This is a genomic window from Poseidonocella sedimentorum (assembly GCF_900116005.1).
GTDB lineage: Bacteria > Pseudomonadota > Alphaproteobacteria > Rhodobacterales > Rhodobacteraceae > Poseidonocella > Poseidonocella sedimentorum.
The window spans coordinates 1-57,671 of sequence record NZ_FOYI01000010.1 but is presented as its reverse complement, the minus strand read 5'-3'; the positions used below and the strand labels follow the sequence as shown (position 1 = coordinate 57,671).

Below are 57,671 nucleotides of genomic sequence, written 5' to 3'. Positions count from 1 at the left end.
CGAGATTGGTCAGCGACTGAAGGTGCAGGTAGCACAGTTCCAGCTCGTCGCCGGCGAACATCTGGGCCAGCGTGTCGCTGTCGATCGCCTTGAGCTTGGCGCGGTCGATCCGGTAGATCCCGCCGAGCCGTTTGGGCGTGTTGCCCGCATCGGGCACCAGCGCGGTGATCGGCTCCAGCAGGTCCAGTTCCTCGAGCCGCTTGCAGAACTGCATCGTGCGCAGGAATTGCGTCTGGTACTGGGTGGCGAAGCCGAGCATCCCGTCGAGATACTGGGTGCGCGTGCCCTCGGCATCGAACAGCCGCTCGCCGATCCCGTCCTCATTCAGCCCGTCAAAATCACTGTCGACACAAAGTGCCATGGTCGAGCCATCGGGCGAGCGCGCGAAGACGAAGGGATAGCGGCGCAGGAAGGCCGGCACATAGCGCCCGTCCCAGCTCCCGTCGGATTTGACAAAGAGGTTGGTGCCGTTTTCGACCCCGAGCACCGCGAAGGGGAACATGCCGTCTTCGGCCTTGGAGAACACGATGGTGAGATCGCGCGCCGCGGAGGCGAATTCGGCGGCGACAAGCGGCGCCGCGGCCAGACCGGCGGCGAAGTCGAAGCCCGAATTCTGGCGCACCGAGGTGTTCTTGTGAACCTCCACATTGATCGGCACGGCGTTGCTGTAGATCAACATTTGCTTCGTCATCTGAGTTTTCCCGGTGATGTCCTGTTCCAGCGCAGTCGGTGAGCGGGCTCAACCTGCGCGGGCAGTAAATTCCGGTTTGCGGCCGCTTGGCAACCGGTTTTATGGCGATTGTCCTGCTCTGCGGCGGGAAATCCACGGGCGGCCCCTCAGGGGGGCAATCGCTGCGCCCGGAGGGGGGCGCTTTTCGTTAATTGCTTGTTAACGGAAAATAATTTCCCTTTTTTGCCAAACGCGTTAAGAAGGTGCCAGTTTCGTGCTATCACTGTTTCCGCGACCCGTTTTCCGTAGAAGCCCTTTCACTCGAGGCTGCTGACTTTGGACCGTGACGACCGTATCTCCGATGAGGGGGACACCCCCGAGGAAACTTCTGACAAAGGCTACGGCCTAGAGACCTTGGAGCAGCGGTTGATGCTCTCGGGAGATCTGCCCGTGGCGGACGCGTCCGATGACGAGGCCCAGTCGGCCCCCGCGCAGATCGAGGCCGAGGAAAGCGCTTCCACCGAAGGATCGGCGGAGGCGGTTCCGATGGAGCCCGACCGGGGGACGCTTGTCCTGAAATCCGGAAGCGGCGGGAGCCGGGCGCTGGATGGGGACGCGCCGGTCACGGTCGAGGATGGTCAGCGGCTGGAGGGGCGCGGCGCGGTTGCGGGCGCTCTGGTCAACGAGGGCGAGGTCGCACCGGGCGACTCCCCCGGCCTTCTGCACGTCACGCAATTCACCCAGACGAGCGACGCCACCCTGATCAGCGAGATCGGCGGCACCACGGCGGGCGCTGCCGGGCAGGACGGGCTCGAGGGCTATGATCAGGTCGTCGTCTCCGGGCGCGCGGATCTCGCCGGCACGCTCGACATCGATCTCATCAGCGATTTCCGCCCCGTCGCGGGCCAGGTCTTCGACATCATGCGCTGGAGCGAGCGCAGCGGCGTCTTCACCAGCTACAACGGGCTCTACGCGGGTAACGGGCTGTTCCTCAAGCCGGAATACCTCTCCGATCGCCTGCGCCTCACGGCCACGGAAATCCCCGGGCTGGCGCAACTCGCGGTCCTCTCCGACGGGCTCGACACGGACGCCGGCCTTGCCGTCATCGACGCGTGGCTCACGGCGCTGGCCAACAACGAGGCGCGGGTCGGCCTGACGGTCAACGCGGCGCTCGACATGCCCGGATTGCGGCTCTCGGGCGAATGGGGGATCGAGGTCGCGCAATCGCCGGAAGGGGCAGTCACGACCTTCACCCTCGCGGACGGCAGCGCGAGCTGGCTCAGCGGCGATCTCGCGGGCGGGCTCACCGGGCTCTCGGGCAGCTATTCCTTTGGCGGCAGCACGACGACGACCCTCAGCTTCAGCGGCGAAGGCTCGGCCTCGGCCTATGGCGCGGCGGCGCTGTCGGGGGCGTTTTCGCTCGGCTTCGATGCGGGCGCGGACGCCCTCACCATCGCAGGCTCCGGCATCTCGGCACAGGTGGGAGCACCGGCCAACGGCCCGGCATTGAGCCTCAGCGGCGGGACACTTTCGGCGCGCTTTGCGCAAGGCGGCTTCGCCCTGGAAGCGACCGGGACCGCCGCGCTTGCGGGCCTCCGCGATGCCTCTCTCACGGGTCAGTTGCGCTATGCCGCAGATAGCCTCACCGGCGCCACCCGTCTCACCGCGCAGAACGGCCAGCTGACCCTGCCCGATCTGGGCAGTCTTACCGGCGATCTGAGCTTCGCGCTCGACACCACCACCGGCACCGACGGCCAGATGATCTCGGACCTCAGCTTCGGGGTGAGCGCGGCCAGCGGGGATCTTTCGCTCGGCGCGGTCGATCTGGCGCTCTCGGGCGGCGAGCTGGGGCTTCTGGTGCGCACCATCGGGCCCGAAAGCGGGCCGGGCCAGCGTCTGACCAGCTATGCCGTCGCGGGCACGGTGGATTTCACGCTCGCAGTGGATGATAGCCTCACGCTCACCGGCCAATCCGTCCGGATCGGCTGGAACGGCGCGGGGGCCGATATTGCCGAGCAGATCACGCTCGCCGATGGCGGGCTCCTCTTCCTTGAACTGACCGCAGACGAAAGCCGGATCAGCGGCGAGATTTCGGCGAGCATCGACGGCGTCGCCGAATTCTCCGGCGCGCTGACGCTCGACATCTCCTCGACCACGCGGCTCCTGTCGGACGGCGCGCTCGTGGCGGTGACGGAATACGCGCTGAGCGGCGTCGATGTCGCGGCGAGTTTTGGCGGCACCACCGGGTTCACCACGACGGGCGCGAGCTTCGGGCTGGTCTACGCCGCCGAGGCCGAGGGGGATCGCTCCTGGATCGCCTCGCGCGGGGCGCTCGGATCGGTGCGCGTGGCGGGCTACCTGCTCGATGGGCTGGCGGATGCCGATCTCGGCGACTGGTCGATCAACCGCGCGGTGGCCGGGGCGGTCGCGGAGGCGCCGACGCTCGATCTGACCGACGCTGTCTCCTTCGATCTTGCCGATGGCTCGACCCTGCTGCTCGATCAGGTGGGCGAGGTCTTCACCCTGCCGGTCTCCGGTCGGCTCGCCCTCGGGGGCACCGAGCTTTCGGGCGCCATGACCCTGAGCTACGACCGCACGGACCAGAGCTGGACCGCGACGCTCGCCGATGTCTCCTGGGCGCTGGCGGCGGGGCAGGTCTCGCTCGCGATCGCGCAAGGCAGCGGGAGCCTGCGGATCAACGCCGACCGGACGCGCTCGGGCAGCCTCTCGGGCGATATCGCGCTGTCGGGGCTTGGCGGCGTGACGCTCGACGCCACCGCCAGCGTCGACTTTTCGGATGATGACGGCAGCCTCACGGTCAGCGCCGCCGGGGTCCTCGGGCTCGACGGGTTCGCCCGGATCAGCGGCGTTTTCACCCTCGCCAAGGCCCAGACAGCCACCGGGCCCGAGCTGCGCATCAGCGCCGCCGGGGCCGAGATCCGCGCCGGTCAGGACGGCGCCGAAGTGGTGGTCAACAACGCCTCTTTCGCCGCGCTCACCGCCCTCGGCGCAACCGGGGAGACCGGGCTCGCTGCCGTGGCGCAGGGCTCTGTGTCGCTCGTCGGGCCGGGCGACAGCATCAGCCTGACGGCCGATAGCGCCGCGCTTGAGGTCAACACGCTCGGCCGCGCGCTGAACACCACCATCGGCGGTCAGGCCCTGAGTTTCGACGACGCCTCCGAACGCCACCTCCTGCGGCTGCAGGAGGCCGAGCTGAGCTTCGGCGACGACGTGACGCTCGGCGGCTCGCTCGTGGTCGAGGCGCGCACCCGCCGGGTCGGCGCGGTGGATCAGCAAGAGCTCACATTCGGCTTCGAGGATATGCGCGCGAGCGGCATCACGCTCGGTTCGGCAAGCGCCGAGCTGACCGACGGGCGCGGCGCGGCCGTGGTCTTTGTCGATGCCGACGATGCGCTGCGCTATGCGGTGACGGCCTCGGGGACGGCGGCGCTCAGCGGGCTCAGCGGCGTGTCGCTCTCGGCCGAAAACCTCAGCTTCTCGCTCAACAACTCCGGCGCGGCGATCGAAACGGTGGTCAAGACCGCAAGCGGCAGCATCGCCCTCTCGCAAGGGCTCGATGAAAAGCGCCTGAGCGGCACGGCGCTGGCCGAAATCGACGGGATCCTGAGCCTTGGCGGCGAAATCTTCATCGAAAGCCGCGCGGCCGAAGAGGTCACGCTGCGCCAGGAGGCCACGGGCGGCGCCGTGACCACCTCCACCGCCGAGGTCACGCAGCTGGTGATCGGCGGGGCGGATCTTTCCATGTCGGTCATCGCGGGGGGGGCGGAGGTCACCATCGGCGATGCCAACCTCGCGCTCGTGCTGTCCGACGAGGTCGGCGGCGATGGCCGCTGGCTCACCGCGACGGCGACGCTCTCGGAGGCCCGCGCGGGGCTTCTGGTCGAGGCCGAGATCAATTCCGCAATGCTCGACATCAACCGCGCGCTGACAGCGGACGGCGCGCTTGCAGACCGCGGCGCGGCGGTGATCGACTGGTCGGGCGAGGCGCAGGAACTGCTGAGCTTCGACGACGGGACCTCGCTGGTGCTGGGCACCGAGGTCGAGCGCTTCTCCACGGCGATTGACGGCGCGCTGCACCTTGGCGGCGCGGCGCTCGCGGGCGTGGTTCAGATCCGCGAATACACCGATCCGGCCGGCACGCAGGGCTGGCAGATCGCCATCGGAGAGGCCTCGCTCTCGCTGGAAGCGGGCGGGGTTGGCGCCGCGATCAACGATGTGGCCGGCGCCTTCTACCTCACCGGCAGCGGCGAGGATGCGTTGCTCATGGGCGGCGTCTCCGGCGTCGGCGCGGTCACCGGCGTCGATGGCGTCACGGCGACGGGCACCCTTGCGGCGAGTTTCGACGCGGGCGAGATCGTGCTCGCCGGCGATCTGGACATCGCGGTCGACGGCGTCGCGCGGCTTTCGGGCAGCGTTGCGATCCGGCAGGTGGACGCGGTCAGCGGCCAACCGATCGAGACCTTCACCGAGCTTGCGGGGGCCGAGGGCGGCATTTCCGAAGAGCAGGACTCCGGCGGCGAGACCAGCAACACCCGTTTTGTCTTCCGCCTCGCGGATACGAGCACCGGAATCGCGCGCGAGGGCACCTACAGTTTCGCCTTCAACGGCGCGGGCGCGACCATTTCGACGCTCGACGCCGAGGGCCAGCCGATCAGCGACGCGGTCTTGCGCGCGCGGATTCTCAACGGGTTGACGGCCCTGCCCGCGATCGGCGCGGGCGATCTGTCGGTCACCGGCTCGCGGGCCGAGGGGTTCACCCTCGATTTCGGCGGAAGCTTCGCCGGGCGGGCGGTCGGACTGGCCGCCACGTCCTCGGCCGCGGGCCTCTGGATGCAGGCGCCGGAAGTTGCGGCCGGCGCGGCGGCCTGGGGGCTCACGCGGCTCATCGCGGCGGCGCGCCAGCCGGTCGATGCGGTGCAGGATATCGCGCTCGATCAGGTCTCGGGCAGCGGCCAGAGCTTCACCCTCACCATCGGTGGCCAGACCACCGGCCCGATTGCGCTGGTGGACAGCGACACGCGCCAGTCGGCGCGCCATGTGCTCACCCTGACCCCGGGCGGCGATCGCGCCGCGCAGATCTGGTTCGAAACCGGGGCGGGGCGGAGCGAGAAGATCCGCCTGCCGCAGGATGATGCCGATCTGGCCGTCGCGGTCGAGGCGGCGCTGGAGAGCCTCTTCGGGGCGGGCACGGTCAGCGCGACCCTGCTGCAATCGGATGCGGACGGCACACAGATTGCGCTCGACTACGGTGGCGATCTGGCCGGGCTCGCAGTGGATCTGCCGGGCGTCGTGTCCTCCTCGGATGCGGTCACGGCGGAGCTTGCGGAGACGCAGACCGGCGGGCCGGGCTATGCGCTCACCGATCAGGCCGAGCGGATCGCCGAGGCCATCGAAGCGGTTCTTGGCGCCGGCACGGTCGAGGTCAGCGCGGTCGCGGGCGAGACGCCGGGCGCGGGGACTTTCCGCGTCGGCTTCATCGGCACCATGGCGGGCCAGGCCGTTGCGCCGATCACCGCCACGGCCGATGCGGGCCTTGAGATCAACATCGCTGACGTGACCAGCGGCGGCCCGGCGGCGGGCAGCGAACAGCGCGTGATCCTGCCGATCGGGGCTGCGGAAGATACCGTCCGGCTGACGGTCTTCGATGGCACAACCACCTACCAGACCGCGCCGATCCTGATCGGGGCGACCGCGGCCACGGTCCGCGCGGCGCTTCTCGCGGCGGAGGACGCCAGTGGCGCAAGCTTCGGCGGCAGCGGCGCGGACGTGACCGTCACGGCGGCGGAAGCGGGCGGTCTCGCTCAGTGGGACATCAGCTTCGGCGGGCGGCTCGACGGCGTCACGTTGGGACAGATCACCGCCGAATTGCTCGGCGCGCCCACTGCGGCGAGCGCGGCGCTGGAGCGCGTGAACATCGGTGCCACCACCGACGCCGTGCAGCGGCTCGACCTTTCCGGCGCGGGGCTGGTGCGGTTCTCGATCGAAGGGCGCGACGGCAATTCCACGGTGATCGACGCGGCCACGCTCGATGCCGAAACCCTCGCCACCATCCTCGGCTCGTTGCCCGCCATCGGGCAGGCCTCGGCCCTCGACATCGCGGCGGTCTCCGGCCAGCCGGGAGTCTTTGACATCACTTACACCGGCGCGCTCGCGGACCAGACGCGCGCGCCGATCCTCGTCTCCGCGGTGCACGAACTCATCATCGGGCCGGATGCGGACCGGGTTGCGCTGCGGCTCGGCGAGGAGGCGTGGTCCGGCCTGGCCGAGATTGCCGATCTTGACGGCGCGGGCGTCGCGGCGGCGCTGAAGGGCCTTCTGGCTCAAATGCCGGGGCTCAGCGCCGAGACCCTGCGGGTCAGCGATGCCGGCGATGGGACCTATCATGTGAGCCTCACCGGCGCGCTCGCCGGGGCCGATATCGACGGGCTTTCGGTGCTGGTGCAGCAGATCCCCGTGGCCGTGCCCGGACGGATCCAGATCGGCGCGACCGGTGTGACCGGCGCTCTTGGCGACAGTGGCAGCGTCGGGTTCACCCTCGCCGAAGGATCGCTCGCGCTCCTGTTGACCGACGCGGCGGACGGCAGCGCCGGCTACGCGCTGGAGGCGGCGGGCACGGTAACGCTCAGCGGCTTTGGCGACGCGGTGGCCATGGAAGCCAGCGGCGAGCTCCGCGTCAACACGCTCGGCGCCGCGGTCGAGGAAACCATCGCCACCGGGCTTTCGACCACCGCAGAGCTCAGCTTCGACGGCACGCAGGACGTCCAGGAGCTTTCGATCGGCAGCGGCAGCATCACCGTCGACGGGCTCGGCACGCTCTCCGGCGCGCTGCTCGTCACGCGGAGCCAGACCATCGTCGACGGCACCACCCAGACCGCCCTGACCATCGGGCTCGATCGGGTGTCCGGCGGGCTCACTCTCGGCCCCGCGACGGCCAATCTCAGCGACGGGCGCGGCGCGCTGCTCCTGCGCCACGACATCGACAGCGACGGCAACGTCACCCTGCGCCGCGCGGTGCAGGCGGAGGGCGATGTTGCGGTCAATGGCCTGTCGGGCATCACGCTGGCCGCCACTGATCTGGCCATCGCGTGGAACAACTGGGGCGCGGATCTGGCGCGCAACGTCGAGACGCCGGACGGCAGCTACGCGGTCGAGATGCTCGCGGGCGAGCAGCGGTTGCGCGGGCAGGCGGTTGCGCGGATTGACGACGTGATTTCCGTCTCCGGCAAGCTCTTCATCGAGAACCGCGAGGGCGTTTCGGTCCTGCTTGCCGATGGCAGCAGCGTTGTGACCGACCAGCTCGTTTTCGGCGGCAATGACCTCTCGGCCGAGCTTCTGGCCGGGGCGGGCGGCGGCGATCCGATCGTGGCGCTGAGCGACGTCTCGCTCGCCGTGGTGCATGCGACCGAACAAGTGAGCAGCGGCGCGGCCCGCAGCTGGCTTGCGGCGCAGGGCGCACCGGGGCAACTCACCGTCGGCGGACAGAATTTCGGCGCCACAGGGCAAAACGCGCTGAGCATCAACCGCGGGCTGGCCTCCGCCGGGCTGGTGACGGGTCAGACGGTCATCGATTGGGCCCAGACGCCCACGGAGATCGCGCTCGGCGGCGACGAGACGCTCTCGCTGGAGACCGCCGGCGAGGTGGCCGAAATCGCCATCGCCGGATCGGTCAGCCTTGGCGGCGCGACACTCTCGGGCAGCTTCGGCCTCGCGCTCGATCAATCCGGTGCGGAGGACGTCTGGTCGCTCACCGCAGAGGACGCCGCGCTCGGGTTCCGGGCGGGCAGCGCCTATCTCGGGATCGAGGATCTCAGCGGCGCCCTGCGCTTCGGCGCTGGCGATGCGACAACCGGCGCCTTCTCCGGCCAGGCCGTGCTCGAAGGCGTGGCCGATCTTTCGCTCGGAGGGACCTTCGCGGCCGCGCTCGACGCAGACGGGGCGCTCAGCTTCGACGGCACCGGGCTCGCGCTCGACGTGGCGGGCTTTGCCTCGCTCAACGGCGCGCTCTCGGTCGAACGGCGCGCGGACGGTGCCATCGCCGTGGGCTCCGGCGGGCTCACCGGATCGGTCGGCAGCGGCGGCGCGGGCTTCACCCTCGCGCTCGACAGCCTCGGTCTCTACCTCGGCGCAACCTCGGTCAACGGCGCGGGCTTCGCGCTGGTGGCGGACGGGACGGCGGCGCTTGACGGGTTCGACGACCTGACCCTCTCGGCCACCGCATCGCTCCGGATCAACACGCTCGGCCAGCGGCTCGACACCAGCATCGGCGGCGTGGCGATGCTCTTCGACACGGGCGAGGCGCTCCGCGCGCTCAGCGTGAGCCGCGGCACCATCACCGTCGACGGGCTCGGCAGCATGACCGGCGCCTTCGCCGTCACCAGCCGCAGCGTGACCGAAAACGGCGTCACCCGGCAGGAGACGGACATCGGCCTTTCCGGCATGACCGGAACGCTCTCGCTCGGCGCGCTCGGCGCGGATCTCGACGAGGGGCGCGGCGCGATCCTGCTGCGCTCGGAGGGCGGGGAAAACCGCTTCGGACTCGAGGTCGAGGGCGATGTTTCGGTCAGCGGTGCGGATGCGATCAGCCTCTCCGCCGATGACCTGCGGGTCTCCTACAACCGGCTCGGCGAGGACGTGGTCGATCAGGCCGTGGACACCGGCGATGGCGACTACCTGCTCTCGCTCGTCGATGGCGAGACGCGGATTTCCGGCACGGCCACGGCCTCTGTCGCCGGGCTGACGCTGAGCGGCGATCTCTTCATCGAAGCGCGCGACGGGGTGGCCCACGCGCTCGACGACAGCTCGGCCGTCACGCTGGACCAGACGATCATCGGCGGCGCGGATCTGACGCTCAGCCTCGCGCCGAGGGGCAGCAAAATAGCAGAGCTTTCGGGCGGCGCCTTCGGCGTGATCCTGTCGGAGGATTCGGCGGATGCTTCGCGGCGTTGGATCACCGCGACCGGCACGGTCGGCGGGTTGCGGGTCCTTGACCGCGAGGTGCGCGATCTCGACAGCAGTGGGCTCACACTCAACCGCGCGATCGACGCGGGCGGCGCGCTGCTCGACGCCGCGACCCCGGTCCTCGACTGGAGCGGCGCGCGCAGCCAGACGCTTGCGCTCTCAGCCGGCGCGGGCGGTGCAGAGGCGGTGTTCGACAGCGCCGACGCCGCCTTCGAGATCGACGTCTCCGGCGCGCTCGACTTTGGCGCGGCGCGTCTGTCGGGCGACTTCTCTCTGGCCCATGACGAAGACGGCGGGGCCTCGGTCTGGGACCTCGCGGCTTCGGACGTCTCGGTCGGCCTGAGCGCCGGCGGCGCGGCGGTCACGCTCACGGACGGTAGCGGCACATTGCGGCTCGCGGATGCGGGCAATTCGGGCACGCTCTCGGGCACGGTCGCGGTCAGCGGCGTCTCCGGGCTGACCCTCGGCGGTACGGTCAGCGCAGCCTTCGACGGCGACGATCTGTCGCTTTCGGGCAGCAACGTGGCCGTCGGTTTCGATGGGTTCGGCGCTGTCACGGGCGGGTTCACCGTGTCGCGGACGGGCACGGGCGAGGCGGCCGAATTGCGCGTTGGGCTTGCCGAAGCGACGGCCGATTTTGGGCTGATCGCGCTCGAAGAGGTGGACCTCGGGCTGCTCCTGAAACAGGGCGCGACGGGGGCCGAGGGCTATGCGGTCGTGGCTTCGGGCCGGGCCGGGCTGGACGGGGTTTCGGGCCTTACCCTCACCGCCACGGCAGAAATCCGGATCAACACGCTGGGCGAAGGTCTTGTCACCGACATCGCCGCGGGCAGCGAAACGGTCACGCTCGATTTCTCCGACGGCACGGCGCAAAGATCACTGGTCATTTCCGAAGGGACCGTCGCCGTCGACGGGCTGGGCAGTCTCACAGGCGCGCTCGCGCTGGTCCCGGACAGCAGCGTCGCCGGCGATGGCACGGTGACCGAAACGCTCCGCATCGGGCTTGATGAGACCCACGGCTCGCTCGGGCTCGGCGGCGTCAACGCGGCACTGACGGGTGGGCGCGGGGGCCTTCTGGTCGAACGGATCACCACGGCGGGCGGGAGCGAGACCGGCTACGCGCTGCAGGCGCAGGGCGCGGTGGGGCTCACCGGAATCGAGGGCGTGACGCTCACGGCCGACCAGCTTTCGATCCGTCACAACCGGCTTGGCCGCGCGCTCGATGGCGAGCGGATCGCCACCGGCGGCGCGGATGAAATCCTGACGCTCGCCGATAACGAAAGCCGCATTTCGGGCCAGATGACCGCCGCTGTCGACGGCGCGATTTCGCTGAGTGGGCACATGGTTCTGGAGAGCCGGACGGGGGCCAATGCCGCCGATCTGACGCTCACCGACGGCAGCACGCTCAGCGCCGAACAGCTCATCCTCGGCGGGGTTGGCCTCGCGGCCAGCATCGGTCCGGCGAGCGCCGGTGCGTCGGTCGACGACATGGACGTGGCGCTGGTGATCAGCACCGAGACGGGCCTTGCCGCCGGCGCCGAGGCGCGCCGCTGGATCACGCTTGCCTCGACCCTCTCGGACGCGCGGATCAACGGCGCGGAGATCGCCGAGATCCGCTCGGCCAGCTTTGCGATGAACGCGGGCCTTGAGAGCGGCGCGGTGGTGCTCGGCGGGTCGGATCCGGTCATCGACTGGAATGGCGCGGCGGATGACAGCGCCACCGAAATCGCCGTGACATCGGGCACGAGCCTGATGCTCGATGCCGGCGCGCGGGTCTTTGCCTTCGACATCGACGGGGCCGTGACGCTCGGCGGCGCGGTGATCGACGGGACCTTTGCCATTTCGCTCTTCGACAGCAGCGCGGGCCAGGCCTGGCAGCTCAGCGCGGCGAGTGTCGAGATCAGTTTCAGCGCGGCGGGCGCGCAAGTCGGCCTCTTCGACGGGGCGGGGACACTCTGGCTCGGGCGCGATCTGACGACGGACACCTTCGGCGCGGATCTGTTCTCCGGCGAGATCGAGGGCGACGCGCGGGTCACCGGGGTGGACGCGCTCTCGCTCGACGGGCGTTTCGCGGCGAAATTCGACAGTTCGGGCAACCTGCTCTTCGCCGGCGCGGTGGATCTGAGCATAGCGGATGCGGCGGACATCAGTGGCGAAATCGCGGTGGAGATCGAAGCCGGCAGCACGGCCGAGGACGTCTTGGAAGGCGCGGCGCAAGAGACCGGCGCGGGCGGAATTCTGACCACCATCACCGACGGCGGCGTCCGCAGCAGCAGCGCTTTCACCCTCACCGTCGCCGAGGGCAGCGGCGCGGATCTGGACGTGGCCACAGGCACTTACACCTTCGGTTTGGACGGCGCGACGGCGCAAGTCCTGCTCGATGGAACGGATGAGGCCACATGGCGCGACCGGCTCGGCACGGCGCTTGAGGTGCTGTTCGGCTTCGGCACGGTCGAGGTCACGGGCACGCGGGCGGAGGGCTTTGCCATCGCTTTTGTCGGCGCGCTCAAGGGCACCGCGCTCACCGGGCTGACCGTCACGGGACCGGCGCGGCGCACCGACAGCGGCGACGCGGGCGCTGCGGTCATCGTCACGGCGCCGGGCGAGGGCGCGGGCGCGGTCCAGCGGCTCGATCACGGCGAAGGCGATCTCTCGGGCCGGATCAGCTACACGCTGCGCTACCTGCCGGAAACCTCGGCCGCGCTGCACCTCGCACTCGGCGATGGCACCGGCGCGACCCGCGAGGGCGACTACGACTTCACCTGGCAGGGCCGGACCGTTACGATCGCGACCCTCTCGGCGCGGGGCAACCCGATCGACGATGCCGCCCTCACGGCGGCGCTGGACACCGGGCTCAACGCGCTTTTCGGGGCGGGCAGCGTCTCGGTCACCGGCACCCGGGCGGGCGGGTTCGACCTCGTCTTCGGCGGCGGCATGTCCGGCGTTCCGGTCGCGCTGGCGGCGGAAGCTGGCGGTGACGGGCTCTTCATGAGCCCGCCGGAGGCCGGCGCGAGCGCCACCACCAGCACGAGCGATCTTCTGTCCCAGGCCACCGATGGCGAAGCGGCGACGCAATACCGGCTTGTGATCGGCAACCCGGACGGCACGATTTCCACCCGCGAATCGATCACCTTCGGCTTCGCCGACAGCGCGCTTGACGGCACAGCACGGCTCAACGCGCGCCAGACCTTCCAGGCACAGCAAATCTACGACGCGCTCGCGCCGCTGGTGGGCGCCGGGGCAGGCAGTTCCAAGGTCTTTGGCTCGGGCACGGTGCTGGGCCGGACATCTTCGGCGCTGCTTACGGTGTCGGCGATCCAGAGCCCGAGCAATGCCGCGATTTACGACATAACCTTCACGGGCGAAGCGGCGGACCGGGCGCTGGCGCTTGGGCTGCTTGAGGCACAAATTTCCGGCACTGCGGGCGACGGGACGGCCACGCTCACGGCGACGGGCGGACAGGAAGCGGCCACCGGCGCGGTCCACGCGATCGACCGGGCGGCGCGCGGGGTCGAGGGGAGCTACCGGCTTTCCTTCGACTACGACGGCCGGACATTCACCACCGGCGACATCGACATGCAGGCCGCCGCGGTCCATGTCCGCACCGCGATCATCGCGGCGGTGGACGGGGCCGGAGAGCGGTTTGACGAGGACGGCGCGACCGTCTCGGTGACCGCCGAGCCCGGCATCTTCCGCATTGCCTTTGGCGGCGATGCGGCGGGCAAACCGATCGACGCGATCACCGTCACCACCGCGCCCGACACCCCGCCAGAGGCGGTCCTGACCTCTGTGGAAACCGGCGGGACAGACGGCGCGGGCACCTATGCCACCGCGGCCATCGACCTGAGCGATTTCCGTGGCGATGCCGATGCCCTGGCCGCAGCGCTTCTCGCAGCGGAGCGGCCCGACGGGACAACCCTGGCCGAGGCCGGCGTCACCGTCACGATCAGCGCCGATCCGGATCGCGATGCCTGGCGCGTGAGCTTCGGCGGCTCGGCGGTGGATCAGGAGATCCTGCCGCTTACGGCCACGGTCACACTCGATCAGCCGCCCGAGATCAGCCTGACGCAGGACGCCGTCGGGCGGACGACCGAAGAGCTCCAACGCCTCGACCTGACCGGCGCGACCGGCGCGCTGCAACTGAGCCTCGACGGCGCGCGTAGCGCCGTGCTCGATCCGCAGACGCTCGATGCGGCCGCGCTGCAATCCGCGCTGGAAGACATCCCGGGGATCGGGGCGGGCAACGTGACCGTGACTGCCACGGGCGACGGGCTTTTCGACATCGCCTATGGCGGAGATCTGGCTGGCCGCGATGTGGCCGCGCTCACCGTCTCCGGCGCGATGCGCGTTGATCTGGTGATGCAGGGGACCGACGGGGCGCTGGCCGACCGGGTGACGATCACCCTCGGCTCTGAGAGCCGCACCGTCACTCTCGCCGAGGGCGACACAGCCGCCGAGCGGGTGGCCGCGAGCCTGCCCGCCCTGCAACGCGCGCTTGATCTGCTCTCCGGCCTCGGCGCGGGGCAGGTTGAGCTCACGCAGGATCCGCAGGATGGCGCCGCGCTTCTGCTCAGCCTGACCGACATCAACACCGGCGCCGCCCTGCCCGAGATCGGCGTGGCGCTTCTGCGCGCCGCGACACCCGCGCCCTCGATCCTCAAGATCGGCGCGGCGGAGGTCTCGGTGACCGTGGGCAATGCGGATGCGGGCGTGACCGTCACCGAAGCCGGTTTCGCGCTCATCATCGCGCAGGAAAGTGGCAGCGACACGGCGGGCTTTGCCCTCTCGGCGGAGGGCTCGGCGGCGCTGCACGGCTTTGGCGATGCGGTGAGCCTCACCGCCGATGCGACCTTCCTGATGAACCGTCTGGGCCGCGCAGTCGACACCAGCGTGCGCACCGGGCTCACGACCCCGGACCGCCAGCTGACCTTCACCGACGGCACCGAGCGCAGCGAGCTGACGGTCACCGAGGGCTCGATCACCGTGGCCGAAGTGGGCACTGTCACCGGCGCGCTCAAGCTGATCTCCGAGACCGAAACCGTGGGCGCGGACACGGTCCAGACCCTGCGCATCGGGGTGAGCGGCGCCGATGGGTCGCTGACGCCTGGCGGGGTCGGGCTTACGCTTGAGAACGGCGAAGGCGGGGTGATCCTCGAACGCCATTCGACCAACGGCACGCGCTATGCCTTCGGCGCGGAGGGCGACGTGGCGCTCGACGGCGTGCCGGGTGTGACGCTGAGTGCCGACGATCTGGTGCTCGCCTACAACCAGTGGGGCGAGGATCTCACGCTCGACGTCGAGACCGCCGATGGCGCCTATGCGCTCGATCTCGCCGAGGGCGAAGCGCGGCTGCGCGGGCAGATGGCGCTCGACGTGGCCGGGGTCTTCACCACCGAAGGCGCGCTGGCGATGGAATCGCGCGGCGACCAGAGTGTGACCCTGACGGACGGAAGCACCGTGACCGTCGATCAGACGATCCTCGCGGGTGCCGATCTGGCGATGGTGCTCGGCACGGGCGCCATGAACGCCCGGCTCAGCGATGGCGAGTTGCTGCTCGTGGTTTCGACCGAAGTGGGCGGCGCGGGCCGACGCTGGATTTCCGCCGAGGGGGCGATCGCCGATCTCGCGCTCGGGACCGACATCGGCGCGGAGGTCAGTTCCGCCTCGCTCCAGATCAACCGCGCGCTGGAGGGTGGCAGCCTGCTCACTCCGGGCGCGCCCGCGATCGACTGGAACGGCGCGAATGACGACGAAAGCACCGAGATCGTGCTGTCGGATGACGCCAGCCGCAGCCTCGCCGAAGGGGAGGCGGTCTTCGGGCTCTCGATCGACGGCGCTCTGCGCTTCGGCCCGGCCGAGCTTGGCGGCGCCTTCACCCTCGCGCTCACCGAGGACGCCGCCGGCGGGCAGGGCTGGACGGTCACCGCCTCGGATGCCTTTGCCAGCCTGAGTGCCAACGGCGCCACGGTCTCGCTCCGCGAAGGCGCGGGCGTGCTGACCCTTGCCCCCGATGGCTCCCGCTCGGGCAGTGTCTCGGGCACGGCAGAGCTGACCGGCGTTGACGGGCTGACCATGGCGGGCACCCTCGCCGCGACCTTCGACGACAGTGGCGCGCTGCAACTGGCCGGCGAGATCGACCTCGGGATCGACGGATTCGCCAGCGTCTCGGGCGCCTTCGCCGTGACCCGCGAAGGCGGCACCGCGCCGGAGCCCGAGATCACCATCGCCCGCGCCGAAACGGAAACCGGCGCCGAGGTTGACCGGCTTCAGGCCGGCGGGCAGCAGACACCGACGATCTACCGCCTCGACGCGCTGGCGGATGACGGCTCCGGCCGGTTCCGCGAAGGGATCTACAGCTTCAGCGCCGAAGGCACGAGCGCCACCGCCGACAGCACCGGCCTCGACGACACCGCTTTCGCCGACGCGCTGGAGACCGCGATCGAGAGCCTTTATGGCGCGGGCACGGCCGAGGTCACGGGCAGCCGGGCGGATGGCTTCGCCATCGCGCTTGTCGGCGCGCTCAACGGCCGGTCGATCGACGGGCTCACCATGACGCCCCCCGCCGATCCGGCGGACAAGACCGACTGGGGCACGATCAGCCTGCTCCAGACCGCGCGCGCCGCGCGCATCGAAGAGCACTACCTGCTCCTGCGCCCCGACGCGATCACCAACGTCTCCGGCGCCAAGATCCGCTTCGGCCTCGGCGACGGGCTGGAAACCGCCGCGATCCGCTATCTGTCAAACCCGCAGACGCAGGCCGCCCAGATCGAACGCGCGATCAACGCGGTGCTCGGCGCCGGCGCGGTCTCGGTCAGCTTCGATCAGAGCACCGGCGGCATCACAGAGCAGGGCTTCTCGCTGCGTTTCGCGGACGGCGCGGCCCCCGCGGCGCTCTCGGTGGAGAGCTTCACCACCGCCAGCAACGGCGCGGTGCTCGACGGGGTGATCAAGGTCACCTCCGCGCTGACCGAGGTGAGCGAAGAGACCGCCGCGCGCGGCACCAAACAGCTCGTGGACCTCTATGACGAGGCGCTCGACGGCAGCTTCGTGCTATCCTTCGACATCTTCGCCCAGCGGTTCGAGACCGCCGAGATCGCCTTTGACGCCACCGCCGAGGAGATGGCCGCAGCCATCGACGCCGCCATCGCCGGAGACGGCACGCACTTCGCCGGTCTGGGCGGCGAGGCGCTGGTGTCGCTGGTCACGGGCGAGGCCGGCCGGCACCGCTGGGAGGTCACCTTCGCCGGGACCGCACTTGGCCGCGACGTCCCGGTCGCCACCGGCACGATCACCGCGCTCACCCTCGCGCCCGACGCCGCCCTGACGCAGATCGCCGAGGGCACGACCACCTCGGAGCGCCAGTCGCTCACCATCGCCGACGGCACCTCCGTCTTCGCGCTCGCCTTCGGCAGCTCGGTCACCGCGCCGATCGCGGGCGATGCCACGGCGGCCGAGATCGAGGAAGCGCTCAGCGCGCTCGCGGTTCTGGGCGACGGGTCCGTTTCGGTCACCGATGGAGCGGAGGCAGGTGTCTTCACCATCGCCTTCACCGGCGATTTCGCGCAAAGCGCAGTGGCGCTGGTGCAAGCCGCGCCGGTGCAGACGCTCTCGCTCTCGCTGCCCGACGGGTTGGCCGACATGGTCCGGCTCCGGGCCAGCGGCGCGGCTGAGTGGTCCCAGACCATCAATCTGTCCGAGCTCAGCGTGAGCGCCCAACGCGCCGCGCTTGAGGCCGCGTTGCAGGCAATGACGGACGACAGCGGCGCGCCGGTCTTCGGCGCGGGGGCCGTGCGCGTCCACACCGGGCAAAGCGCGGGCGAGTTCCATCTCGTCGGGGTCTCGTCGCTGGCGGGCACGCGCCTCATGGGCGTCGTCACCGGGCTCAGCCGGGCCGCGGCCGAGACGCCCGAATACCTGCTCATCGGGGCCGAGGAGGTCAGCGGGCTGATCGGCGGGCCAGCGGCGGGCGTCTCGCTTGAAGACGGCGCGCTGGCGATGGTGCTCTCTCGCGGACAGGACGGCGCGGGCTATGCGCTGGAGGCCTCCGGCGCGCTGGCGCTGAGCGGCTTCGGCGGCGATGTGAGCTTCTCGGCGGAGGGCCGCATCGCGGTCAACACGCTCGGCCGGGCGATCACCAAGACCGTGCCCTCGGGCCTCGGCGACGCGACACAGGAGCTCGATTTCACCGATGGCGCCGACCGGCGCGAGCTTGTGATCACACGGGGCGCGTTGAACGTCGCCGGTCTCGGGACGCTGGAAGGCGGGCTGAGCCTGAGCGTCGTGTATCACGAGGTCGACGGCATCGACACGACCGACATCCGCATCGGGCTACAGGACGTGGAGGGCGCGCTCTCGGCGGGCGGGCTCAGCGCCGAGCTTTCGGACGGGACAGGCGCGGTGCTCCTGCGCAACCAGCAGGGGATCGACACCCGCTACGCGGTTCAGCTCGAGGGCGACGTCGGGTTCGATGCAGGCAGCGCGCTGAGCATCGACGCCGATGCGCTCGAAGTGACGTGGAACAACTGGGGCTCTGATCTCAGCGAAAGCGTGGCCACGCCGGACGGGCTCTATCAGGTCGATCTGCTCGAAGGCGAGCGCCGCATCCGGGGCGACATGAGCGTCTCGGTGGCGTCTGGCACGTTGGAGGCCTCTGGCGCGCTCTTCCTCGAATTCCGCGATGATCAGGACGTGGCGCTCGACGACGGCACGGCGATCACCGTCGATCAGGTGCTGCTCGGCGGCGCGGGCATCGGCGCGGAGCTCTCCGGCGGGACGGTCGCCTTGCGCGAGATGGACCTGCTCGCGGTACTCTCGACCGAGGATGTGACATCCGGCCCCGCGCGGCGCTGGCTCACGGCGGCGGGCGAGATCGGCGCGGCGGGCATCGCGGGCTACGAGCTCGCGGGGGTCACTTCGGCGGCGCTCAAGCTCAACCGTCAGATTTCGGGCAGCACCGGGGTCGACCCTGCGGACACCGCTGCGGCCATCGACTGGTCCGGCGCGGCGCTCACGCTCTCGGCGGGCAGCGCCGCCAGCGACGTCACGCTCGACATGGACAGCCGCGCCTTCGAGGTGGAGGCCGAGGCCCGGCTGCGGCTCGGCGCGGCGGAGGTCGACGGGATCTTCCGGCTGGTGCAGAGCAGTGCGGCGGCGGGGGACACATGGACGCTCGACGCCGAAGAGGCGCGGCTGGCGATCCGGCTCGGCGATCTGGCGCTCGCGCTCGATGACATTTCCGGCGAGCTGGTGCTCAACCCCGACGGGACACGCAGCGGCAGCGTTTCTGGCGAGGCGAGCCTGACCGGGATCGACGGCATCACGCTGGAAGGCGATCTCGCGGCGAGCTTCGGCGCGGATGGCGCGCTCTCGGTCAGCGGCTCGGCCAGCCTCGACGTGCTCGACATGGCGACGCTGGAGGGCAGCTTCACCTTCGCCCAGACCATCGAGAACGATCGCGCGATGCTGGAGGCGACGGTCAGCGACCTTGCCTCCGAATTCACCGTGGATGGGGTCGGATCGGCGGGCCTGCGCGATGGGGCGCTCCTGCTGCTGATCGGCGCGCGCCCCGACGGCGCGCAAGGCATGGCGATCTCGGGCCAGGCGACGGCCTATATCGACACGCCGCTCGCGGACATGGCCGGGACGATCTCGCTCCAGGGCAACACCATGGGCCAGGCGGTGGACCGCAGCGCCGATGTGATCCAATCCAGCGGAGAGACTGACACTCTCAGCCTTAGCTACGACGCCACCGAACGGCCCCTCGCCATCGAATTCGGCGATCTGGAAGCGGTGATTTCGGATCTGCTCTATGACGCGATGGACAGCGTCTCGACGGCAGTGAGCGACCTCAAGGAAGAGATTTCCCCCGACTTTGACGACAGCGGCGAGAACGTCTCGACCAACCCGCTGGGCATGACCCTGCCGGTGATCAACTCGGCCGTGTCGCAGATCGTCGGCGCGGACCGATTGCTCGCCATCGGCGACTATGTCCAGCGCTATATCGGCAACACCGGCGAGGCGCTCGACGGCTTGGCCGCCCCCGATTACGGGACCACCGGCGCGCCCACCATGAGCGGGCTTCTGACTTATCTGCAGGACAACTGGCTGCCCGAGCTGGGGCTTGAGAGCGACGCGCTGCGGCTGGTGACCACGGCCTCCGGCATGGAACTCAGCTTCGCCGCCGGGCTGCAGCTCGAGGCCGAGGCGGAGCTCAACTTCGACGAGGCCCTCGATCTCTTCGCACTCGAGATCGACGGCGACGTGACCGTCTCGATCGAGGCCACGGTCGATGTGGCCTTCGACCTCACGCTCGACTGGAGCACGGGCGACGCGGAATTCGTGCTGCACAAGCTGGACTTCGAGGCCATCGCCTCGGTCGATGACATCGACCTGACCGCCGCGCTCGGGCCGCTCTCGGTCTCGATCGGCGATGCGGCGCGCGAAACCGGCTCCATGTCCCTCGCGCTCGGCGGGCGGATCGTGCAGGGCGCAACCGGGCTCAGCTTCGAGCAGACCCGCGACGAGCTCGTCATAGACCTGCCGGTCTACACCCAGCTGGGCAGCCTTGACCTCGCCGCCGCGGCCACCCCGCGCATCATCGCCAGCGGCGCGCCGATCAGCGGCAGCATCGACTGGGAGACCCGCGATTTCGACGCCATCGGCGATTTCAGCCGCCTTTCGGTCGTCGATCTCATCCTGATGTTCCCCGACCTCATCGACACGCTCGAAGGGGTGCAGGAGAGCGGCGTCTTCAGCAATACGCTGCCCTTCCTCGACACCGGGCTCGATCAGGTGCTCGCCTTCGGGCAGAGCTTCGAAAGCTCGGTCTATGACAAGATCGACTTCCTCAAGGCGCGGGTCGATGTGCTCGATGTCTCCGCCGTCACGGTCCGTTCCGGGACGATCGACGGCGACGCGGCGACGATCCTGCTGAACCCCTTCGGCGGCATGACCGAGGAGCTGGTGGACGGGCGCGACGTGACGCTGTTCCAGATGGCCGGCGGGGTCGAGACCGAAGTCGGCACCTTCGCGGTCAACGAGTTTCTCGACGGTCGCAGCCTTGTGCTTTCGGGCGGCGCCCAGCTCTCGGGCAGCTACCGGATGGTGCTGCACGAGACCCGCGAGCAGATCACCACGCTGCAGGAATTCATGGATGCGGTGAACCGCTCCGGCGTCCTGCCCGCGGGGCTTTCGGTCACCTTCGATCCGGTCGAGCGGGTGTTTGCGATTCCGTTTGCATTCGCCGAGTCGCTGACGCCGGTTGAGGTCCCGCTCAATCTCGATCTGGGCAGCGACGACATCAAGCTCACGACCGAAGCGGTGGGCAGTCTCAACGTATCGGTCGCCGGGGGGCTCGCGCTCTACGCCGACCTCGACGGCAAGACCTACAAGGGCAACACCGGGGCGCTGAGCGCCGGGAGCCGGACCTTCGCGGATGCGAATTTCACCTTCGACGCCGGCATGGTCGGCCACAAGCTCGACATCGCGGGCGAGACCTACACCGTCGCGGGCTTTGTCGATGCCAACACGCTGACACTGGACCGGGCGGCGGAGGCCGATCTGTCGGGCGCGGGCTATGTGCTGCGCGCCGATGCGCTGGAGCTCGGGGTGCGCGATGTGGCGCTGTCGGCAGAGGCCTCGCTCGCGCTGGAGGACCTTGAGGTCGCGCTGCAACTGGGCATCCTGACCGCCACGGCGGGCGGCGAGGGGACCGACAGCGGCTTCTTCCTCGACGCCGAAATCGCCGTCACGCTGGACCGCGACGCGGATGCCGTGACCGAGGGCGATACGGTCTTTGCCTTCGACGAAATCTCCTTCTCGGCGCTCAATTTCGAGCTCTCCGGCTCGGCCACCGCCCGGCTGCGCGGGCTTTCGGTCGATCCCGGGCTCGGCTCGGACATCCCGCTTGCGCCGAACATCGAGGTCTCGATGACCGCGCTCGATATTTTCAGCCCCGGCGCGCTGAAGATCATCGACCAGAACCCGCTTTACGCCGCCGATATCGACGCGCTGGTCGAGGCTGGCACGGTGGGCGCGTCGGACATGGTCGTGATCATGCCCGACCTCGGCGCGGCCTTCGATTTCAAGGACATGTCCTTTGAGGACATCATCTCGGCCACCCGCCTCGGGCTGGAAATGGTGCGCGACGCCATCGAGGATCAGCCGTTCTATTCGGTCGTCCTGCCGGTGGTCGGCACGTCGCTCGCCGATGTGTTCCCCTTCGTCGACGGCTTCCTAGAGAGCCTTGAGGAAGCGGCCGCAGATCCGGCGGGGGCGGCCAACGAGATGGAGGCGCGGATCGAGGCCGCGCTCGGCATCGAAGACGACAATACGCTCGCCGTCGAAGACCAGATCTTCGCGCTCGCGCTCAACGGCGAGACGCTGGATATCCACCTCAACATCGGCGCGGTGTTCGAGGAGAACTTCGGCTTCTCGCTCGATCTGCAACAGCTCGCCGCCATCGCCGGGCCCGAAGCGCTCGCGGGCTTCGATTTCGTCGATGACATCGCCGATGTGCTCAATCCGGGGGCTGCTGGCGCGATCGAGCTTTCGGCCTATGCCAACCTGCGGGTCCATGCCGGGATCGAGCTGGTGGACGGCGCCCCGAGCGTCTTCCTCTATGACTATGATCCCACGCGGATCGAGACGATCACGGTCGCGCCCTTCGGCTCGGCGGTTTTCGCCAACCGCTCCTCGGAGCTTGATGAGGCCGGACGCAACGAGATCCTTGCCGATTTCCGCGCCATCCTCGGCGGGCTGGGCGACAGCGTCCAGCGCATCACCGCCCAGGTCCGGAGCTACTGGCTGAGCGGGAGCGAAGACGGCAACACCGACGCGGTCCACGGACCCGATCAACTCGTCGGGCGGCGCCAGGAAGAGATCATCGAGCTGGCCGACTGGCTCTCGGAGGAGCTTGGCGTCGAGGTCGTGCTGCACGCGGGGCTTCAGGTCGAGGTCGCGACCGGCATCGGCGGTGCGACCTTCACCGATGTGCAGGTCGAGCGCAGCTATGACGTCACCCCCGACAAGGCGCGCGGCACGGTGGCGAGCATCGGCCTTGCGGTCCGCGGCACCGGGCTCGATCTCGGCTTCGACGCAGGGCCCGCGCGCATCGGCGTGACCGATGGCTGGGCCGCGATCGACCGCGACGGGCTCGCCTCCACCGAGGATTACGCGACCTTCACAATCGCGCTGGACCAGCAGGGTGGCAGCGTCGAGGACGACGGCAAGTTCCACCTCTTTGACGAACGCCTCAGCCAGAACCTCGATTTCGAACTCGTCGGCGGCTTCGGGATGGATCTGCCGATCATGTTGCAGGTCCCGGGCCTGCCGGACATCACGCTCTCGTCCTTCACCGCCGCGACCGGCGAAACCGGGCTTCAGGGCCTGCTCGACATGGCCTCGGGCAGTTTCGTTCAGGGTGAGGTCCTGACCATCACCGTGCCCAATGTGCAGGACGTCATGGATAACTTCCTTGACCAGTTCTCGCTCCTGGGCATGCTGACCAACCCCTCCGTGATCCTCGACGGGCTCGATGACGCGCTCGGCGTGGTGCAGGACGTGCTCGGCGACGAGATCACCCGCGACATCCCGCTCATCGGCGACAAGCTCGGCGAGGCGGGCAATTTCGTGGGCAACTTCCGCGTCGGGCTTCTGGAAGAGCTGCGCGACAAGCTCTCCTCCGAGGGTGGCACGGTCGGCATCCTGCGCAATGCGATGTGGGATCTCTTCGGGACCGACGGGATCGATCTGGTGCTCGACTACAACGGTGACGGCACCGTCAACATCGATGACATCGCGATCAACTGGATGGATCGCGACGGGCTCGTCCTCGCGGCCTGGGCGCCGGGCGATCTGCCCCCCGACGAGGCCGACGCGATCGAGTTCGATATGGATCTCGGGATGGATCTGCTCGGCGCGGATATCGACATTCCGCTCGACATCGACATCCCCGGCTTCTCGCTCGACATCGACGGCGGCTTCGCCTTCGACATCGGCTGGCAGTGGGATTTCGGCTTCGGGATCAGCACCTCTTCGGGCATCTACATCAAGACCAACACCGACGAGGAAAAGGAAATCCGGCTGGAGGCCAACGCCTACCTGACCGGGACCGACGGCAACCCCTTCACCGCCAACGGCTCGCTGCTGTTCTTCGATGCCGAGGTGATCGACGCGCGCCCCGGGGGCAAGGCCAGCGGCGCGAGCGTGGTTCTGGGCATCGACATCAAGGGCGATGCGCGCGGGCGCCTGACCGCCAGCAAGCTGATTTCCCAATCCCCGAGCCAGACCTTCGGCGTCGCCTTCGACGTCACCTCGGCGCTCGACCTGCAGACCACGCTTTCGGCCACCTCCTCGATGCCGAAACTGCGCGCCAACCTGACGGTCGACTGGGATTGGAGCTACGGCGAGAGGCTCGGGTTGCCCACCGTCGAGCTGCAGAATTTCCGCGTCGATGTCGGCTCGCTGATTGACGACTTCCTGCTGCCGATCAGCGAGGATATCGCCGGTATCCTCGAGCCGATGACGCCCTTTGTCCGCTCGATGATCACCGAGATCGACGGGCTCGACTTCATCCGCAACGCCGGGATCGAGCCGACGCCGCTTGGCCTCATCAACGGCATCCTCAAGCTCCGCGGCCTGCCGCAGATCCCGCGCGCCTTCTTCGACGCGGTGCTGTTCATGGCCGAGCTGCCCGACACGCTCAAGAGCTTCGGCGACTCAGGCGAGATCCTTCTGGGCAGCATCGTGGGGCTCGGCGCGGGCGAGCTGCGCGCGATTCCGGCAATTCAGGTGGGCTCTGGCTCTGGCGGCTCCGGCTCGGGCGGATCAGGCTCGGTCGAGGATCTCTTCGCCGAGATTTCCGCCGGCTCATCGGGCGGCGGCGGCGGCTCGTCCAGCTCCAACTCCAGCAAGATCAAGAGCTCCGGCGGCGCTCTGAACCAGCCGCGTTCCGGCTTCAAGATGCTGGAATACATCAAGAATATCGACAACTGGAAAGAGATCATCTCCGGCGGCGACGCCATCCTCTTCACCTATGAGCTACCGCTTCTGGGCTATCAGACGGGGATCGACATCCCGCTGGCGCGCATCCCGATCGGCCCGGTGACGGTCAAGGTCGATGCCAGCCTCGACTTCCAGATCATCGCCGATCTGGCCTTTGGCTACGACACCTACGGCATCCGCCAGGCGATGAGCTCGGGCAACCCGCTCGACGCGCTCGACGGGTTTTTCGTCCATGATTTCACCCTGCCCACCTTCCGCAACGGCTCGATCGTCAGCGGCACCGGCGGCGAGGAAAAGGACGAGCTTTACCTCGATGCCTCCATCGGCCTTTCGCTCGGCGTCGGCATCGGCCCGCTCTACGGGGGCGGGCGCGGGACGATCAACTTCCACGCCGGGCTCGACCTGCAGGACATCGCGCAATCGGTCCTCACCAAGGACGCGAACGGCTATGTGACCGACGTCACCTTCGAGAGCGACGGGCGCATCCGGGGCTCGGAAATCGCGACGATGTACGAATACGAGGACGGCGGTTTCGCCAACCTCTTCAACATCGACATCAACGCCAATTTCGTGGCCAGCATCTTCGTCGAGCTCGATCTGTGGCTCACGACGATCACCTTCTACGAGGCGACGCTGTTCAAGGCGAACCTCTTCGACTGGGAATACAACGCGCCCTACGTGCAGCCCTATCTCGCCGAGAAGCAGGGCGACACGCTTTACCTCAACGTCGGCGACCGCGCCGGCGAGCGGCAGTATTTCGGCACCGATGACGCCGGCGAGGAGGTCACGCTCTACGGCTCCGGCGGGACCGTCTCGGTCGAATACGACGGCTGGTACCAGACCTATTCCGGCATCCGCAACGTGGTGGCGAATTTCGGCGAGGGCGACGACACGCTCGACATGACGCGCCTTCGGGACGTCACCGCGACGATCTCGCTCGGCGCGGGCGACGACACGGCCTATGCCCGCCACGGCGGCGGCACGATCTCGGGCGATGCGGGTGACGACAGGATCCAGATCGGCTATTTCGAGGAAGGCACCGTCACCATCGAGACCGAGGAAATCGACCACGGCGAAGGCCGTATCGAGACGGTCAGCGAGCGGGTCTACACCCCGGGCGGCTTCATCGCCGGTTCGGGCACCTCCCAGGGCTGGACGCTCCGGGGCGGCGATGACGATGACGTGCTCACCGGCGCGCTTGGCGACGACACGCTGGAAGGCGGCGCGGGCAATGACCGGCTGACCGCAGGCGGCGGCGATGACCGGCTCGCGGGCGGGACGGGCAATGACCGGCTCACCGGCGGCGGCGGCTTCGACACCTATGCCTTCGAGAGCGACTGGGGCGAAGACAAGTTCAGCGACAGCGACGGCGCCACCGCGCTCGATTTCTCGGCCATGGACAACGCCGTCACCCTCTCGCTCGACAAGCGGGGTGTGAACGCGGTGGACGAGAGCACCGGGGTGGAGCTGCGCGTGACGCGCACCCAGGTCGAGGACATCATCCTCACCGCCTTCGAGGACACGCTTCAGGTCAAGTCCTTCCCCGAGTGGCAGGTTGACGTGACCGACACCGGCGGGCGCGACGATTACCGCTTCCGCACCGACCGCGCCGACCGGTCGGGCGAAACCGGTACCATCAACCTTGTCGAGTTCGGCAGCGATTTCGATGAAATCATCGTCGAGCAGGATCGCGCGCGAACCACGGCCGATGCGCTCGTCCTCGGGCTCGGTACCCTGACCAATGGCCGCGAGGTCATCACCTATGAGCATGGGCTCATCGACCGGCTGTCGATCAAGGGGCGCGGCGCGGCCTATGACGCGAGCGGCGTGACCTCGCTCGGGGCCGATGTGCGGCTCAAGGCGGGCGATGGCGAAGCGGCGATGGACCTCGGCGGCACCGAGCTGCGCGCGCTTGGCCGCGAGGTGATCCTCGAGACCCCGCTGATGGCCTCGGGCCTCATCATCGGCAGCATTCGCGATATCGAGATCAACCATGATGTGACGCTGCTCAACAGCGGCGATCTGGATCTGCGCACCTATGGCGACGGCTCGGACGTGATCCTCGGCGCCAACATCTTCTCCGCCTCCGGCCTTGCCGCCGGAGATGACGGCGCGAGCGAGATGCGGATTTCGGTGGCTGACGGCAGCCTGATCAACGCTGACGCGTGGCAGATCGCCGGGGCGGGCGCCTCGCTCATGGTCAAGGCCAAGGACGCGATCGGGACGTTCGACAACCCGATCCGCACGCGCATCGCCTATTTCACCGCCGCGACCTCCGGCCATGGCGCGGGCGACGTGGTGCTGATCGAGGATGACGACCTTATCCTGAGGCAGGAACAGGCCTACGTCAGCGAGGAAAACCCCGGCTTCGTCATCGACGAGACACCCGACGACACCCAGTGGGAAGACGAAGAGGACTGGATCTCCGATCCGGCCGCCGGCGCCGCCGAGTGGCGCGAGCTTCTGCGCAAGAACCGCAGCGACATCCGCACCGGCTATGCCATCGAGGTCGCCCACGGCGATCTGCAGATCGACCTTCTGGCCGACGATTCGCTCCTGACCCTCGCGAGCGGTTCGGTCGAGACCGAAGAGGCCGGCCGGTTCATCACCATCACCACCGACGACATCGACCTGATGAGCGGCGCGGGCCAGCTCATCAGCACCGGCGTCCTCACTCTGCGCAGCCAGCGCGACGTCACGACCTATTACATGGGCACGTCGGCGGAAGATCTCGTCGGTGACGATTACGGTGAAGACAGCGAGCAACAGGTCGAGCGGCCGGGCTTCTACATGTCCTCGCGCGATCTCGCGGCGCTGGCCGACGGGTTCTCCGAGATCCATATCGGGCGGCGCGATCTGGGCAACCTGATGTACCTCGGCGACATCAAGGAAGCGACGCAGGTCAAGTTCGTCCCCGACAGCGGCGCGCTCCCGCGCGGGCCGGATGACAGCATCGCGCAGTTCCGCGACACGACCTTCCTTTATGCCGACGAGATCGACGTGCAAGGCGATGTGCAGGCGCCCGAGGATGTGCTGACTCTGGAGACGCGCAAGCTCCGGGTCTCGAGCCAGAACGTCCACGATGCCATGGGCCTGCCCGATTCCGGGCTCTATGCCGAGCAGCTCTTGATCCGGGTCGAGGAACAGGCGCAGATCACCGGCTGGCTCCGGGGCGACGCGCTCATCGATTTCGACGTGACCGGCCGGATCGGCGATGCCGGGCTTGATGATGCCTATGCCCAGGTCGATTACGACGCGCTTGCCGGGCCGGCGAGCCTCTTCATCGACAATGCCGCGCGGATCGAGGTCTTCGACGATGGGGCGCTGATCGATGTGGATACCACCCACGCGATCGAGACCTCCGGCCTCTTCCAGCTCGCCGGCGAGGGCGCGACGATTGACCTCGCCAGCGGCGGTCCGCTGATCCTCGTGGAGCTTGCCCGCTTCCGCGCCGAAGCGGACGACTCGACGATTATCCTCCACTCCGACGACGTGCTCGCGGTCAACAGCGGGACGGAAATCCGCGCCGGTGCGCGCTTCCTCGAGGATGGGATCACACCGGAAATTTCCGGCACCAACGGGACGATCTCCATCGCTTCGCAGGGCGCGCTCTTGCTTGGCGGGTCGATCACCGCATCGGGCGATCTGCTGCTTTCCTCGGCCGGTCAGATCTACGACAACGCGGTCTTCGGCCTTCCGACCCTGCCCGATGGGACCCCGAACCCGGCCTACAAGCCGCGCTACGCGATCTTCAACAAGACCGGCTATTTCCGCGGCATTGCCGATGCCTCCCCCGATCATTACCTCGCCGATCACGACACCGGCTATGGCCTGCTGATCACCGGCACCGTGACCAGCCTCGGCGACGACACCTCGCTCACGCTCCGCTCGGACGAGGACGTGATCCTGCGCGGCAACGTCAATGCGACCGGGGCCAACGCGGCGCTGACCTATCAGTCCAACAGCTTCCTCTTCGTGGAAAGCTTCACAACCGCGACCGCCGCGCTCTCGCTCTATGGCGGGGTGGACGTGAACGGCGAGGCCATCGAGGGCACCGGCCGGCGCGCCGACACCCGCGGCAGCAGCGTCTATGTCTGGCCCACGGGCACGCTGCGGACCACCGACGCGCACTCCACCGTGACCGTCAAGGGCGCGGAAGACGTGGACATTTTCGGCGCGATCGTGGCCGGGGGCGAAGTGATCGAGACCGGCGTCGAATGGGCGCTGGACGAAAACGGCGACGGCGGCAGCGATCTGATCGTGAGCGCAGGCCAGCAGATCCGGCTCGAGTCCGGCCTCCTGGCCTCCGGCGACGTGACGCTGATCGGCGGGACGCCCGGCGATGACGACCACTGGACCGGCGCGGCGATGACCGATGCGCCGGATACCGGCGCCAACCGGCTCTCGCTCCTGATCAACACCGCCGGCGGTGTGACGGCGGCGGGGCTCGGCGCGAATGGCGCGGGCTCGACCGTGACGCTCTCGGGCGAGGAGCGGATCGAGGTGATGGGCTACGTTACCTCCGGCGGCCAGCTCTACCAGGTCTTCGGCCTGACCGACCCCGACGATCCCGGCAGCGAGGCGCTGCTGTCGCAAAGCTTCACCTGGACCGGGCGCGAGAGCGACATCCTGATGACCGGCACGGGCCGGATCACCATCGGCGGGCTCACCGAAAACGAAGCGGGCGAGATCGTCACCACCGGCGGCTACCTCACCGCCTCGCGGCTCATCGACGTGGCGGGCGGCGCGGATGCCGAGACCGGCACCGGGCTCATCGTGGCCTCCGCCGCCGAGCTCGTGACCGAAGGCACCTGGGGGTACGCCGAGGATGGCAGCCGGAGCCGCGACGCGGGCGGCAGCTACGTCGACGGGCGCATCGCGCTCTCGGGCGTCGGCGATGTGGACATGGGCGGGCTGCTGATCGCCGGCGGGCGGAGCGACATGGTGCGCGACAGCCTTGGCAAGTACATCGGCCGCAACCCCGTGCGCTATGACGTGGACAGCACCATCCGCGTGCAGGCGGACCGGCAGGTCCTCGTGCGGACCGACATCACCGCGGGCAAGGAGGTCGAACTCGTGGGCGGGCTCGACACCCGCAGCCCCGATCCCTCCGATCCGATCGGCGCCTATGACGGTCAGGGCCTGGTCCTTCTGGGGTCGGCCCAGATCACGACGCAGCGCGAGAACAGCCAGATCTTCCTCAACGCGCCGGGCGATATCTCGGTGCTGGCGCCGGGCGATATCCAGGAGCTCCTGCTCGGCGGTTGGGCCGACCGGTCCGATGGCGTGCTCAACGAGGACGTGACGCTGCTGCTGCAGGTCGACAAGCTCGGCTACACCATCGAAGCGGCCGTGACCGTGACCACCGAGGACACTGCGGACAATACGACGATCGAGCACCTTCTGGCCGATCTGACCGCGGCCATGGACGCGGCGGCGTGGACCGTGGTGCAGACCGACGATCCGAACGGGGTGCTGACACCGCCGCTCGGGACGGTCTATGCCGGGCTCGCCGCCGTGCCGAGCGACAGTGGTGGCAGCACGCCGGACATTGCCGTCAAGCTGCGCGACGGGCGGCTGCGTTTCGTCGGGCCTTATGAGATCGCGCTGCTGGCCTCCTCCGATGCCTCCGGCACTTTGCGCGAGACGGTCAACGGCGCGGCTGTCGGGGCGGTCTTCGAAGACGGCATTCCCGGGGCGATCACCAATGACGGCGATGGCGCGATCATCGGGGCTGTTTCGGGGCGGCGCTATGCGATGGATGCAGCGGCGACGGGCTCGCACATTCTCATCGGCGCGCCCGACGGGCCCAACGGCGCGACCTATATCGCCGGCAAGATCCGCGCCCACACGGCGCTTGAGATGAAGACCGACGAAGCCGCGGGCGGGCTGGAGCTGGAGTCCACCGGCGTTCTGGAGACGATCGATGGCGGCATCGGCTTCTCGCTCGGAGCGGCGAGCGTGCTTGTCGGCGACATCATCGCGGGCGGCGTCGGCAATGACGTCACCCTGAGCGCCGAGGGCACCCTGCGCCTGCGCGGGCTGGTCGAGGCCGGCGGGCTGGTGAGCGTGACCGGCGGCAGCGACGCGGAAAGCCTCGTGCTGGAGCCGACGGCGACGCTGCGCACAACCGCGGCCGGCGGGCGGATCGAGATATCCGGCCTGAATGACGTGATCATCGATGGCGCCGTGGAGACCACGCTGGCCGATCATCTGCTCACGATCACCTCCGAGCAGGGGACCGTCGAGCTGACGCAAAGCGGCGGGCGGATCGACACGGCGGGGCAGCTTGATATCTCCGGCGTCGCGCTCGAAATCCGGGGCGTCATCGAGTCCAGTTTCATCGCCGGGGACGCGACACCGGAGTTGCGGCTGACCGCGCTGGATGACATCGATCTGTCCAGCAACCTGACGGCGGCGGGCGATCTCGATCTGTCCTTCGGCGGCACGCTGAGCCTCATCGGTGCGGCCGTGGAGGTCGATGCGCTGACCGTGACCGGGCCCGAGATCATCATCGGCGACGCGGCCAGCGGCACCGGGGCCACCATCGAGGCGGGCAGCCTCGCGCGGTTCACCGTCGACACGCTGTTCGATCTGCAGGCGGGCGGCGTTGTCGCCAGCGCGCAAGCGGACTCGCTCATCGAGATCACCGCACCGACCGTGCGCATCGCGGGCAGCCTCAACGCGGGCTCCGAGATCGTCTCGGGCACGGCCACCGCGGTCGCCGCGAATGGCGATGTCGAGATCGTCGCCGGCGATCTGCTGCGCCTTGGCGGCACGGCCTCAGACGGCGGCGATGCCCCCGGCGGGATCTTCGCCACCGGCGACATCACCCTCACCGCAGGCGCGGGCGCGGGCAACACCGACCTGCTCGGCACCGGCCTCTGGATCGACGCCGCGAGCGCCGTGCGCAGCCTCGGGCCGGACGGCACCACCTCGGGCACCGTCACGCTGCATTCGTCGAGCGATCTGCGCATCGATGGCAGCACCCTGGCCGAAGGCGCCGGCGGGCAGATCCTGCTGACCTCCGACCAGCGGATCACCCTCGGCGGGCTGATCTTCGGCCATGACCTGCTGCGCGTGACCGGTGGGCTTGCCGACTCGCTGGGCAATTCGGTGACCACCACGTCGCTCGTCTACCGCATGAACTCCGCGCGCGGCGCGACGGCGGCGGACACCTATTTCGTGGACGAGGACGGGCGCTGGATGGATGCGTCGGGCTTCCTCGTGCTCGATGGCGCGGGCGAGGTTGTCACCGAGGACAATGCGCTGGACGCCGCGAGCGTCTCGGACACTCTGGAAGGCGGCGCCCCGGAACGGCTGAGCGGCGCGATCCTCGACACCGGCATCGGCGGCGCGATCGAGATCACCGGCTCCGGCGGGCTCCTGCTGCAGGGCATGATCGGGCAGGCGATCGAGGAAACGGGCGGCGACATCAGCGCGAACCCCGCGAGCATCACCGTCACCGGCGCCACCGGCGGGCAGGTCATCGTCCGGGCCGACATGAACGCCCGCGACGCGATCACCATCACCGGCCGGACGCTCTCCGTCCTCGAAGGGGCCGCGCTGCGGACCTGGGAAGACGACAGCCGCCTCGAAATCCTCGCCACGGGCAATGTACTGTTGCAATCGGATCAGGGCTTCGGGCGCGGCAATGCCTCGTTCGTCTCGGGCGGGCGCATCCATGTGCGCGGCAGCACGCTCTTCGTCGGCGGCGATCTTCTGGCGCAGGACGAGGTCTTCATCAACGCCTCGCACGATGTGCAGATCCAGGCCAGTGTCGCCACCGCCGATGGCGTGACGGATGCGCGGATCGCCGTCCGGGCGGGCCTTCTGGCAACGCTGCCCGACGGCACCACCGCGGGCACCGCGCGCGCCGATGTGGAGACCGAGGATCTCGGGCTCGGCAGCGTTTATGTCCTCGGCGACGGGGTGCTCGATGGCGATGGCACGATCACGGTTCAGGCCGGGGTCGATGTCATCGTCGATGCCACCGCCGCCGCCACCGGCGAGCGCCAGATCGAAGCGCCGATCCTTTCGACCGAGACCTACACCTACGAAGTCATCACCGGCTACAATCAGGTGGTGGACGCGGTCATCGATGTGCCCGTGGTGAGCTGGGTCACGACCACCGTGACGGAGCAGGACGGCAACGAATCCATAAAGACCGGCTACATCTACAACACCATGAACGTCCGGCTGGAGCAGGACGGCTACTTTGACGGCGAGACCTTCCGCGAGTATTTCGTCGAGGGCGTGGACTACCGCAACTCGGCAAGCTCGCCGGGCACGGGCGAAATCATCGACTGGGCCAGCTATGGCATCAGTTCGCCGCCAAACCTGAATTCAGCCGGCTACCCCAAGACCTTCTCGGAGCTTTCGGATCTCGAGAAGGACGCGGTTATGTCGCAGCTCGGCTTCATGAAGGCCTACACCTTCGACGCGTCGGATCTCGCCTCGCACCGCGTCATCAACGGCAACCCCACGACCGGCGCCTGGACGCCCGACTGGTCCCCCGACGGGACCGGGACCGTCCCGGCCGACTACATCACCCACCGGGTGAACCTTCAGGTCGACGGGCTGCGCGACAAGTGGATCGAGATGCCGGTCGGCGCCGAGGCGGATCTGTCGCGCGCGGTCAGCCAGGGTTCGGTCGGGTTGACGCAGGAATATGTCGGGACCTATCGCGACGAGGCGACGGTCTATTACGACCAGATCTATTCCGACTGGACGCGCTTCAAGAAAACCGACTACGAGCGGCTGCACGATCCCAACGAGAGCTACACAAAGACCACCTATACGCAGGATTTCGACAACAATCCCTCGACCTGGCAGATCTCCTACAACGGCGGCTCGTCGGCGAGCGGCGAGACGGTCGCGCCCGATGACGGGGTGCGGGTCTTCAACATCTTCAACCGCGGTAACGAGGTCGAGGTCGAGCGCGATCCCGAGTGGTCCAAGCAAAGCAACAACGCGACCCGGTCCGACAGCAACAGCGCCCTGCGCACGCTGGCCAACAACCTGTTCTTCGAGACCACTGCGAGTCTTCAACGGATCAGCATCGACGCCAACGCCGGCAATGCGAGCGACCACAACAAGCTCGTGGGCTACGATTACAATTGGGTCGACAAGACATACAACATGTCGACCTGGGCGACGGATTTCCAGACCGCGGCCAACAACTACACCCTCGCCAACGCCACCAATGCCACCCAGATGCAGGCGCTCGACGACGCCTTCGGCGGCAGCGGCTCCTACTGGATCGGGATGATCCGCCACGTCGACAGCGGGACAATCTACTACGACGTCTCGGTCACCTCGGCCTCGAGCAACTACATCAGCTGGCGCGGCTACACGACGAGCTACAGCAACTGGCATCCGGGCGAGCCGAACAACGCCGGCGGGTTCGAGCATTCCATCGAAGTCTACATCAACAGCGGGCTCGACACCTGGAACGATCTCAACTGGGCGAAAAGCCGTCGGTTCATGTACGAGACCGGGAACTACTGGCAGCAGTCCAACGTGGTCCAGTCCTTCCAGGATTACCACTACGACTGGACCTCGACCGATCGCGACATCTACGACAACCGCTCGATCTTCAACTACCAGTTCGTCACCAACGAGAGCGACGTCTTCGACGAGCGTCCGAAATTCCGCGACTACCAGGTGGAAACCAAGGTGGTGAAGACGGCCAAGCAGACGCTCTACCGCGACGAGGCCGTGACCCAGACGGTCGTGGGCAGCCGCACGGTGCGGCTGGACGGCGGCGGGGCGGAAGTGTCCGTCTCGACCTTCGACAGCGATGTGATCGTCGGGGGCTCGGTGCAGGTCGACGCGGTGCGCGATCTGTTCGTGACCGGCCGGGTGACAACCTCGGGCGACGCGGAGCTGGCCTCGGGCCGGGTGACGCTCATCGGCGATCGGGACTACGACTTCGTCAACCTGACCGGCACGACGCCCACCGCGACCGAGCTCAACATCGGCGGGGCGCTGACCCTGACGGGCGCGGCCAGCGTGACGGCGGATCTCGCCTCGACCCTGAGCGCGGGCGGCGCGCTGAGCGTGGTGTCTGGCGGCGATCTGTGGATGGCGGGCGAGGTGAGCTCGGATGTCTCGATCGAGGCCCAGGCCGCGGGGCGCATCGACGCCTTCGGCCAGTTCAGCGCGGACAGCATCGCGTTGACCGCCGGGACCGACGGCACCGGCAGCATTCTCACCGCGATTGGAACGGAAATCCACGCGGGCAGCTCCGGATCGGCGGGCGACGTGCGCCTGACGGCGGGCGCGACCTCCGGCGACATCACCTTCCGCGACAGCGACGTGTCGATCATCGGCGCGCTCACCCTCACGGCGGCGGGCGGCGGGCTCTATGCCTATGGCGAGACCGTGGCCCTCGACGGCGGCGGCACTGCGACCCCGGGCAACCGGGTCAGCGCGACCAATGCGATGCTGACCTCCGCCAAGGGCATCTACAGCGACGTGAACCGCGCGGGCGCCTTCCTGATCGACGCCGCGACCTTGAGCTTCACCGTGACCGGCACGGGCGGGGTGCAGATCGAAGACGTGGACGGGCTCGACATCCTCTCGGGCGCCACCGCCTCGGGCGACATTCACATCACCACCACCGGCGCGATGATCGCGCGCGACGTGACCGCCGGGGCGGGGGCCGCGCTGCGGCTGGAGACCCCGACCACCAACGGCGGGCGCCGCGATGGCGACGGAGCCGCGCTGCGGCAGATGACGCTCGGCCAGCTCACCGGCGGGGAGATCACGCTCAACGCCGGCACCGCGCTTGACCAGCTCGCGGGATCGGTGGTCAGCGCCGACCGGCTGGTGATCGAAAGCGGCGAAGGCAGCGCGCTCACCGGACTGCGGGTTGATGCGATCGACGCGCAGGTGATCGACGCGGGCGATCTGACGCTCACCACGCTCGCGCCGCTCTCCGGCGGGGCCGGGATGCTGACGATCGAACGGCTGGAGACGCTCGACGGGGTGATCACGCTGAGCACCGCGCGCTCGATCCAGCTGACCGAAATCACCCGCGACGGCGACGGCGCGCTTGTCACCGGCATCGAGGCCGGGCGCTCGGCCGAACGCAGCGCCGATCTCGATGAGGACGGCCAGCTCGACCTTGGCGAATTGCCGCTCGACATCTCGCTCACCTCCACCGGCGGCGCGATCCTCGGGGCCGGCGGCGGCACCGAGATCACCGTCGACGCGACGGTCGGCGGCGCGGTGGCCCTCTCGGCGCTCACCGGCATCGACGACGTGCGGCTCGACGTGGCCGAATGGCGCGACGTGGCAACCGAAACGGGCGGGCTCTCGCTCATCGACACCGGCAGCGACACGCGCAATCAGCTTCGGATCACCGAGGCCCGCGCCGGGGCGGGGGATGTCACGCTCATCTCCGCCGAAGCGATCGATCTGCGCGATGTCTATGCGCTGGCCAGCGTGGCGACGGTCACGGTCGAGGCGGAGGGCGAGCTCTCGGTCAACGGCACGGCGGGCGGCTTCATCCGCGCGCTCGACAGCGATGGTGAGTACGACGCGACCGGGCTGGCCGCCGAGGTCCGCCTCGCGGCGGGCGGCGCGCTGGACATCCGCTCCGATATCTGGGTCGACGCGGTCGCGCGGCTGGTCTTCGAGACCGGCGCCGATTTCGAGATCCCGACGAGCCAGGATTTCGCGACGCGCGAGCTCGTGGTCCTGTCCGAGGCGAGCATCATCGCCAACGACGAGATCCGCATCGGCACATCCGACGTCACCACCCGGCTGGAGATGCAATCGGGCCGCGACATCACGCTCAACGCCCCGCTCAGCACGCGGCAATCGACCTTCATCGACACGGTTGTCCTCAACGCGCGCGGCGATGTGGCCGACACGGTCCAGGTCCGCTCCGACATCTCTGATCGGCGGATGATCACCGGGGCCTCCGGCGAGACCTACATCGAGGGAACCGAGACCACCGCGACCGGCGAAAACACCGTCTACGTGCCGGCGGGCAGCTATTACACCGACCGCGTGACCCATGCGGGCACGGAATATTTCATCCTCGACGCGCTGGATTACACCAATATCGCCACCACCGGCGCCACCGCGGTTCAGGTCCTCAGCACCTCCGAGACCGGCGACGGAACGCTCTATGCCCTGAGCGGCAGCGCCGGCAACTGGTCGCGCGGCGCGGCGCTCTCCACCGCCGCCGAAGCCGTGACCTATGTGCTCGGCCGCGGGATGGCGGACGTGACGTCGAGCGTCACGGCGGAGCGCGCGAGCCTCACGTTGAGCGATCTGACGGCCGACGGGACGGTTACGCTGGGGATCGGCCTGCCCGGGTCGGCGGTCGAGATCTCGGCCGCCGTCACCCAGGACGACCTCTCGGCGCTGGCCGCGGCGATCAGCGCCTCTGGCACCGGCGTCACCGCGACGGACAACGGCACGAGCCTCACCCTCGCGCGCGCCGACAATCTCGCGATCAGCCTCTCCGGATTTGCCCATGTGCCCGCCAGCGGCCAGGCCAGCGGCACCATGACCGCCACGGGCAGCAACCTCGACAGCGCCGTGATCCTCGATGACGCGGCGCAGGTGGTCACCGCCGCCGCCGTCACGCCCAAGCTTGAGGCCCAATACGGCTCGACCATCACGCTGGTGCAGGGCCAGACGCCCTACAACGATGTGACCATCACCGCCGGAAGCCCGGAGGGGACGACCAACGGCAACATCGTCTTCGTCGCGGCGGGCGACGTCGATCTCGACAAGCTCACCATGGAGGCCACGGGCGATATTTCCGTGACCACGAGCTCGGGCGCGAATGTCGGCGATGTGCTGACGCTGGAGGACCGCGACGGGCGGGTCTATGCCTATCGCGTACTGCAGGCGGCCGATACGAGCGGCACGCTGGAGTTTGACCTCACCGGCCTTGCCAACGGCGATTATGAGCTGCGCACCGCGCTGCGCGATGCGGACGGCAACATCTCCTACAGCAGCGGCTGGCGGAGCTTTACCATCACCGGGGGCGCCGCGAGCGACACCCCGGCCGCGCCCACCACGCCGACGATCACCGGCGCGACCAGCCGCACCGTCAGCGACGCCCAGCCCCAGATCAGCGGCACCGGCGCCGCCGCCTGGACACGGGTGGAGCTGCGCGATTTGAGCGGCACGGTTCTGGGCGAGACCCGCGCCGATCAGGACGGCAACTGGACCGTGCTTATGCCGGTTCTGGCCGATGGCAGCCACACCCTGCGCGCGGTCAACATCTCGGACAACGGCGTGACCGAGAGCGCCGCGTCGTCCACCCTCACGCTCACCGTCGACACCACCGCGCCCGCCGCGCCGACCATCGGCTTTGACCGCGATACCGAAGTGCTCTCGGGGACCGCGGCGGCCAATACGACCGTCTCGGTCTACGCGCTCGACGATCTCGACACCGCGCTCGGGACCACCACGGCGGATGGCTCCGGCAACTGGTCGATCACCATCGACGTCGCGTCCCTGCTCGGCGCCGGCGCGCTCTCGGATGGCGACAACCTCGTCGTCGCGCGGGCCACCGATGCGGCCGGCAACACCGGCGGGCTCTCCGGCGGCGCGCTCGTCACCGCCGGCACCGCCAGCAACCCGGCGCTCACCATCGACAATGCGGGCGCGCAGCCGACCGTCACGCTCGATGCGCTCTTCAACGGCTATCAGCTCACTGGCACGGTCGAGACCGGCGCGCAGGTCTCGATCACGATCGGCGCCCTGACCCGCGCGGCTTGGGTCGAGGACGGCGTTTGGACCTATGAGCTCAACCAGGCGGACGCGACGGCCCTGCAGGCCAGCGGCGGCGCGCTCAGCGTGGTGACCACGGCGCTTTCGGGCGCGTCCAGCACCGTCAGCGAGACCCTTACGCTCGCGCTCACCGCCCCGACCGTGACCTTCACGGCCCTCTCCGGGACCAGCACCGCCAACACCATCACCAAGGCCGATGTGGACGGCGGCGCGACCATCACGCTCACCGGCACGGCCTCGACCGATGAGGTCAACATCACCTTGGCCGACGGCTCGGTCCTCACGACCGTGACCGTGGATGGCTCGGACAACTGGTCCTATGAGATGGGCCTCAGCGATTACGAGCAGATCGGCAACGGGCTCAGCACGCTCCGCTTCGTGGCGACCGATGCGGCCGGCAACCAGAACGACGTCACTCAGGACATCACCATCGCGGTGATCCAGCCCGAGGCGCCGCAGCTCGACCGGGTCAACGATGACACCGGCGTGGGCGATTTCTTCACCACCGACGACGACGGGCTCGACCTCTTCGGCACCAGCGAGCCGGGCACGACCCTGAGCGCGAGCTATCAGTGGACGCCCAAGGGCGCGGCCCAGGAGGCGGCGACGCCCGTCACCCTGAGCTATACCAACCTGCTGACCGGCGACTGGACGGCGACCCTGCCCGAGACGGGCGAGGGCGAGTACACGATCACCATCATCGCGACGAAAGACGGGATTCAGAGCCAGGAAGAACAGCGCCGGATCGTGGTCGACATCAGCGCCCCGAGCGCGCCGACGATCACCGTCGATGACGCGACTCTGGGCCGTCCGACCATCTCGGGCACCACCGAAGCGGGCAGCATGATCAGCCTGATCGAGGGCGGCGCGGTCATCGCCAACGTGGCGGCCAACAGCGACGGCACCTGGATCTGGGCGCCCTCCGAAACATGGCAGGCCGGGGTGACCCGCAGCCTCACCGCCGTCGCCACCGATCCCTCCGGCAACGTGAGCACCGCAAGCGGGGCCGTGAGCGTGACGCCGGCCTCCGGCACGGTGGCGCTCAGCCTTGAGCCGGTGAGCGGCGACAATGTGCTGACGGCCGAAGAGCTTGACGGCTCGGTCGTGATCCGGGGCAGCACCAGCGCCGGGTCGATCTTCGTCGCAGTGGATGGGCTCGTGGCCGAAGAGGTCCAGCTCGGCACGCCCGTGGGCGAACTCACGCTGACCAACGGCGGCAAGGGCTATTCGGCGACAACCCCGCCCGAGGTCACGCTCTCCGCGCCCGATCTCGCCGGCGGCACGCAAGCCACCGCAACCGCCACGGTTGTCAATGGCGTCATCACCGGTTTCGTGCTGACCGATGCCGGCAGCGGCTACACCTCCGCCCCGAGCATCACCGTCGCGGCCGCCGCGCCCGAGACGGCCACGGCCACCGCCACGCTGACCGGCACAGGGGTCTCCGGCCTCACGGTCACGGATGGCGGCGATGGCTACACCGCCGCGCCCACCGTAACGCTCGGCGCGCCCGATGGCGTTGATGCGGATATCGACGTCGTCAATGACGGCGCGGGCGGCGCGACCATCACGATCAACGATGGCGGCACGGGGTATTCCGATGCGGTTGTCGTCACCGTCCGCAATGGCGATTCCTCCGTCTCGGAGACCGCGACGGTCACGGTCACCGATGGTGTGATCACCGCCGTGAGCCTCGCGGGCACGCCCTTCGATGCCGGCGACACCCTGTCGATCACGGTCGTCGAAAACGCGGTCACGGCGACGGCCACCGCGACGGTGCTGAACGGGGTGGTCATGGAATTCAGCATCACGGAAGCGGGCGCGCGCTACACCAGCGCGCCGACCGTGACCGTGGACGCCGAGACCCCCGATCTTGCGACCGGGACCGCCGCCCTCAGCAGCGCCCCCACCGCCTTCAGCTACACGCTGTCGGACGCGCAGTACGCCCAGCTCCACCGCGTCGGGGACATCGCCCTGACCAGCGGCGGCAACGGTTTTGCCTCGGCCCCCACGGTCACGCTCTCGGCGCCCGACATGGCGACCGGCGGTATTCAGGCGACGGCGATTGCGGTGCTCGACGACGCCGGCGCAATCAGCCAGATCATCATCACCAATCCCGGCGCGGGCTACAGCACCCCGCCGACCGTGAGCTTCACCCCCTCGGCCGGCAGCGACGCGATCGAGATCGAGGCCGAGGCCACCCTCGCGACCTCCGCCGCGATCACCGTGCTCGATGCCGCCGGCACCGCCGAGACGCAGGAGATCGACCTCTCCACCGCGACCGGCGGCACCTATGGCATCAGCCTGACCATCGACGGGAAGGTCTACAGCACCGCGGGCATCGACTATAACGAGACCGAAGCGAGCGTGATCGAAGCGGCGCTGGAGCAGATGGGCGTGCCCGGTGCGTCCTATTCCGTCAGCTTCACCTCCGCGCAGGTCTACGAGATTACCTATGAGGGCAGCTTGCGGTTCCGCGACATGCCGCCGCTGGTGATCGAAGACACGACGCTCACCCCCGGCGGGCTGACCATCACCGTGACCCAGGATCCCGACGGCAGCGCCAGCAGCGTCGGCACCCAGACCCTCACGCTCCAGCATGACGCCCCGCCCGCGCTCGTCTCCGATGACACGACGCCGGTCACGATCGGTGCGGTGTTGCAGGCCAGCCCGCTCAGCGGCGCGTTGGTGAGCGGCGAAGGCCCGGTCGGCGCAACCGTGCGCCTGTTCCAGGACGTGTCCGGCACCAAGACCGCCATCACCGGCGGCACCGCCGTGGTCGGCCAGACCGGCGACTGGACCATCTCGCTCAACGACCTGACGATCACCGATGGCGCGACCCTGACCGCCGAGGTGACCACCGGGCTCGATACGCCGGCGGCGTCCGCCCCGGTTGTTTACACCGGCCTCGCCCCCGGGCTCGAGGTTTTCGATATCGGCAGCGACGATACGGTGCTGGCCCGCGATGTGACCCAGACGCTGGAGATCCGCGGCACGGCGGGCCCCGCGGCCACCTCGGTGACCGTCACCCTGTCCGACGGGACGGTCGTGACCGCCGAGCTGCTGCCGGCCGTCGAGGGCCATGCCTGGCGCATCGCGCTGACCGAGACCGACCTGGCCGGGCTCACCGATGGGACGACCAGCTTCGTCTTCACCGTGAGCGACGGGACGAATGCCCAGACCATCACCCGCAGCGTCTCGCTCCAGCGGACCGCGCCGACCGAGACGCCGCTCATCGCCACGCTTGGCGGCGCGGCCTTCAGCTCCGGCGACGAAACCGATGTTGTCCAGCCGACGCTGGCGGGCACCGGGGCCGCGGCAAATGGCGAGGTGCGGATCTACGATCTGACCTCGCGCACCTTGCTGGCCAGCACGACCGCGGATGCCGATGGCGACTGGAGCGTGGAAGCCGACGACTACGACGTGACGCTGAGCGACGGGGCCTATGCGCTTCTCGCCGTGGCGGTGGACGAGGCGGGCAACTTCGGGCCGATCACGACCGGAAATGCCAAGACCGTGACCGTCGATCTCGGCGCGGTGTCGCCACCGGAGCTCGTCGGCCTCGACAACGACACCGGCCGGCCGGCCGATCTGATCACCAACAGCACAGCACCGGTCGTCAAGGGCACCGCGACGCCGGGCGCGACCATCGAGATCTCGCTCGACGGCACCCTGCAGAACGCCGCCACCACCGTGACCGCCAACGCCCAGGGCCAGTGGACCTACACCCTGCCCGGCGGGCTCACCGCCGGGACCTATTCGGTCACCGCGACGGCGACGGTCGACGGGGTCGCGAGCGGGTCCTCCGAGGCGATGTCGATCACGGTCGACACCTCGGCCGCCACACCCACGATAACCACCAGCGCCGGCACCACCGGCCAGGCTCAGCCCGAAATCACCGGCACCGCCGAAGCCGGCGCGCTGGTCTCGGTCTACCGCAGCGTGAGCGGCACGCCCGAGCTCGTGGGCCAGACCGTGGCCGAGGCGGATGGCAGCTGGGCCCTCACGCCCACGAGCCCTCTGCCCGATGGGGCGCACAGCCTGACCGCCACCGCGACGGACGCCGCCGCGAACGTCAGCGCGGCCTCCACGGCCGTGGTCCTGACCGTCAGCTCGGCCACGCCCTCGGTCACCTTCGGCGCGGTCAGCGGCGATGATACCGTGACCACCAGCGATGATCCGATCACGCTGTCGGGCACGGTCGATAGCGGCAGCACCGTCTTCGTCCAGATCGGGCGCAACACCGGCGCCGCGACGGTCGATGGCTCGGGCCGCTGGACCTACGAACTCTCGGAAGCGGATCTCGCCGAGATCGGCATCGCCGAGGACGTGACGCTCAAGGTCATCGCCCAGAACGCGCTCGGCTCCAAGACAACCGCCAGCCGCGTGGTCGATTTCCGGATGCAGCCCGCCGCCATCCCCGACCGGCTCGCTGTCAGCGGCACCGGCAACGGCGCGGTCAGCCTGACCACCACCGCGGGCGTCGCGGGCGCGGTCACCGGCACCAAGCTCATCTCCGCCGACAGCCTCTCGGTGGTTTCCGCCGGCGCGATCGAACTCAACACCGACGTGCGCGCCATGACGCTCGAGGCCGCCGGCACGTCGATCCTTGTCTCCAACGCCCGCGAACTGGAGCTCACCGCGAGCCAGACCAGCGGCGAGATGTCGATCTACACCGCCGGGACGCTCGTCCTGCGCGATGTGGCCTTCGCGGAGAATCTCGCGAGCAACGAGATGATCTTCATGGCCGGCGACAGCGGCGCGCTGGAGGGCGAAGAGGCCGCGCTGCGGGCCCGCCTCGCGACGCTGGGGCTCTCGGACGCCGAGATCGACGCCGAGGTGCTCGTTCACAACCTGACCGCCGATCTCCATGCGGAGGTGGGTGAAACCGGGCTGACCGGCGGGGTCTTGATCGACTATGTCAACGCGGGCACGCTGGGCGCGATCACCATCCGCACCTCGGGCGATGTGCGCGAGGTTCTGAGCGATGACCGGGTCGATATTCTCTTCGATTTGCCCGACTACGCCCCCGGCGCGGCGCTTGGCCCCTCGGGCGTTGCCGACGCCGGCGCGGTGGTGGACGTCATCGCCGGGAGCTTCGACGCCAACGGCCGCAACAAGGCCACGAAAGCCAGCGCCGATCCGACCGCATCCCTGACCCTCGACGATGTGATCCGGGTCAGCCAGCTGGAGTTTTCCTCCAACCTCGGCGATGCCGACGTCACCCTCGACTGGCTCGAACAGAGCGCGCCCGAAACGGTCACCACCGGCGCCGTGGCGGGGGCCTATCGCCTCGCCGGGTTCTACCGGGGCGATGTGGACATGACGGGCGACGGGGTGGACCTGATCGTCCACGGGCTGCGCGCGACGGGCGACATCACGCTGGAAGCCGATGACCTCACCATCGCCGGGCGCATCCTCGCCGACGGCAGCGTGGAGGCCACGGGCGGCGCCGAGGGGCTCACCCTTGGCCGCGGCGCGTCGATCCTTTCGGCCGATGACGACACGATCACGCTCGATGGCGCGGGCGGCGGGATTCTCATGGAAGCCGGCGCGGAGATCGAGACCGGCGGCGCCGTGACCCTCTCGGCGACGGGCGGCGATATCGCGCTGGCCCGGATCGCGGGCGGCTCGGTCTCGGTGGCCTCGGCGGGCGACATCACCGATGGCGGCATCGCCACGGCCAACATCAGCACCTCGGGCACCGTCTCGCTCACAGCGGGCGGCGCGATCGGCGGCGCGGACGCGGCGCTCGTGATCGATGCCAACACGGTCAGCACCGTCTCGGCGGGCGGCGCCGTCACCCTCGGGCTCGAGACCGATGGCAGCGGCGCGATCACCAGCCTTTCGGCGGCCTCGGCAACCATCGGCAGCGATGGCGCGCTTCTGGTCGGGGCAAGCGGCTGGACCGTGACCGGCGCGCTGGATCTGACAGCGGCGGGCGCCGTGACCCAGACCGGCACCCTGCGCGCGGATGCGGCGACCATCACAAGCTCCGGAGCCGTCACCCTGACCTCCACCGGCAACGCACTCACGAGCCTCGCGCTCGATGCGGCCTCGGCCACGGTGGTCGACAGCGACGCGCTGATCCTCTCGGGCGAGGTGGCCGGCGCGCTGCTCGCCACCGCGGGCGGTGATCTGACGCTCGGCGCACTGAGCGGCGCGGGCACGGCCGGGTTTACCGGCGCCGCCATCGACAGCAGCGGCGGGCTCGGCATCACCGGCGCGGTCAGCCTGACCTCCGCCTCTGGCGACATCGACATCGCCGGCGCCAATACCTTCGGCGGGCGCGTCACGGTCTCCAGCGCGGCGGCCCTGTCGCTCTCGGGCGACGGCGCGCTCGACGTGACCGGCGCGGTCACCGGCGCGGCGGCCATAACCGCCACCACCGGGACCCTGACCGCAGGCGGGCTCATCATCGGCGGCACCGCGGCGCTCACCGCCGCCACCGGCCTCACCGACGGCGGCGAGGCGATCTCCGTCACCGGCACGACCACGCTCTCGACCGGGGACGCCGCCACCATCGACCTCGACGGCACGGCCCACAGCTTCACCGGCGCGGTGCTCATCGAGGGCGCTGGCGCGCTCGCGCTGTCCAACGCCGGGGCGCTCACGCTCTCGGGCGATGTCTCCGGCGCGGTGGACCTCACCAGCACCGGCGCGCTGACCCTCTCGGACGCGGAATTCGACGGCGCGACGGCCCTCGCGGGCGCTGCCGTCTCGCTCGGCGGGCTGACCCTCGGCGACACCCTCGACGTGACCGCCACCGGCGCCGTCACCACCTCCGGCGCGCTCGCCGTGACCGGCGCGGCGGATATCGACGCCACCGGCCAGAGCATCACGCTGGACAACGCCGGCAACCGGTTCGCGGGCGGGCTGACCCTCACCGCCGCGAGCGGAACCATCGCCGACAGCGGCGATCTTGCGCTTGATGGGACACTCACGGGCGCGCTTGTCGCCGAAACCGGCGGCGCGCTCACCATGGGCACGACCAGCGCCGGCAGCCTCGCGCTCACCAGCGCCGAGGATCTGGACCAGAGCGGCGCGATCAGCGTCAGCGGGACCGTCAGCCTCAACGCGGGCGCAGCGGACATCACCCTCGACAACGCGGCCAACGATTTCGGCGGCGCGGTGACGATCACCGCGGCGAATGACCTCGTCCTGACCGACGTCAACGCACTCGACCTCGGCGCGATCACCCTGCTCGGCGACGGCGCCGTGACCAGCACCGGGGCCGTGACGCAAAGCGGCGTTCTGACCCTGTCCGGCGATCTCACCGTTGACAGCAACGGCGGCGACATCACCCTGACCGAGAGCGCCAACCGCATCGCCGGCGCGCTGCACATCGCCGGGGCCAATGACGTCTCGCTCGCCAACACCGGCGATCTGCACCTCGAGAGCGCCGAGATCGCGGGCACCCTGACCATCGACAGCGCCGGCCGCGTCACCAACTCCGACGCCTGGACTGTCGATGGCGCAACCGTCATCGATGCCGCGGGCCATGACGTGATCCTCACCGCCGACCACGATTTCAACGGGCCGGTCACGGTCATCGCGCGCAACCTGGTGATCAATGACATCGACGACATCACCTTCGCCGACCTGACGCTCAGCGGCGCGCTGACCGTCACGGCGGGCGGCGATATCAGCGCCACGGGCACGGTCTCCATCGCCGGGCGCAGCCGCTTGGAGACCAGCGCCGATGTGGACTTCTCCGGCGCTACCGTCGACTTCACCGGCGCGGTGTCCATCGCCGGGGCGTCCGATGCGAGCCTCACCGACACCAACGGCATCACGCTGGGCGACATGACCCTGAGCGGCGATCTGACGGTCGCGGCGGGCGGCGCCGTGACCGGCACCGGGCCGCTCACCATCGGCGGCGAAACCTCGGTTGTCGCCGGCGGCGGCGCGGCGCTCTCGCTTGCCAACGCGGCCAACAGCTTCACCGGCGCGGTGAACCTCTCGGGCGGCAACATCAGCCTTGCCTCCAGCGGCGCGCTGACCCTCGGGACCGTCGCGGCGAGCGGCGCGCTTGTGGTGACCACCAAGGGCGATCTCGATGGCGCCGACGCAATCACCGTCGGGGGCACGACGCGCCTCTCCGCGGGTGGCAATGACATCGCGCTGGACAACGCCGGCAACGATTTCGGCGGGCTCGTCACGGTTCAGCTCGCCAATGCAATCACGCTCCGCGACGCCAATGCGCTCCAGTTCACCGGCAGCGCGCGCGGCGCGGGTGGCGATCTGACACTACAGGCGGGCGGGGCCCTCTCGCTCACCGGCGCGACGCAGGTCGGCGGCGCACTTTCGCTCACCGGCGCGGGCATCATCAGCGATACCCTGCGCGTCGCGGGCTCCAGCCGGATCGACGCCGGGGCGGGCCTCCTGACCCAGCGGAGCGGGACGCTCTTTGCCCTCACCGGCGCGGCGGAGCTGCTCGCGGGCAGCCTTTCGCTCACCGGGGCCAACAGCTTCACGGGCGGGCTCACGCTCGCCATCGCGGGCGATGCGGCCCTCGTCACAAGCGGCGCGCTGCGGCTTGACGGCGGGGCCATCGGCGGGGGCCTTGCGCTCACCACCGGGGGCGCGTTGACGCAGACCGGCGCGCTCGACATCACCGGCGCGACCACGCTGACCACAGGCACCGCGGCGATCACACTGGAAAACAGCGCCAACCGCTTCGGCGGGGCGCTCACCATCGCCTCCGCTGGCGCCGTCTCGCTCGCCGCGGATCAGGATCTGACCCTCACCGCCGCAACCAGCGGCGCACTTGCCGCCGCCGTCGACGGGGCGCTCGACCTCGCCGGGGTGACGGCGGGCGGCGCGGTGGCGCTTGACGCCGGGACGATCACCGACAGCGCCGCGAGCAGCATCACCGGCGATCTGACGCTCACCGCAAGCGGCGCGATCCTGCTCGACGCGGGGCTCGCGGTCAGCGGCGCGCTCAGCCTCGACGGCGGCGCGAGCGTCGGTCTGAGCCCCACGGGCAATCTGCGCCTCGGCGATGTGGCGGCGGCGGGCGGCATGACCCTGGCCCTCACCGGCGATCTGACACAAGCCGCGGGCAGCGCTCTGGCGCTGGACGCCGGCCTCACGGTCGCGACCCCCGGCAGCGTGACGCTTGACGCCGTGGCCAACCGGATCGACGGGCTTCTGACGATCTCCGGGGCCGCACGCGCCGATCTGCTCGCGACCGGGACCCTGCGCCTTGCCGGCACGGTGGGCAGCGGCGGCGCACGGGCCGACGCCGGGGCGATCTCGCTCGAAGGGCTCACGCTCGCCGGCGCGCTGGATCTTCACGCGACAGGCGCCGTCAGCCAGACCGCCGCGCTCTCCGTCGGCGGGCTCCTGAGCGCCACGCTCGGCGCGGGCCAGAGCCTCGATTTGAGCCTCGCGGGCAACACGATCGAGCAGGTCGCACTGCTCTCCGGCCACGCCGCGGACCTCGCCACCACCGGCGACATGGCGCTTGCCGCAACGCTGACCGGCGATCTCACCGTCGCCAGCGGCGGCGCTCTGACCTTCGGCCCGCTGACCCTCGGCGGCGCGCTCGCGGCGACCACCGGAGGCGACATCACCCAGACCGCCACGGACGGCGGCCTTAGCATAGCCGGGACCACGACGCTCAGCGCCGGCACCGCCGACATCACGCTCGACGCACGCGATGAGACCGACACGGCGCTCAACGATTTCACCGGCCTCGTGACCGTCACCTCCGCCCGCGACGTCGCGCTGAGCGATGCCAACGCGCTCTCCGCCGCCGTGACCGCGAGCGGCGATGCCGCGCTCTTTGCCGGAACGCAAATCCTGCTCGGCGATACCGACGTGGCCGGCGAGCTCACGGTGTCGGGCAACTTCACCCTCGGCGGCGACATCGAGGGCGACGACATTCACCTCGTCTCGACCAGCTTCTTCGATATGGCGGGCCACACCGTCCGCGCCCTCACCGGTGATCTGCGGATCACGGCGGTCGGGGATGTGACGCTCGGGCGGCTGGAGGCGGTCGACGGCGACGTAATCGTGACCACCACAACCGGCGCGATTCTCGACGGGTTCGGCACCGAGGCGCGCAACATCGTGGCCAGCGGCATGATCGAGCTGACCGCAGGCTCGGGCGGGCTCACGACCAAGCTCTGGGGCCTCGGCAGCGCGGCCAATGACGGGCTCGCGGATGGCACGGCGGGCACGATCGACGTCGAGACCCGCAGCTTCGGCGCGCTCTCGGCGCCGGATGGCGTGGCGATCTCCATCGGCTTCGGCGGCGGCGGGCTTTTCACCGGCGTGATCGAGACCGACGGCGATCTCGACCTCGACCTCGGCGACACCGGGCTCAACATGGCCGACGGCTCCGCGATCCGCGCGGGCGGCGATGTGACCGTCACCTCCACGGAGGACCTGACGCTCTCGGAAATCTCGGCGGGCGAAGACGCAACGCTCACACTGGAGACCTCCGCGCGCATCCTCGGGATCGACGCCGATGCCGCCAACGCCTCTGGCGGGACAGTGATCCTGCGCGCGGCCGGCGGGCTCGGCGCCGCGGATCAGGCCCTCACGCTCGACGCCAGCACCGGGACCGATACCCCCGGCCTCATCGTCATCGACGGCACGACCGCCGAAGCCTATCTGAACATCCTCACCGGCGCGGACCAGAGCGTCACGCTCGGCAGCGCAACCGACGCGCTCGACGTGACCGGCACGCTCAGCCTCAACGCCACCGAGGCAGACCTGACACTGGCCGGCGACGTGCGCGCGGCGCAGGTCACCATCGGTGCCGCAGCCGGCGCGCTGGCGATGGTCGCGGGCCAAAGCGTCACCTCCGAGGGCGACATCACGCTGGCCGGCGCGGGCGGGCTCGGCCTGACCCGCGTGATCGGTAGCGCCACGGACACGGGCCAGACGATCACGCTTTCCAGCTCTGCCGGGCTGCTCAGCGATCTTTCCGCCGACGAGGCCGCCAACGTCCAGACCGCAGGCCATGTGGCCCTCAGCGCGGGCAGCATGGGCGCGCGCGGCGCGGCGGATATCGACGTGCTCTCGGGCAGCCTCTCGGTCGTGACCACCTCGGACAACGCTGGCGGCGCCACGGTTGAATCGCTCAACGACGGCGCCACGGAGCTGACCGGCGCGAGCACCACCGGCGCGCTGAGCCTGACCGCGAATGGCGGCGATCTTCTGGTGACGGGCGATGTGTCGGTGGGCGGGCTGCTCTTCAACCTCGCCGCCGAGACGGACCCGGCAGTGACCCGCAGTGTGATCCAGTCCGACGGGACGGACATCCGCTCGCTCGGCTCGGCCACCATGGTCGCCACCGGCGATCTGCGCCTTGCCGCGCTCACCGTCCTGACCGGCGGCCTGACCCTTACCGCCGAGGGCGAAATTCTCGACGTGGGCAGCGCGGTCGATGCGGGCGGGGCCGAAGCGGCCACCATCACCGCAGGCTCCGGCGCGGTCAGCCTGACCGCCACCCGGATCGGCACCCTCGCCGAAGACCTCGACATCGCCGCCGCCGAAATCGCGGCGCTGACCGCCACGGACGCCACCGACGGCGGGACCTCCATCGTCGTGACCTCGCTCGCGACGACCGCGCTCGGCGATCTCGATGCCGCGAACGGCGCGCGCTTCGTTCAGGCGGCGGGCGATCTGTCGCTCACCGGCAACGTGACGGTCGAGACGCTGGAGATGGCCGTGACCACCGGATCGCTCGCGCAGAGCGCGGACGCGACCCTGAGCGTGGGCGGCGACATCGATCTCGTGGTCGGCGGCGATGCCGCGCTCGGAAGCCTGGTGAGCCTCACCGGGTCGGTCGCCGTGACGGCGGGCGGCGCGATCCTCGACAACACCTTCGACCGCGAAACCGCGCTGATCGACGTCCGGTCCGAGGGCGCCGAAGTCCGGCTCATCGGCGCGTCGCTCGGGACCTCCGCAGACGGGGGCGATCTCGATATCGACGCCGATCTCTTCACCGCCCTGACTGCCAACACCGGCGCGATTTTCGTCACCGGCATGCGCGCGGCCGCGTTCGGCACGGTCAGCGGCGTCGGTACCGTGGAGCTCGCCACGCTCGAGGGCGATCTGCGGCTCACCGGCGATGTGACGGGCGCGCAGGTCCGCGTGGAGGCCGAAAGCGGCGCCATCGAGATGGCCGAGGGCACGGCGCTCACCGGCGCGCTCGAAGCGCGCCTGACCGCCAGCGGCGACATCACCGCAACCCGCGTCAGCACGACAGACAGCGCTGCGCTTCTGACCATCGACGCGGGCGGCGCGCTTATCGACGGCAGCGCGAGCGAGCCCGGCGCCACCTGGAACGCCGAGAGCGCCGGTGTGCTTCGGCTCAGCGCCGAGCGGATCGGCAGCGCAGCGGATGCCTTCGACGTGGCCGGCGCGGAAATCGACCAGCTCATCGCCACCGGCGGCACCGAAGGCGGCGTCTTCGTCACCCAGAACACCCAGGGCGAGACAGCCATCCTGCGCGCCGGGACCGCGACGGGCGGGGCCTTTGCCCTTGCCATCACCGGCGGCGCGCTGGAGCTCGACGGCGACATCCGCGCGCAGAGCGTTGCGCTCTCCGTCGCGAACGGCGGCGTGACCCAGCAGGACGGCAGCCGCATCACCGCGGTGGATGACCTCACGATCACAGCGGCGGGCGACGTGACGCTCTCCTCGCTCCTGACTTCCTCGGGCACCATCGCGGTCGACGCCGGCACCGGCGCGATCCTCGACGGGACCGAGGGCGAAGGCGCGCTGATCACCGGGCTTGCGGACAGCGCCGCGCTGACCCTGAGCGGCGCTTCCATCGGCGGAGCGGGCGCGGCCGATATCGACATCGACATCGCAACGCTGAGCAGCACGGTCGCCACCGGCGGCAACGCCTGGCTCCAATCCCGGCGCGGTCTCGATCTCGGCGCGCTCACCGCCGCCGGCGCGCTCTCGCTCCATGTGGAAGAGGGCAGCCTCGCGCTGACGGGATCGCAATCGGCCGGCGCCGTGACGATCTCGGTGGACGCAGGCGCGCTGAGCCAGACCGACGGCGAGTCCCTCGCCGCGGCGGGCGATCTCAACCTCACCGTACGTCAGGACATCACGCTGGCCCGCGCCACGGTGACCGGCGGCAACGCCGCGATCCAGAGCGAGGTCGGCGATATTCTCGATGGCGCGGCCGCCGAAGGGATCGGCGCGGAAAACCTCACCATCCTCGGCGGGGCGCTGACCGTGCTGGCCGCCGAATCGATCGGAACGCCCTACATCGACGGCGATTTCGACATCGCCGCGGCGACGATCGGCACCGTGACCGCCCGCAGTGGCGGCGCGCATCTGGGCCTGACCGGCAGCGACGGCGCGCTGATCGCGCTCGGATCGATCACCGCCGAGTCCGGCGACGTGGCTCTCTCGGTCGCGCGCGGCGGGCTCTCGCTTGCCGAGGCCGAGGCGGGCGAAGACCTCACCGTCACGGTCGCGGGCGCGGCGGCGGGTGTCGGGCTCCTGCTCGGGCAGATCACCGCCGGCGAGGCGCTCTCGCTCACCACCACGGGCGGCGGCATGGCCCAGAGCGCGGGCGGCGCGATCCTCGCGGATGGCGACGGCGCGATGACGACGATCGACTCCGCCGGGGCCGTGACCTTCGACCAGACCGGCAATGATTTCGCGCAACTCGCCGTTCTCTCGGCCACCGATGTCGTGCTCGTGGACCGCGACGGGATCGCGCTGGATGACCTTGCGGCATCGGGCAGCATCGTGTTGCTCGCGGGTGATGCGGTGCAGACGCTGGACGTCGCCACGGCACGGATCGGCGGCGGGTTGGCCCTTGCGCTCAGCGCGGGCGATCTGAGCTTCGGCGACGGCACCGATTGGGAGATCGGCGCTGCCGCCGTGATCAGCGTCGCGGCGGGCGGCGTGACCTCGGCCGACGCGCTGGCCATCGACGCAGGCAGCCTCGATCTCGCCTCCACCGGCGCGATTGCCCTGACCGGCGAGACCGACATCGCCACCACCGGCGCGCTCACCCTGATCGGCAGCGAGATCACCCTCGCCGGCGAGACCGCGCTCACCAGCCGCGCAGGCGCCATCGCCCTCACCGGCACCGCCGGGATCGACATCTCCGGCACAACCCGGGCCGAAGCGGCGACCGACTTCACGCTCACATCCGCCGGTCCTGTCGCGCTCTCGGGTGACAGCACCCTCGCCGCCACCACCGGCGCGTTGGGGATCGACGCGGCAAGCCTCTCGACGGAGGGCATCACAGCGCTCACCGGCGCAAGCGTGGACATCGCCCTCAGCGGCGCGGTCGGCACGACGCTGGCCCTTGACGGCACCACGTCGATCACCGCCACGACCGGCGACATCGGCGTGGCGGTCGCGACCGGCGACATCGCGCTCAGCGGCCAGACCACCCTGACCGCCGCGGGCTCCGCCGGGATCGAGGCCGCCGCGAACGGCAGCCTCTCGACCGCCGGGACAACCTCCCTCACGGCCCAGACCGGAGACGTGATCCTCGCGCTTGGCGCGGCGCCCACCGGCACCGGTTTCACCTTCGAGGGCGAGACTACGATCACCGCGGCGCGCGATCTGAGCGTAACGACCGAGAACGGCGATCTGACCGCCCTGAGCGCCACCACGCTGGAGGCCGGGCGCGATCTGACCGCCACGGTTGTGGCCGGCAGCGCGACGCTCGCGCACGCAACCCGCTTCAGTGCCGGCCGCGCGCTGGATCTCGCCGCCCGCGACGGGCTCCTGTCCTCGGGTCTCTCGGCCCTGCTCGCGGTCGAGACGCTCGACGTCAACGTGACCGAGGGCCGGACGGACATGCTCCATTCGGCGCGGTTCGTCTCCGAGGCCGACCTTGCCGTGCTGATCGAGTCCGGCACCTTCGAGATGGAGGATTCCGAGACGCTCGTGCGCGGCGCCACCGTGCGGATCGAGGTGCAAAGCGCCCTGCCGGATGGCAGCGGCGGCGACATCCTCATCGACCGGATCGAAGCCACCAGCAGCGCCTGGATCGAAGCCGCCGACGGCGCGATCCTCGACAACACCGCCTCCGAGCGGGTGGACCTCATCGTCGCCCCGCTGCTGACGCTCAACGCCGCCGATGGCATCGGCGAGGTCTACGAAGACGATCTCAACATCCGGACCGGCGGCCTCTCGGCCCACAACACCCGCTCGGGCGGCATCGCGATCCAGAGCCGCACCGGTTTCACCGTGACCGAAGGCGGGATCTCCAACGATGGCGATGGCGATCTGGTCCTCATCGCACGCGGCCCGATCACCCACGGCGCGGTCGCCTACGGCGAAACCGAGGGCCAGGAGCCGGGGTCGATCATCCAGCAGCCGGGCCAGCGCACCTATGTGCTCAACAACATGACCGGCCGCGCCTTCGACCAGCAATGGGGCAACATCTCGCGCAGTTTCATCCAGGCGATGGTCACCCCGCAGATCCCCGATTTCGGCAGCAGCAGCCGCGAGGATGACCGGGCCAGCGACCGGGCCACGCGCGCCGAGCAGGAGGCCGAGCGCTATCCCGGCGTCGCGCGGTTCGGCAGCTCGATCGACACCGTCCGCCCGATCGCCATGTCCGAGCGGCTGATGCGCATGTTCGGCACCGGGCCCTTCGCGGGCATCGGAACGGATCCCTTCGGCAGCGATCCCATCGGATTGCTCAGCGGGCGCTTTGCCGATCAGGACGAGGATGACGAGGACGAGGACACCACCTCGCTCATCCAGCAGCAGATCGACTGGCTCGGCGGTGTGATCGACGGCACGGAAGGGACGGCGCTGGAAGATGGCGCACTCGACGGCGGCGCCCCCGAAGCCAACGAGCTCGAAGCTGACGAGCTCGACGAGGCGCTGCTGCCCGAAGCGACACGCGGCGGAAGCGCCACAGTGCCCGCCAATTCGCACCGCCCGGTGCTTGATCGCGCCGTCGCGCTGGCGGACGATGATCTCGATGAACCGCTCGTGGCTTCCGCAGGGTGAGACAAGGACAGCGGCGTACAGGTACCTGCGCGCGCAACGACCAGAATGGACGGACAAAGACCATGACCAAACCGATCAAGGACCGCTTGTCGCCCGAGGCGCCTCGCCGCGCGTCCCGCTCTTTCCTGCTGGTCGCGCTGGTGGGCGCGCTGGCCGCCTGCGAGCCGCATCCCGCCGGGCAGCAGCAGGTCGCCCGCGCGGCGCCCGTGCCGCAGAAGATCAAGGCCAGCGCCGGGCCGATCAGCCTTGCCTCCTTTGCCAAGATCCTCTCGGCCGCGGACGAGGCGATCCTTGCGCAGGGGCTCGAGGTCCAGATCGCCGAGCAGACCGCCCTCGCCGCGACCGGCGCCTTCGAGCCCGAGTTCTACGCCACGCTCGACCGCAGCGGCCAGACCGCCCAGACCTCGGCCTCCGAGTTCCTGTCGCAGGGGGGCGGGACGGGCTCCTCGGGCGAGCCGCTGCCCTATGAAGAGCTTGAGGTCGAGGGCCGCGTCGGCATCGAATTCCTCGACCGGACGGGGATTTCCGTCGATCTCTTCTACGAAATGTCCTCGGTGCGAAACTCGCTTCAGGCGACTGCCAACCGCCCGACGCCGGAATATTTCGGCGCCGCCGGGCTCGAGGTCCGCGCGCCGCTGCTGCGCAACGCGGGCAGGGCGGTCAACACCTCGAATGAGGTGGTGGCGAGCATCGAGACAAAGATCGCGCGCGAGACGGTCCGGCTGGTGACCTCGCAGCGGCTCTTCGACGGAATCTCGACCTATCTGATGGTGCAGCGCGCGCGGGCACAGCTCGACTCGCGCCGCCGGGTCGCGGCCCTTGCGCGGCGGCTCCAGACCGAGATGAGCTCACAGGTCGATCAGGGGCTGCGCAGTCAGACAGAGCTGATCGAAGCCACGGCCCAACGGGTCCAGCGTGAGAGCGCCGTGACGCTCGCCGAACGGGAACTGGCCGAACGGATCGGCGCGTTCCAGATCTATTTCAGCGGTGTGGACGGCGGCAGCGGGCGCTGGCAGCCGACCGACAGCCTCGCCCCCGTGCCCGCGCGCTACGTCGCCCGGTCAAGCTACGGCTCGCTCGATCAGGCCTTTGCCCGCCGCCCCGAGGCGCGGATCAACGCGCTGCGGCTGGAACGCGAGGAGGTGCTGCGGCTGGTGGCGGAAAACCGCACCCTGCCCCAGGCCGATCTCGTCTTCGATTACCGCAAGACCCAGCTTGACGACGACTACGTCCCCTTCCGCGACATCTACTCCCGCTCCAACCCCTACGAGACCTGGCGCGTGGGCTTCGAATACCGCCGCGGGATTTATGGCGACCGCGCGGCGCAGGCCGAGCTCAAGGCCGCCGAGCTGCGTGAAGCGCAGGCCGAGCTCGCAATGAGCGCCTTCCGGCAGCGGGTTGCGAGCGAGCTCAACGGGATCTCCTCGATCCTGTCGCGCGCCCGCGAAAGCCTCGCCCAGCAGGAGCGCATGATCCACGCGCAGCGCCAGCTTCTGGACGCCGAGCGCACCGCCGCGGAGAACGGGCAATCCTCGCAGGTCGAGGTCATCAGCCGCCAGATCAACCTCGCGCTCGCGCAGGAGCAGCGCGCCGACACGATCGTCCAGCTCAACCTCGCGACCTTCCTCGCAAGCCAGGTGGACGGGACGCTGCTCGAACGGTTCGGCCTTGCGAACTAGGGCGGCTGCGCTCGCGGCGCTGAGCCTCGGGATCGCCGGGGCCGTCTCGGCGCAACAGGACTACGGGCGCGTCGGGCTGGAAAGCCTCGGCTCCAGTTTTCGCGGCATCGTGGAGTGCAACGCGGCGCTCGATCTGGCCTTCGCCACCGGCGGGATCGTCGCCGAGATCCCGGTCGCCGAGGGCGAGACGGTGGACGCGGGCACGGTGCTCATCCGGCTCGACCAGCGCATCGAGGAGATCGAGACCGAACGCCGGCGCGCGCTCTGGGAGGACATGTCCGAAGCGGCCTCGGTCGAGAGCCAGATCCTGCTCGCCGAAGAGCAGGTCGCCGCCGCCGAACGCATCTTCGAACAATCCCGCGGGATCAGCCTTGAGGAGTTGCAGAACCGGCGGTTGACCTTGGAGCTCTTGCTGGCCAAACGCACCCAGCTCGCCAACGCCAAGATCATCCAGGAGCTCGACTATCAGACCGCCCGCGCGGCGCTCGCCCGCCGGACGCTCGCCGCCCCCGCCCCGGGGACCGTGGCCGAGATCCTCCGCGATCCGGGCGAAAGCGTGCAGGCGAGCGACACGGTCCTGCGCCTCTGCGATACCTCGCGCCTCTTTGCGACGATCAACCTGCCCGCCCGCCGCGCCACCCGGCTGCACGAGGGCGAGACCCTCACCCTCGACACCGAAGACCGCGGCCGGATCAGCGCGCGCGTGGCCTTCCTCTCCCCGGTCATCGACCCCGCCAGCGGGCTCCAGCGCGTGCGGCTCGAACTGCTCTCCCCGCCTGCGGGGCTCAAGCCCGGCGCGACCCTCGCGCTGGAGCTCGACACCGAGTAGCGCGCCATGGCCCGGCGCACCTTTCACGACCAGTGGTACCGGATCGCGGGGCTCCGCGTGAGCCTGCGCCCCGGCACACAGGTCCAGCACCAGCACTATCGCGGCGAGCCCTGGGTCGTGCTCCATGACCCGACCCACGCGGGATATTTTCGCGCCCGGCCTGCGGTCTATGCCCATATCGCCGCCCTCGCCCGCGAGCTGACTCTCGGGGAAATCTGGGAGCAACTCACCCGCAGCGCCCCCAAAAAGGCGCCCGGACAGGAGGATTTCTTCCTGCTGATCCGCGATCTCTACAAGGCCAACCTGCTGACCGTCGAAGGCAGCGTGAACGAGATGCGTATCCTCAACCGCGCGGTCGACAAGAAACGCAAACCTTTCGTCGGCAAGGTCTCCGAGCTGCTCTTCTTTCGCGTGCCGCTGTGGGATCCGCAAAACTTCCTCACCCGCCACAGCCGGGCGATCCACGCGCTCTACTCCGCGCCGGCGGTGCTCGCCGTCCTTGCGCTCCTGCTCTGGGCCGGGATCACCTTCGTGCTCAATTCCGACCGGGCGCTGGCGCAATCGGGCTCGATCCTGCAGCTGTCGAACCTCATCCCGCTCTACCTCACGATCTTCTTCACCCACGTGCTGCACGAGATGTCCCACGCCGCGCTCACCCACCGCTATGGCGGGCCGGTGCGGACCATGGGCGTCATGCTGCTGCTCTTCACGCCCCTGCCCTATGCCGATCTCTCCTCGGCCTGGACCTTCCGCAACAAGTGGCGGCGCGCGGCTGTCGGGGCGG

The 57,671-nt window shown here is 69.5% G+C and carries 4 protein-coding genes and 1 pseudogene (1 of these 5 running past the window's edge); 4 read left to right on the top strand and 1 reads right to left on the bottom strand.

The window, feature by feature from the left end:
• Positions 1-691: the 5' portion of a SapC family protein gene (locus BM353_RS13160; RefSeq protein ID WP_092081646.1), read on the bottom strand. 89 nt of this gene lie to the left of the window's left edge; only the first 691 of its 780 coding nucleotides appear in the window; its start codon is at positions 689-691; its stop codon lies beyond the left edge, outside the window.
• Positions 692-1,006: 315 nt separating this feature from the next.
• Between BM353_RS13160 and BM353_RS13155 the strand changes: the two genes are divergently transcribed.
• From BM353_RS13155 to BM353_RS13140, 4 genes and pseudogenes are all read left to right on the top strand, one after another.
• A complete protein-coding gene (locus BM353_RS13155; RefSeq protein ID WP_092081644.1) occupies positions 1,007-54,379 on the top strand; it encodes an Ig-like domain-containing protein in 53,373 nt (17,790 codons plus the stop codon).
• Between the two features lie 62 nt (positions 54,380-54,441).
• The gene (locus BM353_RS13150; protein ID WP_092081642.1) at positions 54,442-56,058 is read left to right on the top strand and encodes a TolC family protein; all 1,617 of its coding nucleotides are present in this window, start codon (positions 54,442-54,444) and stop codon (positions 56,056-56,058) included.
• A complete protein-coding gene (locus BM353_RS13145; RefSeq protein ID WP_092081640.1) occupies positions 56,048-56,887 on the top strand; it encodes an efflux RND transporter periplasmic adaptor subunit in 840 nt (279 codons plus the stop codon). Before BM353_RS13150 ends, BM353_RS13145 begins: the two co-directional genes overlap by 11 nt.
• Positions 56,888-56,893: 6 nt before the next feature.
• Positions 56,894-57,671, top strand: a pseudogene (locus BM353_RS13140) (hypothetical protein); the annotation flags it as partial.

Bases quoted from the DNA above. Each gene is read 5' to 3' on its own strand.
- BM353_RS13150 (WP_092081642.1), top strand. From the start codon at position 54,442: ATGACCAAACCGATCAAGGACCGCTTGTCGCCCGAGGCGCCTCGCCGC.